Genomic DNA, 57,671 nt, shown 5'->3' on the forward strand with positions numbered 1-57,671 from the left:
ACCTCGACATCGGTCGGTACGGCTGGCGCGGTCGTATCCGGGGCCTCTGCAGTAACCGGACCGCTACTGTTTCCAGCAGGATCGGTGACCACCACGTTCACCGTTTCACCATTAGTCAGTGGCGGATCTAACGATACGGTAAAGCTGCCATCTGCACCTGCCGTCGCCTCACCCAGTGCATTACCGTTCGCATCGGTGAGGGTCACAGTGCTGCCCGGCTCGGCGTTACCGGTGACAGTGGTGCCATCGTCTGCCACCTCGACATTGGTTGGTACGGCTGGCGCGGTGGTATCCGGGGCCTCTGCGATGACCGGACCGCTACTGTTTCCAGCAGGATCGGTGACCACCACGTTCACCGTTTCCCCGTTGGTCAATGGCGGATTTAACGGCACGGTAAAGCTGCCGTCTTCACCTACCGTTGCCTCGCCCAGTGCATTCCCGTCTGCATCAGTGAGCGTCACCGTGCTGCCCGGTTCAGCGTTACCGCTGACGGATGTCCCGTCTGCTGTCACCTCGACATCGGTAGGTACGGCTGGTGCGGTCGTGTCCGGTGCCTCTGCGGTGACCGGATCACTGCTGTTGCCAGCAGGATCGGTGACCACCACGTTCACCGTTTCCCCGTTGGTTAACGGTGGATCTAACGGCACGGTAAAGCTGCCGTCTTCACCCACAGTGGTTTCACCCAGTGCATTACCGTCTGCGTCGGTGAGCGTCACCGTGCTGCCCGGCTCGGCGTTACCGCTGACGGACGTCCCATCTTCCGCCACCTCGACATCCGTTGGTGCGGCTGGCGCGGTCGTATCCGGGGCCTCTGCGGTGACCGGATCGCTGCTATTGCCAGCAGGATCGGTGACCACCACATTTACGGTTTCACCGTTGGTCAGTGGCGGATTTAACGGCACGGTAAAGCTGCCGTCCTCACCTGCCGTGGCCTCGCCTAGTACATTGCCGCTCGCATCGGTGAGGGTCACCCTGCTGCCCGGTTCGGCGTTACCGCTGACGGAGGTGCCATCTTCCGCCACCGTGATATTTGTGGGTTCTTCCGGTGCGGCGGTATCCGGTATGACTGGCGAACTGCTGTTGCCATCCTGATTGGTCACCACTACCGTAATTTCATCTCCGTTGGCTATCGGGGGATCAAGCGGTATCGTAAAACTGCCATCTTCAGCTACCGTCCCTTCACCCAGTGTATTGCCATCAGTATCCGTGATCGTAACAGTGTTACCGGCCTTGGCGTTGCCACTAACCGCTGAGCCATCCACTGCGACTGATAAATTTGCGGGAGCCGTTACCTCTGGGGCTGTCGTTGTAACCGGCACGCTCTCATTACCTGACTCATCAATAGCGACTAACGCGATCTCATCCCCATCGGTCAACGGCGGATCTAACAACACCGTAAAACTACCGTCTTCATCCACGATCGCACGGCCCAGTTCATTACCTGCACCATCCATTACCATTATCTCGCTGCCAGGTTCAGCATTACCACCAGCGGCGGTACCATCGCTGCTAACCCACAGACTGCTTATCACCAAAGGTCCGGTATGATCCGACGAACGCCCATCCGAATCATCCTTGTCATGCGCGACAATAGCAGCCGCCCCTCCAGCAACAGCAAGTGCGCCTAAAACATATGCCCAACCAGAAGTGCTTGATGACTCTGCACCGGCCAACGCTTCAAGACCAGAAATCGATTCAAATTGGTACTGACCAGCAGGATCTTTCACCCACCAAAGCGCCCCATCATTCTCTTCCAATACGAGCTCACTGAAGCCTTGTTCTCCCTCAACATAAAAATTTTTCAGTACGACTTTTTCGCCAGAATGCAATGTCACGATCAAATCATTACCAGAACGAGACATAGCAGAGATTTCTTGCCGGCTGACCTGTAATTTCACAATGGAAGGAGAAGATAAATACAGCTCTCCTGAAGAGGCATTAAGCGTAGAAGCGGCACCACTTTTCTTCACGATAATAGAGATGTCATTCATTTAATTTGCACTCCCAATTGAGCATTAAATTACGCTATGAAAAGGATAATTAATTATGCTGCTGAGATTCTCAGAAAAAGGGAGCCCTTATGATGGATTAATCGAGAACAATTAATTCCATCCATCATAAAAATGGCTCAGGAAAATAAAACCCTCAGGAAATTGTTCATTCCCAGAGAAATTTAAATTATTTTTCAGAAAAAATTAAATATAAACGATAGTGTACAATGTTTTATCAAATAGCTTAGTCTCCTATGAAATTCAGGTTCCATTTGAGAGTAAATCTTGATGCATGCCTATACCCGACATCGCTCACCTAACTCATCGCCTAGACATGCTCTGAGATGATTGAGGCCGATTCCCATCAAGTCTCAACCACGACCAATCTATTGGTCCTAATTTTTCATGCGAAAGCAGGCCATTCAGCCAGAATTGCTCAAATACGCCCGCCACGCGCCATTCCTGAAAACGCCGATGAGCAGAACTGGATGAACAAATACCCGTCGTATTAAGGGCATTCCACCGACACCCCGTTCTTAATACAAAGAAAATCGCATTCATTGCAGCCCGATTATCTACCCGACGACGATGGTGCCCCAAGGGGTGACGGGCCACATGCTTGGGAAGTAAAGGTTCCATTTTTTGCCAAAGTTCATCGGGAAGAGACCATTCTTCAAATTGAATATTTACTTTTCTCATCACTCAATCAACCGATTATTTATTATCATAGCAACCCCTATTGGGATAGGGATTTATATTCAGATAAAACATATCTTTATGTGAATTTATTTTTATGAAAAACAAAAATGGTCATTACCTGATGAAAAACAACATCACTTATTCTATTTAGCACAAAGTCAGCAGGATGCAAGGCATCGTCATTTACTCATTCATTTCAATAGAAAACCATCAAAAAACAAGTATAAATCATATTATTATCAAAAATACCATATCATTAATTAACCAGCTAACTATTTAGAATGGAAACTTTATTAAATTCCTATTGGGATAGAATATTCCATTCAAAATAACCACATAACTATAAAGTATTATTTTTAATATTGTCCGATTACTATCATCTCTGTAAAAAATAGACGCCATCAAAACAAAATTATTTTTACCACATAAAAATCAGTACATTACCCATAAAAACCAGAAACATCATGGATACTTAAAATAATGTACAAAATCAATGCATATATCGTTCAATAAACGATGAATATAAAAACCTACCTTATATTTTTTAGCACAAGCTGGAGGAGATGCAAGAAAGTAGTAAGACTTTTCTGATGAACGTTCTCAATTGGTGCTTATTTCACAACAGCGCATTTTCAAGACAATAATTTTACAGCCCCAGTACCAACACTTATGATGTAATGAACTCTCCTCACTGCGCCCATCGATCCAACATGTTTTTTAACTTACTCAACCATCTGGGATTACGACGCCTCATCTTGCTTTTAGCCGTTATGAGCGCGTTGGTCACGTTGGCAAACAGTTTTTATGCCAGTTATCGCGTACAACGCCAGCTTCTGGTTGATAACACGTTGGAGGCCAATCGTGTATACGCCACAAAACTGGCTTCCATGACTGAAGTATTCTTCAAGTCTACGTTGCAACAGCTCACCTACAGCGCCAGTGTGATAGCAACACAGATGGATGATACTGACCGCTTAATTGAAGAGGCAGATCGAGTCCGCTTACAAACAAACAGTTTCAATTCTGTCGCTATTGCTGATGTACACGGCATCGTTAAAGCCACGTCACCAGATACGCTTCAACTGATTGGGAAGAAAATCACGACACCAGGTGCGTTAGAAGCGCTAAAAGAAAAGCGCCCGCTCATTAGCCAGCCCTACATTTCTGCCGCAGATAACTTCATCGTACTGATTTCATCGCCTATTTTTACCCGGGATGGCCGTTACAAAGGCTTTATCGCTGGCTCCATCTATCTAAAAAGACCCAGCATTCTCAATGCAATGCTTGATCAACACTATTACCGGGATGGCTCTTACATTTACGTCACCGATCAGCACGGGAACATCTTGTACCACAAAGATATGGAGCGCATTGGCAAGACTGATTCAGCCTCAGCAGAAATGAATTCTCAACATCAGGATAACGGTAGCCAGCAGATGGTCAATTATGTCGGGGAAAAAATGCTGGCAGGATACGCGTTTGAACCCACGTCTCAATGGACCATTATCTCGCTTCGCCCAACCAGTTCAACCCTGAAGCCCTTGGAGAGCCTAATGCTGGATGTATTACGGCATACGCTCCCTATGGCGACATTAACCATACTATGTGTTTGGCTATTTGCCCGATTAATTGCCCAACCTCTTTGGCTGTTGGCCCGCAGCGCCAACAAAATGGATTCCATCAGCGTTTCTGACGATATCAGAAAAATTCATTCCTGGTATTTCGAGGCGACCCAACTCAAACAGGCAATGCTGCTAGGTATCGATCTGTTACAGCGAAAAATCGGCAAGCTTCGTTCCGAAGCACACTCAGACCCAATGACAGGTCTGCTCAATCGAAGAGGACTGGAGAATGTGCTTCGCTATTGGCTCCTGGGACAAAAAAGCTTTTCTATTATTGCGTTAGATATTGACTACTTTAAACGTATTAATGATACCTACGGTCACGATGTGGGTGATGACGTGATTAAATATCTTGCTCAACTCATTCACGCCAGTTCACGCGATACTGATGTGTTATGTCGCAGCGGTGGTGAAGAGTTTTTGATGCTTTTACCCGAGACCAGAGTAGAAGCGGCCATTGATATTGCGGAACGGCTACGGCAACACACAGCAGAATCCACAATCCCCGTGGTTGGTAATATGACGATTTCTCTTGGCGTCGCGCAATGGTCACCAGAAGTGGGGGCGATTACCATAGAGCGAGCATTTAAAATGGCAGATGAAGCGTTATACAAAGCCAAACAGGAAGGCCGCAATCGGGTTGCCGCCGCCTCAACGCTCCCCTGAATACATTAAAAATACATGCATGCTTTTACTCTCGCTGACCAGCCAGACACAGGTAATATCGATAAATCGCTAGACAACAACTGTATAAATAACCATACTCAATTCTGATTTTGCTGGTCTCACTGACCATTAATGTGTTCCTCTTTGACATAAGAAGGCGACCTCGTGGAGCAGACTCGTCAGGGTTTTCTACTTACTCGCCACTGGCGTGATACTCCTGCGGGCATACAGGTAGAATTCTGGCTGGCGACCGATGACGGCCCCATGCTAGCTCGTTTACCGCCTCAACAGGCGGTCGCTTTCATTCCCATGTCACAAGAAGCACTGGCGCGATCGCTACTCAGTCAGGATAAACACTGGCAACTACGCCCGTTAGCCTTACAAGATTTCCATCATCACGCTCTACTCGGCCTGTATTGCCCTCAATACCGCCAGCTTTTGCGGCTTGAAAAACAATTACGAGAGGGCGGTGTTCAGATTTATGAAGCCGACATCCGTCCAACCGATCGCTTTCTTATGGAGCGGTTTATTACCGCTCCCGTGTGGTTCAACGGTGAAACCACGTCCCCCAACCTGCTAACGCAGGTGCGTATGAAACCGAACCCCGACTATCGTCCCTCGTTAAAGCTCGTGTCATTGGATATTGAGACGAATCGCCATGGCGAGCTTTACTGTATTGGGTTGGAAGGTTGCGGGCAGCGGCAGGTTTATATGTTAGGCCCCGCAAACGGTACGCCTCCCCACTCAGATGATTTCACACTGGAATACGTCGCCAGCCGTCCTCAACTTCTGGAAAAATTGAACCACTGGATACAGCGATACGACCCTGACGCGATCATTGGCTGGAACTTGGTCCAATTTGATCTGCGTGTACTGCAAAAACACGCCGAACGCTATCGTATTCCACTGCGACTAGGTCGTCATGGCAGCGAAATTGAATGGCGCGAACACGGTTTCAAGCAAGGACATTTTTTCGCTAGTGCGGCGGGTAGATTGATCATCGACGGTATTGAAGCATTAAAATCCGCCACCTGGAATTTCGCCTCATTCAGTTTAGAATTCGTCGCACAAGCGCTATTAGGAGAAGGAAAAGCGATCGATACCCCCTACCAGCGTATGGATGAGATCGATCGTCGCTTTGCCGAAGACAAACCCGCACTTGCCCGTTACAACCTACAAGATTGTGAGTTAGTGACCCGTATCTTCGCAAAAACCGAATTACTTCCTTTTTTACTGGAACGCGCTAGCGTCACGGGGTTAGCCGCCGATCGCAACGGTGGCTCCGTTGCCGCTTTTAGCCATCTCTATCTTCCACGAATGCATCGGGCAGGGTATGTCGCGCCAAATCTGGGAGAAATTGCGATGGAAGGTAGCCCCGGCGGATTTGTCATGGACTCACGCCCCGGTTTGTACGATTCAGTGCTGGTACTCGATTATAAAAGCCTCTACCCCTCGATCATCCGCACCTTTCTTATCGATCCGGTAGGGCTTGCTGTCGGCATGGCGCATCCCGATGAAAAACACGCCGTTGAAGGATTTCGCGGTGCCTGGTTTTCCCGTGATTCTCACTGCCTGCCCGCGATTGTCGATCAGATCTGGCAAGGTCGCGAGACGGCAAAGCGAGACAACAACAAACCGTTATCTCAGGCATTGAAGATCATCATGAATGCGTTTTATGGCGTATTAGGTGCGACGGGCTGCCGTTTTTTCGATCCTCGCCTTGCGTCATCCATTACCCTACGCGGTCACGAAATCATGCGCAAAACACGTGAGCTCATTGAACAACAGGGATATGAGGTTATTTACGGCGACACCGATTCAACCTTTGTCTGGCTGAAGCGGGCACATCAGGAGGAGGAAGCGTCGCGTATCGGCAAAGCACTGGTGAAACACGTTAACCTATGGTGGCAACAGCATTTGCAACACACTCAGCAGTTGACCAGCGCACTGGAATTGGAATTTGAAACACACTTTTGCCGTTTTCTTATGCCAACCATTCGCGGGGCAGAACAGGGAAGCAAAAAACGCTATGCCGGAATGATCGCCACACCTCAAGGTGAAAAAATGGTATTTAAAGGTTTGGAAACCGTGCGGACAGACTGGACGCCGCTAGCACAACGCTTTCAGCAACAGCTCTACTTACGCATTTTTCAGCAAAAGCCCTATCAGATGTGGTTACGGGAGTACGTCAGCCAAACCCTAAACGGTGAATTTGATGACCAACTGGTCTACCGCAAACGGCTGCGGCGTCGTCTTGAGGATTATCAACGCAATATCCCGCCGCACGTTCGAGCGGCAAAAATTGCCGATGACTACAACCGACAGCAAGGGCGGCCATTGCAATACCAGAACGGCGGCTGGATTAGTTATGTCATCACAATCAACGGCCCAGAGCCTTTGGAAACGCAGCATTCGCCATTGGATTACCAACATTATGTCGAGCGCCAACTGCAACCTGTCGCCGATGCCATCCTTCCTTTCCTTCACGACGATTTCACGACATTGGTAACGGGCCAAATGGGGTTATTTTAATCATCAGCGTCGACTCAGGACGTTTGAGCAGGTGACGAACGCGCCGCCTTCCATTACCATATCGCCCTTTCAGAATTAACATCATCAGCACGCTCAGTTCGTGTCAAAAAGAAATTCACGAATAGCGACAGATAACACAGCCAAATACTGACTCCCCAGACACAAACAAAAATCGAGCTAAGAATTTATGCCTTTTACACTTGGTCAACGCTGGATCAGCGATACGGAAAGCGAACTTGGATTAGGTACGGTAGTTGCCGTCGATACAAGAATGATCACGCTGCTTTTCCCTGCCAGCGGCGAAAACCGCCTTTATTCCCGCAGCGATGCCCCCATCACACGAGTGATGTTCAACCCCGGTGATACCGTGACCAGCCACGAAGGTTGGCAATTAAAGGTTGAGGACGTGCGCGAAGAAAACGGCCTGCTGGTGTACTGCGGCCAACGTCTGGATGACGAGTCATCGGCAGAACTACGCGAAGTATTCCTGGACAGTAAGCTCACCTTTAATAAACCACAGGATCGACTTTTTGCCGGTCAGATTGATCGAATGGATCGCTTTGCCCTGCGTTATCGCGCCCGTAAGCATCAGAATGAACAGGCTCTCCAACAATGGGGCGGTCTGCGTGGCATGCGCGCCAGCCTTATCCCACACCAGTTACATATTGCTTACGAAGTGGGACAACGCCATGCGCCTCGCGTGTTGCTGGCGGATGAAGTCGGTCTGGGAAAAACCATTGAAGCCGGGATGATCATTCATCAGCAACTGCTTTCTGGCCGGGCAGAACGTGTATTGATTATTGTGCCGGAAACGTTGCAGCATCAGTGGCTAGTCGAAATGCTACGCCGCTTTAACCTGCTGTTCTCACTCTTTGATGATGAACGTTATGCGCAAGCCAAGCTGGATAGCAGCAATCCCTTTGAAACTGAACAGTTGGTGATTTGTTCTCTGGATTTTGTGCAGCGTAACGCACAGCGTTTTGAGCAATTGGTTAATGCCAATTGGGGCCTGCTCGTCGTGGATGAAGCACACCATTTAGCCTGGAGCGAAGAGAACCCCAGCCCTGAGTATCAAGCTGTAGAGCAGTTGGCTCGTCATATTCCCGCCGTACTGCTGTTGACCGCTACGCCGGAACAATTAGGCCAGCAAAGCCACTTTGCGCGCCTGCGTTTACTCGATCCCAATCGTTTCCATGACTATCAGGAATTCATTGCCGAACAACAACAATACCGTCCGGTTGCCGATGCCGTTACCCTATTACTGGCCGGAGAAAAAGCGAAAACCGACGAACTCAACGTGTTGAGTGAGCTATTGGGTGAACAAGATATTGAACCGCTGCTGAAAGCCATCAATAGCGATAGCGAAGATAATCAGCGTGCACGTCAGGAACTGATTACGATGTTGATGGATCGCCACGGTACTAGCCGTGTGCTGTTCAGAAACACCCGTCAGGGCGTAAAAGGTTTCCCACAGCGTATTTTGCACCAAATCCGTCTGCCGTTACCGGCGCAGTACCAAACCGCGCTCAAAGTCTCTGGCATCATGAGCGCTAACAAGCAACCCGAGGCCCGCGCCCGTGAGATGTTGTACCCAGAGCAGATTTATCAACAACTGGAAGGTGACGACGCAACCTGGTGGAATTTCGATCCACGCGTTGAATGGCTACTCAATTATCTGACGACGCATCGCGACGAAAAGGTGCTGGTGATCTGCGCCCAGGCCACCACGGCACTACAACTGGAGCAAGTGCTTCGTACTCGGGAAGCCATTCGTGCCGCCGTTTTCCACGAGGGGCTTTCCATTCTTGAACGCGATAGGGCCGCCGCCTATTTCGCTTCGGAAGAAGACGGCGCTCAAGTTCTGATCTGTTCCGAAATTGGATCCGAAGGCCGCAACTTCCAGTTTGCCAGCCACCTGATCATGTTTGATCTGCCTTTTAACCCCGATCTACTGGAACAGCGCATTGGCCGTTTGGATCGTATTGGTCAAACACAGCAGATTCAGATCCTGATCCCTTATCTGGAAAATACGGCACAAGCCATGTTGGTACGTTGGTATCACGAAGGGCTTGATGCGTTTGAACATACCTGCCCAACGGGGCGAACGATCTATGATGCCCACTACGCTCAGCTGATCGAGCGGTTGGTGACAGCAGGAGAGCAAGAAGGTCTGGATGAATTCATTCACACCTGCCGCCAACAGCATGATCGCTTGAAACAGCAGCTCGAACAAGGTCGCGATCGCTTACTGGAAATGCACTCTAACGGTGGCGAAAAAGCACAGCAGTTGGCACAGGGCATCGCCGAGCAGGACAATGATGTCAATCTGGTGACGTTTGCGCTAAATCTGTTTGATATCGTGGGCATCAATCAGGAAGATCGCAGTGATAATCTGATTGTGCTGACGCCATCGGATCATATGCTGGTACCGGATTTCCCCGGCCTGCCACAAGACGGTTGCACCATCACGTTCGATCGTGAACAGGCGCTATCCCGGGAAGATGCGCAGTTTATCAGTTGGGAGCATCCATTAATTCGTAACGGGCTTGACCTGATACTCTCGGGTGATACAGGCAGTTGTGCCGTATCGCTGTTAAAAAACAAAGCATTACCGGTAGGCACGCTACTCGCTGAGTTAGTGTATGTTGTAGAAGCTCAGGCACCAAAGCATCTGCAACTGACGCGTTTTCTACCGCCAACGCCGGTTCGCCTGTTGATGGATCGTAAAGGGACCAACCTTGCTGCACAGGTTGAATTCGAAAGTTTCAACCGCCAACTCAACGCGGTGAACCGCCATACTTCCAGCAAGCTGGTTAATGCCGTTCAGGCTGATGTTCACGCCATGTTGCAGCAGGCTGAACCCCTTGTGGAAACGCAGGCTCGGCAGTTAATTACGGATGCTCAGAATCAGGCTGATAAGCAACTGCGTCGTGAACTGGAACGTCTGGAAGCGTTAAAGGCCGTTAACCCCAATATTCGTGACGATGAATTGCAAGCACTCGAAACCCAGCGTGATCACGTCCTAAGCAATTTGCATCAAGCTAACTGGCGTTTGGACGCCATTCGTCTGGTGGTGGTGACGCATCAATAATGTCGTCACCCACTCTTCAGGCAGTCAGGCTTTCCAGCACACGGACAGCCGCAGAGTAGAGAAAGAAAAAAGTAGAGAAAGTACGGGGATGGGGTTTCCGCTGGAACACCTCGCCCCGTGATAAGCCTGAGTATCTCGATCAGACAGCAATGACGTCCTTGTCTTTTGCGTATTTTGGAGCGTGAATGGAACCCTATAACCCGCCTACCGATCCCTGGTTACACATTCTGTATCAGGATCAGCACATCATGGTGGTGAATAAGCCCAGCGGCCTGCTATCGGTTCCCGGTCGAGCGCCAGAACACCGAGACAGCGTCATGAGCCGCATTCAGGCTGACTATCCCACCGCTGAATCCGTACACCGCCTGGATATGGCAACCAGTGGCGTGATCGTTGTCGCCCTGACAAAGGCGGCCGAACGGGAATTAAAACGCCAGTTCCGAGAACGAGAGCCAAAAAAATCCTATCTGGCTCACGTATGGGGATTAATGGAGCACGATGAAGGGCTCATCGACCTCCCTTTAATTTGCGACTGGCCCAATCGTCCAAAACAGAAGGTTTGTTTTGAGCAGGGAAAACCCGCTCAGACGGAGTATCAGGTCTTGGCACGCCATCCCGATGGTACGACGCGAGTGAAATTGATGCCCATTACCGGACGTTCTCACCAGCTACGCGTCCATTTGCTGGCACTCGGTCACCCTATACTCGGTGATGGCTTCTACGCGCCCCCGGAAGCCAAAGCAATGGCTTCCCGCCTTTTGTTGCATGCTCAGGAACTCCGTATTACCCATCCGGAATTTAACACGCCGATGCACTTTCGCTGCGAAGCCGATTTCTAAGGTAATGAATGCGGGTATCGCTGACACTGGGTAAGCAGCATGGAAAATCAGTAGGTCGGGGAAATAGCAGACGATAAAAAAGATTTAGGAGGGGGTTATTTTAAAGAATGTGTACTTTTTAATAGCTCATAGGCGGCCTGGATGTCTTGTGCTTTTCGCTTCGCCATTTCCATCATTCTGGGCGACAACCCTTTTGCTACCAGCTTATCAGGGTGATGTTCGCTCATCAGTTTCCGGTAAGCACGTTTAATTGTCGCGGCATCATCGCTGCTGCGGACACCCAGCGTCCGACAGGCGCTCTCCACCGTCGGCTCACGTGATGACGTAAATGTACGCTGACCACCATAAGAATGACCTCCGGATGACGACTGGTTGCGGCGCTGATAAGACTTATTACCGTGTTTCGTTCCGCTTTGGCCTTGCTTCGACTGGCCACTTTCCATATTTCTCAGGAAAAATTCAAACTGCTCCCGGGTAATCCCCAGCTCATCAGCAATGACATACAACACGCGTTTTTCGTTCGGGTGCAATACGCCATCGACAAACGCCACCTGCAACTGAATTTCCAGAAACATCTTAATCAGATCAAATCGCCCAAGGCAGGCATCCCGCAATTTACGCAGTTTGAAACGCAAGGGGAAATGGCTGGCCTTCCCTTCGCGGAAGGCTTGTTGTGCCGCACTTCTCGCGTCACCAAACAGTTCAAGACGATCCATCATTTTGGTTGCGATCTGAATATCTGCTTCCGTTACTCGCCCTTTGGATTTGGTGAGGTGCCCCATGGCCTGGAACGTTGTAAGGAAAAATAGCGCCTGTCGGGTCGATTGAGCTGAAAAAAAGTTACGGCGCCGCGCTGCCCTAGCCTTATCGACCAGATGCCCCATCAGCAGTCCCATAATCATTCCCCAGATGCCACCGCTCGACATAATTCCCAGCGCAAGCCCCAGCAACTTTCCCCAATACCGCATATACTCCTCAAATCCCCATGCCGTCGGCCAAAAATTGCTTTATCATACCCGTCATTTATCTTTGCACCTAACGGCAGTGCGTATAAAACAGTGGGGATTTAACACTGGCGCGACGCTGATGAGTGATATAGTCTCTGACCGTTTGCCGGCACGATGCCTCTGATGACGGAACACCTGATACCGCGTATGAAAAAAAGTTTCCCAACCCTGCTGGCCACCCTGATTTGGTCGGCCCTTTATAGCCAGCATGCGCTGGCCGATCTTGCCGAACAGTGTATGCTGGGTGTACCTACGTACGACAGGCCGCTGGTAACTGGCGATCCTAACCAATTGCCGGTCCATATTCAGGCCGACAAAACGGAAGCTAATTACCCAGATAATGCTCGTTTCCTCGGTAATGTTAACATTCAGCAAGGCAATAGTATCCTGACGGCTGAGCAAGTGGAGCTGAATCAGATTCAGGCAACTACCCAGGGTGCTGCCCCTACGCGAACCGTGACTGCAACGGGAAACGTAAACTATGATGACAATCAGGTCATATTAAAAGGCCCCAAAGCCTGGTCGAACCTTGATACCAAAGATACCGACGTCTTTAACGGTGACTATCAAATGGTTGGCCGTCAGGGCCGTGGTTCCGCTGACAAAATGAAAATGCGAGACAGCAATCGCTATACCATTCTGGAAAACGGATCGTTTACGTCTTGCCTACCGGGTGATGATAGCTGGAGCGTCGTCGGTTCGGAAGTGATTCAGGATAGAGAAGAACAGGTTGCCGAAATCTGGAACGCACGTTTCAAGATTGCTGGCGTACCGGTATTCTACAGCCCGTATTTGCAACTGCCTATCGGCGATAAACGTCGCTCTGGTTTCCTGATCCCGAATGCAAAATACGGCAGCAGTAACGGTTTTGAGTTAATTACGCCCTACTACTGGAATATCGCACCAAACTTCGATGCAACAATCACACCGCACTTGCTCACCAAACGTGGTATGCAGTGGCAAAATGAGTTCCGTTATCTGACGACGCCGGGTCTCGGTAACATTCAGCTTGACTGGTTGCCAGACGACAACAAATACGCCAAAAACACGCCACGAGACGATAATGATACCCGCTGGTTATTCCACTGGGGGCACAATGGCGTCATGGATCAAGTATGGCGTTTTAATGCTGACTACACCAAAGTCAGCGACTCGACCTACTTTAAAGACCTTGACTCGACTTATGGCTCCAGTACAGATGGATATATTACGCAAAAACTCAGCGTAGGCTATGCCAACCAGAACTGGGATACCGCCCTCTCTACCAGACAGTTTCAGGTCTTTTCTACCTCGGCCAGTCGGGACATCTACCGTTCCGAACCTCAGCTTGATATCAATTACTACCAAAATGATATCGGCCCGGTCGATCTACATCTTTATGGCCAGGCGGTAAAATTTACCAACGTCAACGATAATCGTCCCGAAGCGACGCGTCTACACCTCGAACCGGCGCTCAACCTGCCATTGACCAATCGTTGGGGAAGCCTGACGACGGAAGCTCGCCTGCTGGCAACGCATTATCAGCAGGATAATTTGGATCGCTACCGCGCCGATCCAAACGTCAATGACATGAACAAAAACGCGCTGAAAGATTCGGTTAACCGCGTGATGCCGCAATATAAGGTCGATGGCAAACTGATCTTCGAGCGTGAAATGGATTGGTCACAGGCCTACACCCAGACGCTGGAACCGCGGGCACAATATCTGTACGTGCCTTACCGGAATCAAAGCAATATCCATACCTATGACTCAACGCTACTACAGGCCGACTATTCCGGCTTGTTCCGTGAGCGTACCTACAGTGGTCTGGATCGTATCGCCTCTGCGAATCAGCTTGCCACAGGGATCACTTCGCGAATTTATGATGATGCCTTGGTTGAACGTTTTAATGCTTCTATAGGTCAAATCTATTACTTTGATCGACCACGTACCGGCGACAACAATACCGTCATCGATCAAAGTAAAAACAATGGCAGTCTGGTGTGGGCAGGTGACAGCTATCTGAAAATCGACGATAGCTGGGGTGTCCGAGGTGGTTTGCAGTACGACAACCGTCTTAACGAAGTCGCGCTGGGTGATGCTGTCGTGGAATACCGCCGGGATGCCGAGCGTCTGGTACAGTTAAATTATCGTTATGCCAGCGCCAAGTACATTCAGGCTATGTTGCCCAGCGTTCAGAATCCGGGATTCCAACAGGGTATTTCTCAGATCGGCCTGACGGCCAGTTGGCCTATTGTCGATCGCTGGGCCGTGGTGGGCGCTTATTACTACGATACCAAAGCGAATCAGCCTGCCGACCAGATGATTGGTGTGCAATACAATACCTGTTGCTGGGCGGTCAGCGTCGGTTATGAACGTAAAATCACGGACTGGAATACATCCAGCCGTAGCAGTGAGTATGACAACAAAGTATCGTTTAATATCGAATTACGCGGTTTAAGCAATAATTACAATCTGGGTTCTGAAAAAATGCTACGTTCCGGTATTTTACCTTATCAACGCGCATTCTGATGAACTTGCCGTCCATATGGACAGATTGTATCAATAAAACTTTTAACCCGCCTTGCGGATGAAACAATGGGAAAGGTATGAATAACTGGAGAACGCTGATTCTCGGATTGGCACTAAGTGGTGCCTCTACCGCGTTCGCAGCACCACAAGTGGTTGATAAAGTCGCGGCGGTGGTTGATAACAGCGTCGTGCTGGAAAGCGATGTAAATGGCCTTTTGCAGTCGGTCAAATTGAACGCACAGCAGGCAGGGCAGCAGTTACCGGATGATGCAACCTTGCGTCATCAAATCACCGATCGTCTGATCATGGATAACATCGTGCTGCAAATGGCACAAAAAATGGGTATCCAGATTACTGATGAACAATTGGATCGTTCCATTGCCAATATTGCGGCACAGAACCGGATGTCAATCGATCAGCTAAAAAGCCAGTTGGCTTACGAAGGCCTGAATTACAACACCTATCGTAATCAAATCCGTAAAGAAATGCTGATTGCAGAAGTGCGAAATAACGAAGTTCGCCGTCGCGTAACGGTATTACCACAAGAAGTGGATGCGCTGGCGAAGCAAATCGCGAATCAAACTGGCGAAGATGCAGAGCTTAACCTGAGCCATATCCTGATCCCGCTACCGGAAAACCCGAGTCAACAACAGGTCGATGAAGCTGAAAATCTGGCTGTCTCACTGGTAAAACAAATTAATGAAGGCGCTGATTTTGGCAAACTGGCCATCACCTACTCTGCGGATTCTCAGGCGCTGAAAGGTGGGCAAATGGGATGGGGAAAATTGCAGGAAATCCCAACCTTGTTTGCAGATAGACTGACTCAGGCACAGAAAGGCCAAACGGTTGGTCCGATTCGTTCCGGCGTTGGTTTTCACATCCTGCGCGTTAACGACATTCGTGGCAGCGATAAAACCGTCTCAGTCACCGAAACCCATGCACGTCACATCCTCCTGAAACCTTCCGTTGTTATGACCGATAGCCAAGCACAGGCAAAACTGGAAGATGTGGTACAGCAGATCAAAAGCGGCACGTCAGATTTCGCCACTCAGGCCAAACAACTCTCGCAAGATCCAGGCTCGGCTAATCAGGGCGGCGATCTCGGTTGGGCGTCACCGGATATGTACGACCCGGCATTCCGTGACGCGTTGCTGAAACTGAAAAAAGGCGAAATCAGTCAGCCAATTCATTCCTCTTTCGGTTGGCACCTGATTCAGTTACTGGACACCCGTCAGGTCGATAAAACCGATGCGGCGCAAAAAGAGCAGGCGTACCGTATGATCTTTAATCGTAAATTCGCCGAAGAAGCACAAACCTGGATGCAGGAGCAGCGTGCATCGGCGTATGTCAAAGTGATTAATGGCGCTAATAATTAATGCAGACTGAGCGCAATACGCCACGTGTTGTGATCACCCCCGGCGAACCCGCCGGGATTGGCCCCGATCTGGTGATTGCTCTCGCACAGCAAGACTGGCCTGTCGAGCTGGTTTGCTGTGCCGATCCCGACCTGTTATTCAGTCGCGCATTGCAGCTTTCGATGCCGCTGACGCTGCATGACTATCAACCCGGCCAGCCAACGAGACCACAACAGGCTGGTAGCCTGACCATCCTGCCGATCGCCGCCCCGGCAACCATCATTCCAGGCCAATTAAATGTCGCTAACAGTGCTTATGTCGTTGAAACATTGGCGCGAGCCTGTGACGGCTGCCTGAAAGGTGAATTCGGGGCGCTGATTACCGGCCCGGTACATAAAGGCATTATTAACGATGCTGGCGTTCCGTTCAGTGGACACACTGAATTTTTTGCCGATCGTAGCCACTGTGATCGGGTCGTTATGATGCTGGCGACGGAAGAGCTGCGTGTCGCCTTAGCGACCACACATCTGCCGCTGTCAGCCGTTTCTGCGGCTATCACTCGTCAGAGCCTGCATGAAGTCATCACGATTTTACATCATGACTTACAGACAAAATTTGGCATCACCCACCCACAGATTTATGTGTGTGGGCTGAATCCTCATGCGGGTGAAGGCGGTCATATGGGCCGTGAGGAGTTGGATGTCATCAATCCGGCACTAGACGATCTTCGTCAGCAAGGCATCACGTTGGTAGGACCGTTGCCTGCCGACACGCTTTTCCAGCCCAAGTATCTGCAACACGCTGACGCCGTTTTGGCGATGTACCACGATCAAGGGCTCCCGGTTCTGAAATATCAGGGCTTCGGGCGCGCCGTTAATATCACACTGGGGTTACCTTTTATCCGCACATCTGTTGACCACGGTACAGCGCTTGAGCTGGCCGCAACGGGTAGTGCCGACCCCGGCAGCTTCACCACGGCATTAAATCTTGCCATTAAAATGATAAATCACAGTAATGAATAATCGCGTACACCAAGGTCACTTCGCCCGTAAACGTTTTGGGCAAAACTTTTTAAACGATCACTTCGTGATCGATAGTATCGTTTCGGCTATTAATCCTCAGCCGGGGCAAGCGGTCGTCGAGATCGGACCGGGACTTGGCGCGCTCACCGCCCCTGTTGGTGAACGGATGGATCGTTTTACCGTTATTGAGCTGGACCGAGATCTTGCCGCGCGTTTAGAAACGCACCCAACGCTGAAAGATAAACTGACCATTATCCAGCAAGATGCCATGACGATCGATTTCGCCGCACTCGCTGAACAGGCCGGTCAACCACTGCGTGTGTTCGGCAACCTGCCGTATAATATTTCTACCCCGTTGATGTTCCACCTGTTCAGCTATACTCAATCTATCCGCGACATGCACTTTATGTTGCAGAAAGAAGTGGTTAACCGCCTGGTCGCAGGACCGAACAGCAAAGCTTTCGGGCGTCTGAGCGTCATGGCACAGTATTATTGCCAGGTGATTCCGGTCCTTGAAGTGCCGCCGGAAGCCTTCAAGCCCGCGCCTAAAGTGGATTCCGCAGTGGTACGGCTCGTTCCTCATGCCGAGATCCCCTATCCGGTCAGCGATATTCGTGTGCTGAGCCGTATCACAACGGAAGCGTTTAACCAGCGTCGTAAGACACTGCGCAACAGTCTGGGCAATCTGTTCACCCCTGAAGTCCTCACCGAATTGGGTGTTGATCCCGCCAGTCGGGCGGAAAACGTGACGGTGGAACAATATTGCCGGTTAGCAAATTGGTTGGTCGGGCACCCTGCCACACAGGAATAACTGGAGTCATTGTGATGATTAATGCGCCCCGTGTTTGTGTACAGGTTCAGAGTTTCTACGTCGAGGCGCAGTCACAACCCGACGAAGAGCGTTTTGTTTTTGCGTATACGATTACTGTCCGCAATCTGGGGCGACACCCGGTACGTTTGCTCGGCCGTTATTGGCTGATTACTAATGCCAATGGGCGGCAGACCGAAGTGCAGGGAGAAGGGGTCGTCGGTGAACAACCACTGATACAACCCGGTAGCGAATTTCAGTACACCAGCGGTACCGTACTGGAAACGCCGTTGGGAACAATGGAAGGCCACTACCAGATGCTCGATCATCAAGGCAACACATTTCAGGTCAATATCCCTGTATTTCGTCTGGCAATTTCTTCACTGATACATTAATTATGTCTACCTATTTAGTTGGCGATGTTCACGGTTGTTTGGTTGAACTCAACGCGCTGTTGGCGCAAGTTTCTTTCAACCCTGCGCAGGATACACTGTGGTTAACTGGCGACCTCGTCGCTCGTGGGCCTGATTCACTTGGCGTACTGAGATTTGTCCGTTCCCTTGGTTCGGCCGCTCGTCTGGTATTGGGCAATCACGATCTGCATCTTCTGGCAGTTTATGCGGGGATCAGCCGCAGCAAGCCCAAAGATCGCATTGCGGAATTACTTGAAGCACCGGATGCGGATGACTTAATTAATTGGCTACGTAAACAGCCTATCCTGCAAGTCGATGAAGCGTTAAAACTGGTGATGGCACACGCCGGTATTACTCCACAGTGGGATTTGGATACCGCGAAAATATGCGCCCGTGAAGTTGAATCCATCCTGAGCAGCGATAGTTATCCTTTATTTTTGGACGCGATGTACGGCGATATGCCAAATCATTGGCTTCCTGAACTTAGCGGTCTGCCTCGTTTACGTTTCAGTACCAACGTATTCACCCGTATGCGCTACTGTTTTTCTGGTGGTCAGCTAGATATGCTGTGCAAAGAGCCCCCTAGTCAAGCGCCATCCTTGTTAAAACCCTGGTTTGATCTCCCCCGAAAACTCGCTGAAGAGTATGCTATCGCGTTCGGTCATTGGGCTTCATTAGAAGGGAAAGGCACACCGGAAAACATTTATGCACTGGATACCGGGTGCTGCTGGGGCGGGAAACTGACGATGTTACGTTGGGAAGATAAACGTTATTTCACGCAAAAATCTCTGTCAGAGCAGAATAACGACAACGAATAAACGGTATTAATAGGGTGATAAAATGCGACGCTTGTCACCCACGTTGCGATTTGATGCAGAATCCGCTGGCACTTCTGTCGGAATCGACCAAATCCCACCCCCTAAAAATCCTGCCAACCCGAGCGGGCTCGCATTTGTCAGCAATAATTCACGACGGCTGGGATCAACCAGTCGATCGGCATTAAGTTGTTCTGGTTTTATTACCATGAGCACAGCGTCCTCAGTTAAATACGCGGAAATCCCCGCCACATTCAATATGTCCATACTACGATTGAAATATGACAAAAATGTTATCTCACAACGGAGACAAAGCACTGTGCTCACCGTCAATGGGACACTATCGGTAGCATCATTGGTATTTGTGGCGCAGGCTCATTGCTATCGCGAGGTCTAAAACCCGCCGTGAATAGCGGGTGAAACATAACAGAAGGGGAAATAGCGAATTAACGGCGTTCTAAAATTTCAAAGCAATAGCTGTGTGAGTTGCGTTCGTCGGCACCATGAAATTCACTGAAGACTGATTGCCATTCATCCGGCTCATAATCAGGGAAGTGCGTGTCACCTTCCACTTCGGCATCAATATGGGTCAAATACAGACGATGAGCTTTGGGCAGCATCTGCTGGTAGATACTTCCCCCGCCAATGACCATGACCTCTTCGACGTCTCCCACCGCCATCAGTGCCGCATCCAACGAAGTGGCCCAGGTAACGCGATCATCATCGCCAGGATGTTGACTAACGACAATGTTGTGTCGACCCGGCAACGGTTGCCCAATAGAACGAAACGTATTACGTCCCATGACGATCGGCTTATTCAACGTATTGCGTTTAAACCACGCTAAATCGGCTGGCAAGTGCCACGGCATGGCATTCTCCATGCCGATCACACGATCAACTGCCAGTGCAGCAATTAAACTAATAACCATGGTGAAACCCTGTAGGTCGGAAAATTGCTGACACTATACGGAAACCCCTTCCACTCGTCGATATCCCGTTCATCTTTCCCGTGGCAGATATCCCGCCCCTTCCTGTACGTTGAAAGGGATGAGGTATACCGGATGCCACAACGCCGCGCAGACTATACGCCAGGACGTTTGCGATACAGCCAAATCCCCGGCAGCGATAGTCCAACGGACAGCGCCCCCACAATGAAGCTGGCCTTGAGAAAATGCGTCATCATGACTCGCATCAACTCTTCACTGTAACCAAGATGAGAAATCTCCACGACGGAAATCATCGCCGTATAGGCTGAAATGCCAGGAAACATCGGGATCACCGCCGCAACCGTGAACACTTTGGGATGCGCCAGCAACCAACGCGACCAGCGAATACCAATGACGCCAATCATGATCGCGGCCAAAAAAGAGGCCCACTCAATGCTCATGCCAAAGTGTATTGCCAGAAAGCGGACACCGTGCCCCAGCGCACCAAGCAATGCACAGTAACGCAATGCTTTCACCGGCACATTGAACACCATGGCAAATCCTAAAGCAGGCACCGCCGCCAGCACCATATCCTGTAACAGTGCCCATACCAGACTTAAGCCCATCCGCGCAGCCCCCATAACGACATCGCGATAATCACGCCGATACAGGTCGACAGCGTCAACAAACTGGCGACGGTCCATCGTGCGAGTCCCGTGTTCACGTGACCTTTAAACATGTCAGCAACGGCGTTAATCAAAGGGAACCCCGGCACTAACAGTAAGACGCTGGCCGCCATCGCGACACCGGAAGTATGTTGGAAGGCTGGCAACCGCATCAGCAAACCAGAAGCCGATGTCGCAACAAATGCCGTAATACAGAAATTAATCAATGGATTAAGGTGACGTGCGGTAAAAATCTGCCTGACATACATTGCCAGACCACTGGCTATCATTGTGACAACAAACGCGTCCCATCCTCCACCATTCAACCGACTGAAACAACCGCAGGAAAGCGCCACAATGGATACCATCAGCCAACGTGGATAGCGAAGTGGTTTGATATGCGAGAACCTCTTTTCCACCCCTTCCACATCCAATAGTTTGTGCTCAGCCATAATCACCGCATGCTGAACTTCCACCACCACATGCATATTAATGCCGCGATCGACATTCTTACGTGTCGATGTCAGGCAATTCCCCTGCATGATAGTTGTTAGCACAATCGCATTTGCCGAGATTGAACTTTCAACACTATCGGCACCCAGCGCTACACCTAACCGAGAAGATAACTGTTCCACGACCATACTTTCGGCACCATGCTGCAATAGCAAAAGCGCACATTGAATGCACAGCCGGGTGATCTCCCGTTGCTGTGTTGTTTCACTAACCATGATGTTATTCCAACCCTGACCCCAAAAATATACCCATAGATTTCAACGTGTATGACAGTGACAAGCAGCCTCAGTACAGAGAATCCCTTAAAGAAACTGAGTCAATTACAGCCAACGTCTCTACAAATTGAAAGATGGCAGATATATACCCGTCATACTTCAAGCTGCTTGTGCGTTGGCTGCCCTTACTCACCCCAGTCACTTACTTGTGTAAGCTCCTGGGGATTCGTTCGGTTGCCGCCTTCACGCAACTTGAATTATTTTGGGTATAACCACAAACAAAGAAAGGAAAATAGTTAACACATTGCGAACCAATAGCCAATAATGAAGATACCAATTAATGATTCTGGCATTATCATTCTCTTCGGTTATTTCCATACCCCAAATAATTCAAGTTTCAGGAAGGCGGCAAGCGAAGGAATCCCGATGAGCTTACTTGAGTAAGTGATTCGGGTGACTGAGCGCAGCCAACGCACATGCAACTTGAAGTATGACGGGTATATATTTTTTCTCCACCTGGAACGCAACATGCTAGAAACCTCATTAATTATTGCGACAATTGCGACTCTGGGCATGATTTCGCCTGGCCCCGATTTTTTTCTGATCATCAAAAACGCAACTCGTTACCCGCGTATTGCCGCGCTAATGACAGCATTCGGGGTTATCTGCGGTGTGGCAACCCACATGGCTTACTGCGTAGCCGGTCTGGCTGTGGTGATCACCACCACCCCTTGGCTCTTTAATTTGCTGAAATACGCAGGTGCGGCTTATCTCATGTGGATCGGCATTCAGGCGCTGTTGTCGCGTGGCGGAAGCAAAATGGATGTCACACAATTAACAAAACAGCACGTCAGTATGAAGAAAGCGTTTTTGCAAGGTTACTTATGTAATTTACTGAATCCAAAGGCAACGTTATTCTTTCTGGCAATGTTCACGCAGGTATTGAGCGTTAATTCCGGTATAGGAGAAAAGCTGTGGTACGCCATGATTATCTGGGGGCTATCCGCGATCTGGTGGCCACTGCTGGTATTCATATTTCAGAGTAGCCCTGTGCGTCAGGTTCTGGCCAAGATTCAGAAACTCGTGGATAAAGTACTGGGGACCGTTTTGATTGCATTGGGTATCAAAGTCGCGCTGAGTTAACCAGCGCTCCCTTCTCGCCGCTTTTCCTCCCGTCATACCTCTACAGGCATGACGGGAGAGACATCGGCGTTACGAGCGACCTTTAATCATCGCATGCATTTCCTGCACCGAGGTCACTTTATTCGTCGGATCTGCTGTTAACGACATCGCCGTCGCAAAACCACCATTCAGTGTCGTATCGTAGTGCACCTTATATTGCAGTGCACTGCGGCGAATAAGTTTAGAATCCTCAATCGCCTGACGCCCCGCCGTCGTATTAACGATATAAGTGTACTCACCATTCTTGATACGATCCTGAATATGTGGACGACCTTCATGAACCTTGTTCACCAGACGCGGATTAATCCCTGCTTCACCCAGTTCAATTGCCGTGCCGTGCGTCGCATCCAGCTCGAATCCATGTTTCAGTAGCTTGGCGGCTAAATCAACCACACGAGCTTTGTCGCCTTCGCGTACCGACAGCAATGCACGACCGGTTTTTTTCATGTGGGAATTGCTACCCAGCATCGCCTTGGCAAACGCCTCGGCAAATGTGCGACCAACGCCCATGACTTCACCGGTAGAACGCATCTCTGGCCCCAGAATCGGGTCAACACCAGGGAATTTATTAAACGGTAAGACCACTTCTTTCACCGAATAATAAGGCGGAATAATTTCTTTGGTGACGCCCTGCTCAACCAGCGTTTGTCCCACCATGACACGAGCCGCCACTTTCGCCAAAGGAACACCAGTGGCTTTAGAGACAAATGGGACGGTACGCGCCGCTCGAGGGTTGACTTCAATCAGATAAACTTCATTGTTTTTAACGGCAAACTGCACATTCATCAGGCCGCGAACACAAAGCTCAAACGCCAGTTTTTCAACCTGCTGGCGCATCACATCCTGAATTTCCTGACTCAGCGTATAAGCAGGCAGAGAACATGCCGAATCACCAGAGTGAACGCCCGCCTGTTCAATGTGCTCCATGATGCCGCCAATCAATACGCGCTCACCATCACAGATAGCGTCCACATCGACTTCGATGGCATCATCCAGGAAACGATCCAGAAGAACCGGGGCATCGTTAGATACGCTCACGGCCGTTTGGAAATAGCGACGTAAATCTGCTTCGTCGTACACGATTTCCATCGCGCGACCGCCCAGAACATAAGAAGGACGGACAACTAACGGATAGCCGATGCCACGCGCTTTTTCTACCGCCTGTTCAATCGCCGCCACCGTCGCATTAGCCGGTTGTTTCAAGCCAAGACGGTTGACCGCCTGCTGGAAACGCTCACGGTCTTCTGCACGGTCAATCGCGTCCGGGCTAGTGCCGATAACTGGCACACCCGCGGCTTCCAGCGCACGTGCCAGCTTCAGCGGCGTTTGGCCGCCGTACTGTACAATGACGCCTTTCGGTTTTTCGATACGCACGATTTCCAGTACATCTTCCAGCGTCACCGGCTCGAAATACAGGCGATCGGACGTATCGTAATCTGTAGAAACCGTTTCAGGGTTACAGTTGACCATAATGGTTTCATAACCATCTTCACGCAGTGCCAGCGAGGCATGTACACAGCAATAGTCGAATTCAATCCCTTGACCAATACGGTTAGGGCCACCGCCCAGTACCATAATTTTATCGCGATCCTGATTCGGGTTAGCCTCACACTCATCTTCATAGGTGGAGTACATGTAAGCGGTATCGGTCGCGAATTCAGCCGCACAGGTGTCAACACGCTTATAGACTGGATGCAGATCGAATTTGTCACGCAACTTGCGAATTTCGCTTTCGGCAACGCCCGCCAGTTTCGCCAAACGCGCATCGGCAAAACCCTTACGCTTCAACTGACGCAGGAAGGTCGCATCCAGCGCAGTGACGCCTTTCTCTGCGACCAGTTCTTCCAGACGCACCAACTCTTCAATTTGCACCAGGAACCAGCGATCGATATTCGTGAGGTTAAACACGCCATCAACCGACATGCCAGCACGGAATGCGTCTGCGATATACCAGACACGCTCTGCACCAGCGTCTTTTAGCTCACGGCGGATTTTGGTCAACGCTTCAGGATCGTCAAGATCGACCTTCGGATCGAACCCCGTGGCACCCACTTCCAAACCACGCAGTGCTTTTTGTAAGGATTCCTGCTGAGTGCGGCCAATCGCCATCACTTCTCCCACCGATTTCATCTGGGTGGTAAGACGATCGTTAGCGCCAGCAAATTTTTCGAAATTAAAACGAGGGATTTTGGTGACGACATAGTCGATAGACGGCTCAAACGATGCCGGCGTGCGGCCACCCGTAATATCGTTCATCAGTTCATCGAGGGTATAACCCACTGCCAGCTTGGCCGCAATCTTCGCAATGGGGAAACCCGTTGCTTTAGAGGCCAGCGCGGAGGAACGCGAAACACGTGGATTCATTTCGATGATGATAAGGCGACCGTTCTTCGGGTTAACCGAGAACTGGACGTTAGATCCCCCTGTCTCGACACCGATTTCACGCAGCACCGCCATCGAAGCGTTACGCATGACCTGGTATTCTTTATCCGTCAGCGTTTGTGCTGGCGCAACGGTGATCGAGTCGCCGGTGTGGATCCCCATGGCATCGAAGTTTTCGATGGAACAAACGATGATGCAGTTATCGTTCTTATCGCGCACCACCTCCATTTCATACTCTTTCCAGCCAATCAGCGATTCGTCGATCAACAGTTCTTTCGTCGGAGAAAGATCCAGCCCGCGTTCACAAATCTCTTCAAACTCTTCACGGTTATAGGCGATACCGCCACCGGTGCCGCCCATCGTAAAGGAAGGACGGATAATGCACGGGAAGCCGACGTCAGCCGCTACAGCCAGCGCTTCTTCCATCGTGTGTGCAATACCGGAACGCGCGGTATCCAGACCGATCTTTTTCATCGCTACATCGAAACGGCGACGATCTTCTGCTTTATCAATCGCATCTGCCGTGGCACCAATCATGGTGACGCCGAATTCGGCCAGCACGCCTTGACGTTCCAGCTCCAGCGCACAGTTCAATGCCGTCTGACCACCCATGGTCGGCAGCACAGCATCAGGACGCTCTTTTTCAATAATTTTACGTACCACTTCCCAGTGAATCGGCTCAATGTAAGTCGCGTCTGCCATCTCCGGGTCGGTCATAATCGTAGCCGGGTTAGAGTTCACCAGAATGACGCGATAGCCTTCTTCACGCAGCGCTTTACACGCCTGTGCACCAGAGTAGTCAAACTCACACGCCTGACCGATCACAATCGGTCCCGCGCCCAAAATCAGGATGCTCTTAATATCTGTACGTTTTGGCATTTTCTTGCTCCTGATTATTTAGCCGAAGAACGATAAGTCTGGATCAATTCAATAAAGTGGTCGAACAGTGGCGCGGCGTCATGTGGACCAGGGCTGGCTTCAGGATGCCCCTGAAAGCTGAACGCCGGCTTATCGGTACGATGAATCCCTTGCAACGAACCGTCGAACAGAGATTTGTGTGTTGGACGCAGCGTGGCGGGCAATGACGTCTCATCCACGGCAAACCCATGGTTTTGCGCAGTAATCATCACGCAGTTGGCATCCAGATCTTTGACAGGATGGTTACCGCCGTGGTGACCAAATTTCATTTTCACCGTCTTCGCGCCGCTAGCTAAAGCCAGCAACTGGTGCCCTAAACAAATGCCGAATACCGGAATATCCGTTTCCAGGAAGGTTTTGATTGCACGAATGGCGTAATCACACGGTTCCGGGTCTCCCGGGCCGTTAGAGAGGAAAATACCGTCTGGATTAAGTTTCAGCACCTCTTCGGCAGAGGTCTGTGCCGGAACGACCGTCAGGCGGCAGCCGCGATCCACCAACATACGTAAAATGTTGCGTTTCACACCATAGTCATAAGCCACAACGTGGTAAGGCAGCTCACTTTCGTTTGTCGCCTCAGGTAATTCACCTTCCAATGTCCAGCTTCCCTGCAACCAACTGTAGCTTTCTTTCGTGGTCACTTCTTTTGCCAGATCCATCCCTTTCAGGCCCGGGAAGGCTTTCGCTTTCTCCAGTGCGACAACGGCATCCGGCGTCTCTCCCGTGATGATACAACCGCTCTGCGCCCCTTTTTCACGTAGCAGGCGAGTCAGCTTACGAGTATCAATATCGGCAATGGCAACGATGTTGTTGCGTTTGAGGTATTCAGACAGGCTTTCTTCACTACGGTAGTTGCTGGCAATCAGAGGTAAATCGCGAATAACCAGACCTTGAGCCTGTACAGCGGGGGATTCTTCATCGTTGGCATTAGCGCCGACATTACCAATATGGGGATAAGTGAGAGTGACAATCTGGCGGGAATAGGAAGGATCAGTAAGGATTTCTTGATAACCGGTCATCGACGTATTGAAGACCACTTCCCCCACTGCCGTTCCCTCTGCCCCAATGGCCCGACCGTGGAATTGGGTTCCGTCTTCCAGAACCAATAGCGCTGACTTAATCAAAACACCCTCCAAGGAATAAAAAATCAAGTTATTTGCATATTAATTCAGATTAAAGCCACTAAATCAATGCAAAAACCACCTTTAAGGTAAATTTTTGGCAAATTGGGCGCATTTTAATGATGGTCTTGCTGATTGTCTACTCAAACCGCTTTTTTTCTCTTATTTTTATGCTTTCCGTAATGAATCACCCCCCACTGACGTAAAAAGCCATATCAACTTAGATAAGTAAACGGTTGCGAGCCAACATTGTTAAAATAAGGGTAACAAACCACCAGAAGAGGGGGGCTTCAGGGATACAGAGGGATAATCAGTGCCAAAAATAACTATAAAATTGATTAAAATAAATGGAATGGAATAAAATTAAAACAAAAAACAATAAAATAAAGGTAACCACAAAAATGATTACCTTTATCAGTAAGATAGAATATATAAAATAAAATTATAAACTATAAATCATCCAGAGAAAGCACATCTCTCATATCAAAAAGACCATTTTTCTTCGCACTTATCCAGATAGCGGCTCTTACTGCACCATTAGCAAAAGTCATACGGCTGGATGCCTTGTGGGTAATCTCAACACGTTCGCCAACATCAGCAAACATCGCAGTATGTTCACCAACAATATCGCCCGCTCGCACGGTAGCAAAACCAATGCTTTTCGGATCGCGTTCACCAGTATGACCTTCGCGCGTATATACCGCACAGGACTTTAGATCCCGGCCCAACGCATCAGCAATAGCCTCTCCCATCGCCAGCGCGGTGCCAGACGGTGCATCTACCTTGTGGCGGTGGTGTGCTTCAATGATTTCGATATCAGTATAGTCGCCCATGACCTTGGCTGCTTTTTCCAGCAACTTCAGCATGACATTGACACCGACGCTGAAGTTCGCCGCAAACACAATCCCGATATCCTGTGCCGCCTGCTTAATCGCCGTTTTACCGGCATCATCAAAGCCAGTTGTCCCAATAATCATACCTTTACGGTGCTGTCGGCAAAAAGCCAGATGTGACAATGTGCCTTCCGGACGGGTGAAATCGATTAAGATATCGAAATCATCCTGCACGTCATCCAGACGCTCATTCACCGTAATACCGTTTTTCCCCAGCCCGGCTAATTCCCCCGCATCGCTTCCTATTAGAGACGAACCAATACGTTCCAACGCGGCGCCCAATACCACACCGTCCATTTGTTCAACGGCCTGGATCAACTGACGCCCCATGCGGCCACCGGCCCCAACAACCGCAATACGGATGGATGAATCTTTCATAATGTCTCTCTCTTTTGCTACTGACGACATGAAAATCACATCAGGTTAACGGGCTCTGTGTACTATCGCCAGTGGATTTACGACCAGATTAGAAAATACTGTTTGAAATGACAGAAAATCAGAAAAACTATCTCATCGCTGGCGTCAGATTTGCCTCTGAAAGCGATCAAAAACCGCAGAGTGTTTGAATACACGCAAGAAGGGTTAAAAATAAACCAGATCGCAGCATGCATAAAAATTCATTTTTATGCATGCGTATTTCCACGGACGGACAACAGCAGGGAGAAAATGGGAAGGGTAACAGCGGCAGGGTAGAATCCCTACCGCATAAACAAATACTAATCTATCTGTTTAACTTCAACTCGCAGTTCTTTTGGCACTTCAAAAACAATATTTTCTTCACGACCCTGCATTTCAACGGCAACCTCACCGCCTAACACCTGTAAACGTTTAATGACCTGTTGAACCAAAATATCCGGTGCCGATGCCCCAGCCGTCACACCAACGTGTGAAACGCCTGTCAACCAGCCTTCCTGAATATCTTCTGCCGCATCAATCAGATAAGCGGCTTTCCCCGCGCGCTGGGCCAGTTCAGCCAGACGGTTTGAGTTGGACGAGTTTTTAGACCCGACCACCAGCACAACATCCGCTTCTGCTGCCAGATTACGCACCGCTTCCTGGCGGTTCGTGGTGGCATAACAGATGTCATCTTTGCGTGGACCAACAATTTTCGGAAAACGAGCCCGCAACGCATCAATTACCGCCGAGGTGTCATCTACCGATAACGTTGTTTGCGTCATAAAACAGAGGTCATTTTCATCCTTTACCTGCAACAACCAGACATCTTCAGGCGATTCGACCAGATACATGCCACCTTTGGCATTACTATACTGCCCCATCGTACCTTCGACTTCCGGATGCCCGGCATGACCAATCAGAATCGCTTCGGTACCTTTACGACTGGCACGAGCAACCTCCATATGAACCTTGGTCACCAGCGGACAAGTTGCATCAAAAACGGTCAGATCTCGGCATTTTGCTTCGGCTCGCACCGCCTGAGAAACACCATGGGCAGAAAAAATTAAAATTGAGCCATCCGGCACTTCATTAATCTGCTCAATGAATATCGCTCCCCGTTCACGCAGACCATTAACCACATAGCGGTTATGAACAACCTCGTGACGGACATAAATCGGCGTACCGTATATCTCCAACGCACGTTCAACGATGCTGATCGCACGATCGACGCCAGCACAAAAGCCGCGCGGGTTAGCCAGCAAGATTTGCATGGGGAACCTCCTGCCGAGAGGGATCAATTTCCAGAACTTCCAGATCGAACGTAATCGTCTGACCGGCCAGCGGGTGGTTGAAATCTACCGTAATAGACTCCTCCGCCACTTCACGGATAATTCCCGGCATATCATTCCCCCCTACGCCACTGAACAACATAATGGTTCCCACATCCGGAACCCCTGTTTCAGCAAAATCACGACGTAAGAAAAACTGAATCAAATCGGGATTGCTCAGCCCGAATGCGGATTCAGGCGGTAATGTGAATGTGCGCTTTTCACCACATTTGAGCCCTAACAGATGTTGTTCCAACTCATGTGACAAACTGTCATCACCGAGACGGAATAAGGCTGGCTTACCCCGTTCCCGTGTGGACTCTGCTGCCGATCCATCTGCTAATGTCAGAATAAAGTGCACCAGTACTTCGCTGTTGCTCTGTACAGTTTCAGACATCAGTGCCCCTTTTGCTTGACAGTATCATCATGCGTATTGAAAAAGCCTTCCAATACGATAAGCGCTGCACCAACACAGATTGCGCTATCTGCCAGATTAAAGGTCGCAAAGTGCCAGTCACCTACATAAAAATCGATGAAATCAACCACAAAACCATGCCACGTCCGGTCGAACAGATTACCAAGCGCACCACCAATAATCAGTGAGTACGCGATATTATTCAATTTGTGTTGCGCACTGCCGCGATACATCATCACCAGCAAAACGACAACAATCGCCACCGCAATACCGGCAAAAAACCAGCGCTGCCAGCCACCTTTATCAGCCAAAAAACTGAACGCCGCGCCATAATTCCGCGCATAGTGCAGATTCAGAGAAGGAAACAAAGGTTGCGTATCACCCAGCGCAAAGTGGGCAAGGATCCACTGTTTGCTGCCAAGATCGATAACCAAAACCAGTAGCGCCAGCCAAAGCCAGCGCAATCCGCTCGAACAGATCGATTTATTCATCAGACAAATTTACGCTCTTCACCATTGCCGCCGACGTTAGTTGCACAGCGACCACAAATATCAGGATGATCGGTATCATGACCGATATCCGATTCATAGTGCCAGCAGCGAGGGCATTTATGCCCTTCCGCCTTGCTTAAGGCAATTTTCAATCCAGAGAGTTCCGTTTCCTGAGCATCCGCAGGCGCATCTTCATAACGTTCTACGAACGCTTTCGAAGTCAGCAGCGCAAAATGCAATTCTTGCTGTAGACGATGCAATTTACCCGCCAAATCGGCATCGGCATAAAGCGTGACGGACGCCTCCAATGAGCCACCGACACGTTTATCATTACGCGCCTGTTCGATCACTTTGTTCACTTCACTACGCACTTTCAGGATATCCGCCCAGAACGCATCATTCATGCTTTCGGTAGCATCCAACCCGAACAGACCGTCATACCACTCTTCGGTAAACACGTACTGTGCACGCTTGCCCGGCAGATAATTCCAGACTTCATCTGCGGTGAACGACAGAATCGGTGCCATCCAGCGTACCAACGCTTCGGAGATATGATACAGCGCGGTCTGACAGCTACGACGCGCTACGCTGTCGCCTTTGGCCGTGTACTGGCGATCCTTGATGATGTCCAGATAGAACGACCCCATTTCGATGGAGCAGAACTGCATCAAGCGCTGTACCACGCGGTGGAAATCATAGCTTTCATAGGCTTCAATGATCTCTTCCTGCGCGGCTTTCGCACATCCCACCGCCCAACGATCCAGCACCACCATTTCTTCAGGCTTCACACTGTGCTGCTGCGGATCAAATCCGTTCAGGTTAGCCAGCAGGAAACGTGCTGTATTACGGATACGACGATAAGCATCGGCTGAACGTTTCAGGATCTCATCCGAAACGGCAATCTCACCAGAATAATCGGTTGAACCGATCCACAAACGTAGAATATCGGCACCCAGCTTATCCATTACATCCTGTGGACTAACAGTATTCCCGATGGATTTAGACATTTTGCGACCTTGTCCATCCACGGTGAAACCGTGCGTCAGCACCTGACGGTAAGGCGCTTTGCCTTTAATTGCGGTAGAAATCATCAGGGAAGACATGAACCAGCCGCGATGCTGGTCAGACCCTTCCAGATACATATCTGCTGCATGACCGCTAAATTCCGGGCGTACATCGACGACAGACGCGTGCGTCGATCCAGAGTCGAACCACACATCCAGCGTATCCGGCACTTTGACGTAGTTATCAGCGTCTGCACCCAGCACATCGGCAGGATCGAGATCCCACCACGCCTGAATGCCATCGGCTTCAACGCGTTTCGCCACCGCTTCAATCAATTCTGCTGTGCGTGGATGCAGCGCTTCTGTTTCTTTATGAACAAACAGCGACATCGGCACACCCCAGGTACGCTGACGGGAAATACACCAGTCAGGACGGTTGGCGACCATTGCTTCAATACGCGCCTGACCCCAATCCGGGATCCACTGCACACCTTTGATTTCAGACAGCGACTGCTTACGCAGACCTTTCTGATCCATGCTGACAAACCACTGCGGCGTGGCGCGGAAAATAATCGGCGTTTTGTGACGCCAGCAACAAGGATAGCTATGCAGCAATTTCTCTACATGCAGCAGAGCACCTTTCTCACGCAGAATTTCAACGACGATATCATTGGCTTTAAAAACAAATTTACCGTCTAGTTCCGGATAAGTGCCACTGAGATAACAGCCGTTTGGCCCGACCGGATTAGCCACTTCCAACCCGTATTGCTGACCGATAACATAGTCCTCTGGACCATGACCGGGCGCGGTGTGCACCGCACCTGTCCCCGCATCCAGCGTCACGTGGTCACCTAGAATCGCCGGTACGTCAAACCCCATAAACGGATGTTGGAAACGCAACAATTCAAGATCGGCACCTTTACAGTCACCCCGCACTATCCACTGCGTCACACCGGCACGTGCCATGACGCACTCAACCAGATCGGCTGCCAGAATCAGCGCCTGACCGTCAATCTGTACCAGTTGATAATCAAATTCTGCATTCAATGAAATTGCGCGGTTTGCCGGTAGCGTCCACGGCGTGGTCGTCCAGATCACCAGCGAAACAGGGCCATCTACGCTACTCACACCAAACTTGGCTAATACTGCCGCCACATCGCTGGCGTGAAATGCCACATCGATGGATGGAGACGTTTTGTCGTAATATTCAACTTCCGCTTCCGCCAGCGCAGAACCACAATCGGCACACCAGTGAACGGGCTTGGCACCCTTGTGCAAATGACCGTTTTCAATAATGCGGCCCAGTGCACGAATGATGTTCGCTTCAGTTTTGAAATCCATCGTCAGGTAAGGACGATCCCAATCACCCAATACGCCAAGACGAATAAAATCTTTTTTCTGACCTTCAACCTGCTCGGCTGCGTATTTACGACACTCGGCGCGGAACTCAGCCGCCGTAACCTTCTCTCCCGGTTTACCGATCAATTGCTCAACTTTAAGTTCGATAGGCAGACCATGGCAGTCCCAACCAGGGACATAAGGCGAATCGTAGCCGGACAGTCCCTTAGACTTAACGATAATATCTTTCAGAATCTTGTTAACTGAGTGACCAATATGAATATTGCCATTCGCATACGGAGGGCCATCATGCAGAATGAAGGTTTTTTTACCTTTCTTGGCATTACGAATAATCCCGTACAGATCCTGTTCATACCAACGTTTCAGCATGTCAGGTTCACGCTTGGCCAAATCGCCACGCATCGGGAACCCTGTTTCCGGCAAATTCAGGGTAGTCTTATAGTCACTCATTAGATTCTCGATTTCGTTTTCGGCTAAAAAATTAAACCGGTGTCTTTAACCCAAAAAATTCCCGGGCCGTCACCACATCATTAGCGATTTGCTGCTTTAAAGCCTCAAGCGAAGCAAAACGCTGTTCATTACGTATCTTCTTACGCAGTACGACTTCGATATGACAACCGTACAAATCCATCGCCACATCCAGTAAATGTACTTCAAGCTGCTGGCGCTTGTCGCCAGTCACCGTCGGGCGTGTACCAATATTGGCCACGCCGGGTAGCGGTTCATCACCCAATCCATATACGCTAACAGCATACACGCCACTGACCGGTGAAACCTGACGTTTTAACGGCAGGTTGGCGGTAGGGAAACCAATGGTTCGCCCTAATTCATTACCATGCACCACACGACCCGAAATACGGTAGGGATGCCCTAACAGATTTTCTGCCAGAGAGAGGTCATCATGACTGAGCGCTTCCCGCACAGCCGTGCTGCTCACTCGCTTACCGCCATTACAGAATGAATCGGTGCTGATAACATCAAAACCCGACTCAAGCCCAGCACGTTGTAATAACAGGAAATCACCCTGCCGACCAGCACCAAAGCGAAAGTCATCGCCGACGACCAAAAACCGGACGCCCAGTTGCTCCACCAGCAGCGAGGAAACAAACGTTTGGGCATGATTGGCCGCAAAATGTGCATCAAACTTCACACACAGTAGGTAGTCAACCCCCGCTTGTTCCAGATAATTCACTTTATCGCGCAGGTTGGTCAACCGCGCAGGCGCTTTGTCAGCGGAAAACAATTCCAGCGGCTGGGGTTCAAAAATCATCACCATGACAGGTAAGCCGCGCGACTGCCCTTCTTGCTTCAAGCGTTCCAGCAACATCTGGTGTCCACGGTGCACACCGTCAAAATTACCAATAGTGAGCACACAGCCATAGTGGTGTGCCCGAAGATTGTGTATACCGCGAATTAGCTGCATGGCTGACTCAGAACAAATTGGTTAAAATAATGGAAATCGGCGGATTATACCTTGTACAACGAGTAAGGTTAACCCGCGATTCATGCCTTTTGCAGTCACCCTTCTGAATATCGGCAGTATTCTTGCTGTTTTAGCAGCGGATAATCGTATCACTGCGAATTTATGATGCGAAAAGCTGTATTCCGCCGCATGAAGCTGCTAAAATCCTGCGCCATCACAACGTAACAGGCGTCGACGTACAAACGGCGCTTATTTGCACAAATCCATTGACAAACGAAGGCTAAAAGGGCATATTCCTCGGCCTTTGAATTGTCCTCGATAGAATATATTTGGGAGTTGGACCTTGGCTAATATCAAATCAGCTAAGAAACGCGCCGTACAGTCTGAAAAGCGCCGCAAGCATAACGCAAGCCGTCGCTCCATGATGCGTACTTTCATCAAGAAAGTATACGCGGCGATCGCTACTGGCGATAAAGAAGCGGCACAGAATGCGTTTAATGATATGCAACCGATCGTGGATCGCCAGGCTGGTAAAGGCCTGATCCATAAAAACAAAGCTGCACGTCATAAATCCAATCTGGTTGCGCGCATCAACGCCATGCAATAATCGCGTTTCGCGTTTTATTGTTGAAAAAACCGGCTTAGGCCGGTTTTTTTACGTCAACAGTCTTTCTGATGCAATCTTCTCCAACCGATGCCAAGGCTACTACGGCTTGATGCGCGGTGATGGCAATACCAACCTTGTGGACTGCGCGGACGAACTCTAGTTGGACAAGCGAAGCAATCGCGCATCGTTTGCAGGTGGCCTTCCGAAAAGCCGAGAGTAGTCGCGGCTAAACTGTGACGGGCTGTCATAGCCCACGGTATACCCGGCATTTGCCGCATCCATTCCATCGCTGACCATCAAGCGTCGCGCTTCCTGCATTCTCAACTGGTTCCTGAATTCCAAAGGGCTCATTGCGGTAACGGCTTTGAAATGTTCATAGAATGCCGAACGCCCCATACTGGACATGTTGGCCAAATCCTCAATACGGCAAGCTTTCTGGAAATTCGCTCTGATCCACATAATGGCACGAGCAACTTGGCTATGCCGACTATCGGACTGAGCCATCGCGTAAATGATTTGGCCATTTGGGCCAGTCATCAACCTGTAAAGGATCTCACGTATGGCGAGCAAACCCAGTGCATCAATATCCTCTGGTGTATCAAGCAAGGTGACGAGGCGCGTAGCCGCATCAAGTAATCCTGAAGTCATCTCGTTGATCGTGAGGCCAATTATCCCCGAACGCCTCTCGGTCATGCGAGGATACCGCATCACTAACTCTCCCAATTCTACTGTGTTCAAATCAAGCTGAACACTCAGGTAAGGGTGTGCCTCGCTGGCATCCGTGACAGTTCCGACAACGGGAAGACTCACTGAGGCAACCAGATAGCTGCTTGGGTCATAGTGGAGAATACGGGAGCCTAGCTGTGCCTGTTTCCGCCCCTGTGCGACGAAACAGACTGTCGGCTCGTAGATGACCGGCATCGGCATCGTCGGCGCAGAGCATCGGATAAGCTTCATCCCAGGGATGAGACACTCAAACGTCCCATCCTGTGGCATATGTCTTTCAATCGCGTCCCGAAATTGTTCAATTTGCGTCATAACACATCGCCGTATCTAGCATAAAGACCTTATCCTTCTATTTTTAACGCCCTCGGACGATCGTGCAATCATTGCGGAGAAGCATTCTATCGCTCACAACCGTGGATGAAGAAAATGATCTACATGCGAAGCGTGGCACTTCTCTTCCGCTGGCGATGCCATCAGATGGGGTAAAGCCACGTCAGCTTTCTCCTGTCTCAATGTTACACCGATGAGGACGCCATATGACTACCAACACATTATTGAATAATTATCGCTTACTCGGCCGTTCAGGTCTCCGAGTTTCCCCCTTGTCGCTAGGCACAATGACCTTCGGCTCAGATTGGGGTTGGGGCGCGAACGATGCGGAAGCAAAACGTATCCTCGATGCCTATGTTGATCGTGGAGGAAATTTTATCGATACGTCGGTTAACTACACCAATGGTGCCTCCGAACGAATTTTGGGTGGTCTTATCAAAGATAAACGTGAACGCATTGTTCTCGCGACCAAATTCACCATGGCACGCGATGCCAATAACATCAATTCAGGCGGAAACCATCGCCTCAATCTCGTACGGTCGGTCGAAGAGAGCCTGCGACAGCTTGATACCGATCGCATTGATCTGTTGTACCTGCATGCCTGGGATTTCACAACCCCCCCTGACGAGATTGTTCGCACTCTGGATGACTTAGTCAGATCGGGCAAGATTCTCTATGTCGGCATCTGCAACACACCCGCATGGCGGGTGGCACAAATGCAAACGCTGGCCGACTTACGCGGCTGGTCACCCTTCGTGGCGTTGCAAATCAGCTACAGCCTCGTCGAACGAACGGTCGAGCATGAACTCATACCGATGGCGCAGGCTATGGGGCTGGGCGTTCTGCCGTGGTCGCCGCTCGGCGGCGGGATACTCACAGGTAAGTACAGTCACGCGGACCTTTCAGATGAAAACGACGCTAATGTATCGGAAACACGCAAGGGCGTTATCGCCTCATCGGGATACCTCAATGAACAGGCTCTGACTATCGCCCAAGTCGTTGGAAAGGTAGCTGATGAAGTAGGGGCGTCGCACTCTCAAGTTGCACTTGCCTGGACGCTACAAAATCCGGCAGTGGTCTCGCCCATCATTGGTGCCCGTACGCTGGAGCAGGCAGAGGAAAACTTCGGTGCATTAAGTGTCGAATTCACTGAAGATCAGCTAAGAAGATTGGAGCAGGCAAGCGCGGTCACACCTATCTTTCCGGAGAATTTTATCGGTCGCCCAATGGCTCAGCAACTCATCTTTGGCAAAAATTCGGTCAAAAGTCGTTGATCATAGTCTATCAGGCATGTGTTTCGCTGATAGCCTATCTGAGAGCATCTTATGCGCCTCCTGTCAGGTTTAAAACCGGCTCAGACCGGTTTTTTTACGTCTTCTCTCTATCAACGATCAAACATCATTCACGAAAGAGATCCGAGAAATCCTTGTTGCATAGCCGTTGCACAGCAGGGTGCTGGATCATCCTGGCTGCGAAGATCACATAGTATTCATCCTGAACATTATCAATCCTGCCAATCTCAGCGACATCTCCTTGCTGATAAATCGCTTTGGCGTACATGGATGGCGCAACAAAAATGGCATCATGGTTAATACCAAATGCGGTCATCAATGCCGCATCGTCAAACTCTCCCAGAATTTCTGTTTGAATATTTTGTGCATTAAACCAGTTCAATAATTTTCGCCCCAACATGGAGCGACGCCCTGGAACCAACAGTTTGCGCGTTTCAAGGCAATCGGGAAAAGATTCTTCAGGAACAGGACGCCGACAATAAAAGCTGACCCCACATTCACCCAGTTTCAATGAAAATAGCCCTTCCTGCTGGCTTGAGTCGACGGGACAATCCGACAGAATAATATCCAACTTATGCTGGCTTAACTGCTCTAGCAGCATTTCATGCGTGGATTCGAAACACCGTAAATGAATGTGATCCTGTTCGGTCACTACCGTTTCCAGGATCTGGCTGACCAGCCGTTTCGATAAGGCATCCGCGACCCCCACATCAAACAGCAGGCTGGATTCTTTACGATAATTCACGATATCCAGCATTTCCTGACTCAGTTGGAACATTTTATCCGCATAGCGAAAGACTAACTGCCCCAGTTCTGTCGGTTCCAGCCCGCGCCCTTTTCGCTTAAACAGTTTTCCCTGCAAGCGTTCTTCCAAAAATTTAATCTGTCCGGTAATGGTCTGCGGCGTTAGAAACAGCGTCTCTGCCGCGGCTGCGACAGAGCCTGACTTATAAACCTGCCAGAAGTAATAGAGATGATTAAAATTCAAATGAGACACATCTACTCCCTCTTCGCGCCTCCCGCATGACATAAGCCCTTATGCGACTGAACCGCCTTATCCAACGTAGGTAATATTCTATGTAATACCAAATAGCCAAGTAACGCGGCCAGACAAGATGCCAGTAAAATGCCTAACTTAGCATAGGTAATAAACTCCGCATCAGCCTGAGAAAATGCCAGCAACGTAATAAAGATCGACATGGTAAATCCGATACCGCATAACACGGAAACAGCAACGATCTGGCTGAAACTCACACCAAAAGGCAAACGAGCATAACCTAATTTTACCGTTAACCAACTCAGTAGCGTAATACCCAAAGGCTTACCGACAAGCAACCCGGCGGCAATACCAAGGCTCAACGGTGAAAACAGTTTTTCTAACTCAATCCCCTGCAACACAATGCCTGCATTAGCGAAGGCAAACAACGGAATAATTAAGAATGCGACCCACGTTTGTAGACCATGTTCCAATGTGATTGCAGGGGAATCCCCCGCCCCCGATGTACGTAATGGAATAAAAAATCCAACGATCACACCTGCCAGCGTCGCATGGACACCACATTTTAGAATGCAGACCCATAAGACAATTCCAACCAGCAAATAAGCGGATGTTTTTCTGACCTGCTGTCGGTTCATATATGCCAATACGGCCACTGACAACACCGCGCCCCCCAATGCAGGCCAGAAAATCTGTTGCGTATAAAACAAGGCGATAATCAGGATCGCCCCCAGATCATCAATAATTGCCAGCGCCAACAGGAAGACTTTTAATCCCGAGGGAACACGCTTTCCTAAAAGCGTCAGTACACCAATAGCAAACGCGATATCCGTAGCAGCGGGAATCGCCCAGCCAGCACGTGTTACCTCATCATTCGCGTTGAAAAACAGAAAGATCAGCGCGGGGAACACCATCCCCCCTACCGCAGCCACCAGCGGCAACATTGCCTGTTGCCGACTAGATAAAGCCCCTTCCACCAATTCCCGTTTCACTTCCAAGCCAATCAACAGGAAAAAAATCGCCATTAATCCATCGTTGATCCATAGCAGTAGGTTTTTATTGATTTCCAATGCGCCAAATCTTATTTCTACTGGCATCATCAAGAATTGTTGGTAACCAGTTGCAGTCACAGACCAGTTGGCCGCTAACATCGCCAGCACCGTTGCTATCATCAACATCACACCAGCCGCTGCATCTAACCCGATAAAACGGCGAATCATCGTTATCATTAATTAATCTCTCTGTTAGGTATGGGTGCAGATACCATGTCCCCAATTTCTTGCAGGCAAGATTACGTAATATAAATACTCGTTAAAAGTAGATTAAAACTGGATAAAAGATCGAAAAAAACGATTTATTAAAGAGAGCCAGGTTAGGCGAAGGCACAAAAAACCGGTTGGTGTTCACCAACCGGCTTCTCATTCGATTCACAACCCGATGGTTATTGATCGTTTAAATTAAATCGTCAAAAAATTTCTTCACGCCGTCAAAGAAACTTTTAGATCGCGGACTGTTTCTTTCGCCAGACGGGCCACCAAAGCTTTCTTCAAGCTCTTGCAGCAATTGCTTTTGACGATCATTCAGATTGACTGGCGTTTCCACAACAACCCGACACAGTAAATCGCCTTGAGCTCCACCGCGAACAGACTTCACACCTTTCCCGCGCATACGGAACAGTTTTCCGGTTTGTGTTTCAGCCGGAACTTTCAGCTTCACACGCCCATCCAGCGTCGGAACTTCGATTTCACCACCCAGTGCTGCCATGGCAAAATTGATAGGAACCTCGCAATACAGATTGTTCTCTTCGCGTTGGAAAATCGGATGCGCTTTAACCTGAACCTGAACGTACAAATCGCCCGCTGGTGCGCCATGTTCGCCCGCTTCACCTTCTCCAGACAGACGAATACGATCGCCGGTATCTACCCCCGCAGGAATTTTCACCGACAGCGTTTTACTCTTTTCTACGCGGCCATGACCATGGCATTTAACGCAGGGGTCTTTAATGATCTTGCCGCGACCATGACAATGCGGACAAGCCTGCTGTACCGTAAAGAACCCCTGACGCATCTGAACCTGACCATTACCATGACAAGTTGGACAGGTAACCGGCGAGCTACCGGGTTTAGCACCGCTGCCATGACACACGCCACATTCTTCTAGCGTAGGAATACGGATCTCTTTGGTGACGCCACGGACAGCCTCTTCAAGCGACAATTCCATGTTATAACGTAAATCGGAACCACGACTTGCGCGCTGGCGGCGTCCGCCACCAAATATATCGCCGAACACGTCGCCAAAAATATCACCGAAATCGGCACCGCCGCCGCCAAATCCTCCACCGCCGCCCATACCGCCTTGCTCGAATGCAGCATGTCCATACTGGTCATAAGCTGCACGTTTCTGAGAGTCAGTCAGGATTTCGTAGGCTTCTTTTATTTCTTTAAATTTAGCTTCCGCCTCACTATCACCCGGGTTTCTATCCGGATGATACTTCATCGCCAGACGCTTATACGCCTTCTTTATCTCACGCTCTTCTGCATCTTTAGAGACGCCTAAGCTCTCGTAATAATCTTGCTTCGCCATGCTTTTGTCCTGCCCTCAACATGCGTGCACGGGCGCAGAGTTTCCTCGACGCCCGTGCTGGTTGCCAGTAACAGCCTCTATCCCGTTTTTCAGGTACCGTTGCTGTCACTACGCCCGCTCAAAGGGCGATTACTTTTTATCTTTTACTTCTTCAAACTCAGCATCAACGACGTCGTCATCTTTACGAGCGGAAGCATCACCAGCGGCACCGTCAGTACCAGCCTGAGCCTGCTGCTGAGACACTTCCAGTAACTTACCGGAAGCCTGAACCAGCGCCTGAATTTTGGCTTCGATATCGGCTTTATCTTCACCTTTCAGTGCACTTTCCAGCGCTTTCAGCGCGTCTTCAATAGCAGTCTTATCGTCGGCGGCTAATTTATCGCCCACTTCTTCCAGTTGCTTACGCGTACTGTGCAGCAGGTGGTCGCCCTGATTACGAGTCTGAACCAGCTCTTCAAACTTACGGTCAGCGTCAGCATTCGCTTCAGCATCACGCACCATTTTCTGGATTTCATCTTCGTTCAGACCAGAAGATGCCTTGATGGTGATTTTCTGTTCGCGGCCGCTGTTTTTATCTTTCGCGGATACGTGCAGGATACCGTCGGCATCGATATCGAAAGTGACTTCAATCTGCGGCATACCACGCGGTGCAGCCTGAATACCATCCAGATTAAACTGCCCCAGGGATTTATTATCGTGAGCACGTTTACGTTCACCCTGTAGCACATGAATCGTTACCGCAGACTGATTGTCTTCTGCGGTAGAGAACACCTGGCTATGTTTGGTCGGGATGGTGGTATTTTTGGAGATCAACGCCGTCATCACGCCGCCCATGGTTTCGATACCCAGCGACAACGGGGTAACGTCCAACAACAGAACATCTTTCACGTCGCCAGACAGCACGCCGCCCTGTACTGCGGCACCAATAGCAACCGCTTCATCTGGGTTAACGTCTTTACGCGGCTCTTTACCGAAGAAGTCAGCGACTTTCTTCTGAACCAGCGGCATACGGGTTTGACCACCCACCAGAATGACGTCCTGAATTTCAGAAACTGACAATCCCGCATCCTGTAGAGCAACTTTCAGCGGTTCCAGAGAACGGCTCACCAAATCTTCTACCAGTGACTCCAGTTTCGCACGGGTCACTTTGATGTTCAGGTGCTTAGGACCAGTCGCGTCTGCTGTGATGTACGGCAGGTTAACGTCAGTCTGCTGTGCAGAAGACAGTTCGATCTTGGCTTTTTCTGCGGCTTCTTTCAGACGCTGCATTGCCAGCGGATCGTTACGCAAGTCGAAACCTTGCTCTTTCTTAAATTCATCAACCAGATAGTTGATCATGCGGCTATCGAAGTCTTCACCACCCAGGTGGGTATCACCGTTGGTTGCCAGCACTTCAAAGGTTTTCTCGCCATCAACTTCGTCGATTTCAATGATAGAGATATCGAATGTCCCGCCGCCGAGGTCATAAACGGCGATAGTACGGTTACCAACTTCTTTATCCAAACCATATGCCAGTGCCGCAGCCGTCGGTTCGTTGATAATACGTTTGACTTCCAGACCAGCGATACGACCGGCATCTTTGGTCGCCTGACGCTGCGCATCGTTAAAGTAAGCGGGAACGGTAATAACCGCTTCGGTGATGGTTTCACCCAGATAATCTTCCGCCGTCTTCTTCATTTTCTTCAGCACTTCCGCAGAAATCTGTGGAGGAGCCATTTTCTGATCTTTCACATCCAACCAGGCATCACCATTATCCGCCGCGACAATCTTGTACGGCATAATATTGGTGTCACGTTGTACTTCTTCATCTTTAAAACGGCGACCAATCAAACGCTTAATCGCAAACAAGGTGTTTTTCGGGTTAGTCACTGCCTGACGTTTAGCCGGCTGGCCAACCAGGATCTCACCGTCTTGCGTATAAGCAATAATTGAAGGCGTTGTGCGATCGCCTTCGCTATTTTCCAGTACTTTAACCTGCGTACCGTCCATAATCGCGACACAAGAGTTGGTTGTACCCAGGTCGATACCAATAATCTTACCCATCTAAACATCTCCACTAAAAAGTCATATTCGGTGTGGTAGTTCAACTTACTATGCGGGCGGAATGTCGCTTTTCAACGTCATAACCTCGTTTCCCGCTCACATTACGCCATTTTCCCAATACCGCCATGTCAGCAAAACGCGCCAGCACAAGCCTCTTCAGCTTGGTCGAACTGTTTGGTTGCAAATAACATGGGGTCAACAATTCCATCATCAAGGGGGAGAGATGAAAAAAAGTGGCCTTTATCCCCTGTTCGATCAAACTATTCCTTCCCCGCCATGTTGTGTCCATTCAACGCACCCGATATGATGCCGCGCTCGTCGCAGAAATAGGGATATTTCCCTAAACAATGGCGGGCAATACCACCTAAACGACACCTATCCCAACGTGATTGGCGCATTCGCGAACCTTATGCCGTGCCCGACACGAAGGGACTATTAATAATCTGTCATTGCAGAGGATTTATGAGCACGAACACGTTGGCAAATCCTGGTCCATTAGGACTGATGGGCTTCGGGATGACCACTATTCTGTTGAACCTGCACAACGCAGGTTTTTTTCCACTTTCTTCTATTATTCTCAGCATGGGCATTTTTTACGGCGGGATTGCCCAGATCTTGGCGGGGCTGTTGGAGTATAAAAAAGGGAATACCTTCGGTGTCACGGCCTTTACGTCTTATGGCGCATTCTGGCTGACGTTAGTGGCTATTCTTATGCTACCGAAAATGGGTCTGGCAGACGCTAGCGACGCGCAGTTTCTCGGCGTATTTCTAGGTTTGTGGGGCGTATTCACCTTATTCATGTTCTTCGGTACGCTACGTGGCAACCGCGCATTACAGTTTGTATTCGCCAGCCTGACCGTTTTGTTTGCTTTACTGGCGGTCGGTAATTTCACTGGTAATCATGCGCTGCTGACCATCGCGGGTTACGAGGGTATTATCTGTGGTGCCAGCGCGATTTACCTCGCGATGGCCGAAGTCCTGAATGAGCAATACGGCCGTACCGTTTTGCCAATCGGCGCTCGCAACGGCGCACACTGAGTGTCGTGGTAATCGCATCATCAAAAAAGGGTTCGGTGATATGACCGAACCCTTTTTTATTATTCCACCGATGATTTCATGCTGATCGACGGGTGGAACATTTTAAATGCTAATGGGTGAGTGAGATCGTTCTTCTTCAGCCTGTTTACCGACCCGATCGCTCGTCAAATCTCGCTGTAGATAAATTCCCAACAGTAACCCCACTCCAGACAACGTTAACACATAAAATGCAGGAGCCATTGGCGTCACTTTCATAATCAATGTGACGAATATCGGCGTCAAACCACCGAAAATCGCATAAGAAACATTATAAGAAAAGGAAATACCGGAAAAACGAACTTCCGCAGGAAAAGCACGCACCATCACATAGGGAACCGCACCCACGACGCCGACGCTCAGCGCAACCATCGCATAGCTCATAAACAGCAGACTGGTACTTGTGGCCGCCGCGCTATAAAAGAACCAACTGGATGCTCCAAGCAACACGCTGCCAATGATAAACAGCCTACTGGCACCGAAGCGATCCACAAGCAAACCCGCGCCAACACAGCCGACCATGAGTACAATCGTTGCCAGACAGTTAGCTTGCAATGCCAACGCAGCCGGGATGCCATGAACCTTTTGCAGATACGTCGGTGCCATGAGGATGACAACGACAATACAAGCGGATAATAGCCAGGTTAGCAGCATGGAAACCACAACCGCCCTACGGTGATTAACCACCACGGATTTCAGCGGCAACTCCTCAGCCAACTTCTTATGCGTCTGCATTTCTATAAAGATCGGCGTTTCCTGTAACCAACGACGTAAATACATCGCTACTAGCCCAAAAATGCCACCGATAAAGAACGGTAACCGCCAGCCGCCGTTTGTCATCTGTTCAGCGCTTAACACGGTGTTAAGCAGCGTAGCCACCAGTGAACCAAACAGAATCCCCAACGTGAGCCCTGCCGTTAACGTGCCACACGCAAAACCAATTCGTGAACGAGGAACGTGCTCGGCAACAAACACCCATGCTCCAGGCACCTCACCACCAATCGCGGCCCCTTGCAAAACGCGCATCAGCAGTAAAAGTAACGGTGCCGCAATACCGATAGACTCATAAGTCGGCAGCATCCCCATCGCCAGCGTAGGCAATGCCATCAGCAATATGCTGAGGCTAAACATCTTTTTACGCCCGACCAGATCGCCAAAGTGAGCCATAATGATGCCCCCAAGCGGACGAGCGAGGTAACCGGCAGCAAAAATACCGAACGTCTGAACCTGCCGCAGCCACTCAGGAATATCAGCGGGGAAAAAAAGATCGCCAATCACTGCCGCAAAAAAAACGAAAATAATGAAATCGTAAAATTCCAGCGCGCCACCCAGCGCCGCCAAAGACAGTGTTTTATAATCTTGCCGGTTTAACCGGCGATGCTGTGGGTGAGAATGCTCGTGATTCATAAGTTACCGTGTGGTGCAAGAGTATGGCTAATGAAATCCAGCCATTTAATGTAAAGTAAAAATTACTATAACGTCAAAATTACACCACACCAGCAAAGTTGAATCTTATGTTTTAAATTGGCTAACTTTAGTTTTTTATTTCACGTATCGCATTTTTGGGACGAAAAGCTGCTACGACCTGCGGATCGGTTTCAACATAAGGGCCTTCCAGAAGTTGAATGCAATAAGGAACACTGGCAAAAATACCTGCCATGACGACTTTACCGTTCTCATCTTTCAACCCTTCCAGCGTTTCTTTAATCGATTTAGGTTGTCCAGGTAAGTTGAGAATCAGCGCCTGTTTACGAATAACCCCTACCTGCCTGGATAAAATGGCCGTAGGAACAAATTGCAGGCTAATCTGCCGCATCTGTTCGCCAAACCCTGGCATATCACGATCGGCAATCGCCAATGTCGCATCTGGCGTCACGTCACGGCGAGCCGGTCCGGTCCCCCCGGTGGTCAACACCAGATGGCACCCTCGTTCATCAACAAGTTCACAAAGCGCCTGTTCAATAAGCACCTGCTCATCAGGCACCAGTCGAGTTTCAATCTCAAAAGGCGTCATGAGTGCACCAGATAACCATTCTTTTAATGACGGTATTCCTTTGTCCTGATAAATACCGCTGGATGCTCGATCAGAAATGGATACCAATCCAATACGCAATACGTTCATAACTACCTCTCTAAAACGCTATTTTTATCAGAATATTATCTGATTTACGTTATCAGGCCACCATGAAACCAGAAATTTGTATAACCCATACCTTCTGAAAATTTCTTATATTCCATATGATAATTATTATTAAATAGCATCTCAAAAATAAAACATCGTTTACTCATTGCAAGACAAGGAAAAATAACAGAACAGGCTATGATTAATCATAACCAGCGTTCAAATCGTATGATAAAATTGAGGCGCTTCTGTAGCCCCCTTGATGAGTAGCAAAGCCACACCAAGGAAGTACCCTATGCAAACAATTAAATATAAGATATTAAAAATATTTGCCCATCCAACCTCCGCATTTTTTCTATTCGGCATTCTGGCTTTTTTTATCACCGCAGCATTTATGCATGAATCAGATAAAAACACCTGGGAAATGGAAAGATATAATCTTGATACGACGATTAGGAGTTATGATTCCTATAGCTCTGGAGCCGAAGTTCAAGATAGTGATGTGACCAGAAAGACAGGAAACTATGTATCGTCTCGCATCCGAGTATTTGCATTTAATACCAGTGACACACGCCGGGAATGCATTAATCGGCTATCAGAAACGGAATTAAAATTTAATGACATGTCGATCATCAGGACATGCCAGAATAACCTTCCCTCTATTGGAGAGTTCGCGGGAAAGGGCACATTAACCAGCATTTTTCCGTTGTTATCCCCCACAGATGAGCTACTCGGCATTCGTATCAGAACCAGCTCAGAAGCACCACCGCCATCGCTGCTTGATACTTTTGGGTCGTTACCCACGATCATTGGTATGTTAGGAATTGTACTGATTTGCGCGACGTCAGGCAGTTTGCTCTCCGTATTGGCCAGAAAATATCTGATTGAATTTCCTACTATCGCTCGATATGACGACCTGACAGGCTATCTACGACGAGACGCTTTCTTCATGGCCGCAAGTAAAGCGTTAAATATTGCCAACATTACCCGGCAACCCGTCTGTGTCATCTTAATCGACATTGATCATTTCAAAAACGTGAATGATACGCTTGGCCATAGTGCGGGCGATAACGCCTTAAAGTTCATCGCGGATATTTTAAAAAAATCATTTCGCCGCGAAGATATTTTTGGGCGGATTGGCGGCGACGAATTCGCGATTGTTTTACCTGAGATTAATTTAAACAATGCCTATACCGTCGTTGAACGAGCCAGGGCACGAGTCAATGATAGCAATTATGAAGTATCAGCAGGGAATAGAATACACCTGACTGTCAGTATCGGATTGGTTGAATACCGTATTGCTGAAGAAAACTTAATAGAAGTAATGAAACGCGCGGATGAAAATCTTTATATAGCAAAGGAAACCCGAAATTCTGTTGCTAAATAATAGTTATCAATCTGAGATAACCGATAGATTGTCGGTTATCTCAATAAGAAACGATTACAGCAAATCAGCAATCATCTTCTCTAACTTAACCTGATCGACGGCAAATTTACGGATACCATCTGCCAATTTATCAACAGCCATTGGGTCTTGATTATGCTGCCAGTAAAACTGTGCTTCTGTCATTTTTGCTGGGCGGGCTTTCACATCGCCAGCATAAGAAAGTTTGCGAACGACTTCGCCTTCACTTTCAGACAGTTCCTTCAGCAGCGCCGGGGCAATCGTCAGGCGATCACAGCCAGCCAGTTCTAAAATCTCACCAACGTTACGGAAGCTTGCGCCCATCACAACGGTTTCATAACCATGTTCTTTGTAATAACTGTATATTTCACTCACTGATACCACGCCTGGATCTTCACTGGGCGCAAACTCTTTCTTATCGCCGTTAGCTTTATACCAATCCAGAATTCGGCCAACAAATGGTGAAATCAGGAAAACGCCCGCTTCAGCACAGGCACGAGCCTGAGCAAAAGAGAACAGCAGCGTCAGGTTACAGTTAATCCCTTCTTTCTCTAATTGCTCAGCGGCGCGAATCCCCTGCCAGGTAGAAGCCAATTTAATCAGAATACGATCGTTGCTGATGCCTGCATCGTTGTACAGTTTGATCAGGTGTTTTGCTTTCGCAACGCTAGCTTCCGTATCGTAAGACAAACGGGCATCAACTTCCGTAGAAATTCGACCGGGGATCAGTTTTAAAATCTCAAGACCGATATTCACCGCCAGCTTGTCAGTCGCATCCACAACTTGCTGCTCACGGTTGCTGCTCTGTGAACGTGCCCAGGTAATCGCCTCGTCGATCAGCTTACGGTATTCAGGGATCTGAGCCGCATTCAGAATCAGGGACGGGTTCGTCGTGGCATCTTGCGGCTGGTACAATTTCATCGCCGCGATATCGCCGGTATCAGCCACAACCGTTGTCAATTGGCGTAGGGAAGTCAGTTTATCCGTCATGTTGGCATTTCTCATTGTTTGTATGTGGATTATCAGTGTATGAATGGTTAGTACATGAACTGGTGGCAGTCTTGTTGTCGCCGAAATCTGATAATAACACGCAAGTTTCCCCACGCAAGACAGCCTTTTGCTCTCCGGCGGCAGCGCCGCTGATTGCTTCCCCCTGTTATACCTATCGCCACTTTCTTCCTGAATATTTGCTACAGTAAGACATCAAAATCAGACCAAGAGGACATGGCGCATGCTCATTACCCTTTCACCGGCAAAAACACTTGATTACACCAGTCCTTTACCCACGCAGCGTTATACCCAACCAGAATTGCTGGATTATTCCAGCCAGTTAATTGCACTTTGTAAGAAACTGACTCCCGCGCAAATTGCATCACTCATGGGTATCAGTGATAAATTGTCTGGCCTGAACGCTGCACGTTTTCATGACTGGCATCCTGACTTTACTCCCGATAATGCCCGTCAGGCATTATTAGCCTTTAAAGGCGATGTCTACACCGGATTGGCCGCCGAAGACTTTAGTGAAGGCGACTTTGATTTTGCCCAACAGCATCTGCGAATGCTGTCTGGCCTCTACGGTGTTTTACGTCCACTCGATTTAATGCAACCCTACCGATTGGAAATGGGGATTAGGCTGGAAAATAAGGCGGGCAAAGATCTCTATAGTTTCTGGGGAGATGTGATCACAGAGAAACTGAATCAGGCACTGCACGAACAAGATGACGACATTTTGGTTAATCTGGCCTCCGACGAATATTTTAAGGCCGTCAAACCCAAGAAACTAAAGGCCACCTTAATCAAACCGGTCTTTTTAGATGAAAAAAGCGGAAAATTTAAAGTCATCAGCTTTTATGCCAAGAAAGCGCGCGGGCTGATGAGCCGCTTTATTATCCAAAACCGACTGACAAAACCGGAACAGTTAAAAGATTTTGATTCGGAAGGTTACTTTTTTGCAGAAGCGGAGTCGTCCGCACATGAACTGGTATTCAAACGTCACGAACAATAAACATGAAGGACGGAGCACGCCGCTCCGTCCTTCATCGTGATTACTGCGGCAACGCCATCAAAAACTGGCGCAACGCCGTAAAATCATCAGGGAAGTGATGCGATAGCAAATCCAGATCGGCACGTTTTGCCAGCGCTTCAGGCAAGTCCAGTGTCTTGCCCAAAATCGCTTCCACGCTTTCTTTGAATTTTGCCGGATGCGCCGTGCCGAGGAACAAGCCAAACTCACCGGACTGGAGCTGATCGCGCAGCAATCGATAGGCAATAGCGGCATGCGGCTCAGAGACATAACCCAACGCATCCAGTTCATGCATGGTTTCTTTGGTCGTATCATCACTTACCGCGCCAAAGCCCAGCGTTTTCAACTGCCAGTTTTTACGGCGGAACAACTCTTCCACACGCGGCCAGTTGTTCGGCTGACTGACGTCCATCGCGTTGGATAACGTTGCCACCGTTTTATTGGGTTCCCAATTTCCGCTGCTCAGGAAGCGCGGTACGGTGTCATTGGCGTTAGTCGCCGCAATGAAACGTTTAATCGGTAGACCGAGCGATTTCGCCAACAAACCAGCCGTTAGATCGCCAAAATTACCACTCGGCACGGAAACTACCAGTTGGTTACGCGCTTCCTGTGGTAGTTGTGCAACCGCTTCAAAGTAGTAGCAAATTTGCGCCAGTAGGCGGCTGATGTTGATGGAGTTCGCTGAATTCAGGCCAATCGCCTTTTTCAACTCTTCATCATCAAACGCCTTTTTCACCAATGCCTGACAAGCATCGAAATCACTGTCAACGGCGATGGTATGGATGTTGCCACCCAGCGTACAGAACAGTTTTTCCTGCAACGGGCTGATCCTGCCTTGCGGATACAGAATTACGACACGGACATTTTCCAGACCGTAGAAAGCATGCGCCACGGCAGCCCCCGTGTCGCCGGAAGTCGCCGTCAGAATGGTAATTTTCTCGTCGCCCGATACTTCCGTCAGCATTTGCGCCATAAAGCGGCCGCCGAAGTCTTTAAAGGCCAGCGTCGGGCCGTGGAACAGTTCCAGCGCGGCGATATCTTCCGCAACAGGCGCAACCGGTGCAGGAAACGCAAATGCCGCTTTTACGCGCTCGAACACGGTTTCAGCGGCGATCTCATCGCCAATATACGCAGACAGAATGCGGCTGCTGCGGGTGACGAAATCCAGACCCAGCAGTTCGTCAATTTCAGTGCGCTCAAACTCTGGCAACTCCAGCGGGAAGAATAGCCCTTGTTGGCTACCCAGCCCTTGCTTGATAGCCTGAGCAAAACTGACCTGCTCGTTATGATCTTTAAGGTTGTACAGTTTCATGCGTTATCCCAGTTGTCGTGCGCCAGCTGTATCCAGACGGCAAATATGAACAAAACCTTCATCATTCTGCAAATAATTATCCCGCAGCCAATCAGCTAAACGCTCAGCGCTCGCCATATTATTGCAAACGGAAAAGAGTGTTGGGCCAGAGCCGGAAATACCGCAGGCCAGCGCACCGATATCCTCCGCCGCTTGACGAGCGTCGGCAAAACCGGGCAGCAGTTTAGTACGATAAGGTTCTGCTATAACATCTTTCATCAATTTGGCCGCCAGCGATGCTTGTCCGGTATGACAAGCGTGGATAAACCCCGCCAGATATCGACCATGGCTGACACAATCCTGCCGACGATACTGCGCAGGTAAGATTGCTCGCGCTTCAGCCGTTGAAACTTTTATCCCCGGATAGGCCATAACCCATAGCCAATCGTCAAACGAGGGAACGGGCTGACTGATGATGCCCTCTTCTTCCAACATCAATTGAATACCGCCAAGAAAGCAAGGCGCAACATTATCATAATGTACGCTGCCGGAAATACGCCCCTCCAGCTCGCCCATCAGCGTCAATAAGCGGGTATCATCCAACGGTCTCCCACAAAATTCATTCATCGCCATCAACCCCGCGACGACAGAACAGGCGCTGGAACCTAACCCTGAACCAATCGGCATATTTTTTTCGAGCGTCATGGCCACCGGTATGGTTTTGCCAATTTCCTGGCAAAAGCGTTCCCAACATTGATACACAATGTTTTCTTTCGGGTTATCAGGCAGTTTGCTGACGAAACGCCCTTCATTACGCAAGCTAAACAGATCGGCGGCTTCAACAGAAACGCAATCGCCCAACAGTGAACCGTCTACCGGCGAAACGGCCGCCCCCAGCACATCAAACCCCACGCTGACGTTACCGATCGATGCAGGTGCATACACCTTAACCATAATTATGCTCCTAACTTCCATGACAAGGTGCGCAGCAGATCGGCGAACACACCAGCAGCGGTAACATCGTTACCCGCGCCATAACCGCGCAATACGAGCGGCAGTGGCTGATAATAACGGCTGTAGAATGCCAACGCATTCTCACCATCTTTGACTTTGAATAAAGGATCGTCGCCCCCGACAGCGCTGATCTGAACTTTACAGCGCCCTTCATCAATCACACCGACATAACGTAACACTTTCCCCTCATCTCGAGCCTGTGCGAGACGGCTGGAAAACGCTTCATCCACTGAAGGTAAGCGACGCATAAAACTCTCTACATCACCTGAAGCATCAAAACTGACAGGCAGAACAGATTCGACCTCAATATCCTCCAGTTCCAATTTATAACCGGCTTCACGGGCCAGAATCAGCAGCTTGCGCGCAACATCCATCCCAGACAGATCATCACGCGGATCCGGCTCGGTATAACCTTTCTCTTTCGCTTGTGCGGTCGCTTCAGACAACGACATCCCCTCATCCAACTTACCGAAAATAAACGAGAGTGAGCCGGAGAGAATACCGGTAAAACGGATTAGTTCATCCCCGGCATTCAACAGATTCTGAAGATTTTCAATCACAGGAAGCCCGGCACCGACGTTAGTGTCGTACAGAAAACGACGACGTGACTTCGCCGCAGCGCTACGCAACTGTTGGTAGTAATTCATGGAACCCGTATTGGCTTTCTTGTTTGGCGTCACAACATGGAAACCATCAGCCAGAAAATCAGCATACTGATCGGCAACTGCCTGACTCGAGGTGCAATCAACAATAACCGGGTTCAACAAGTGATACTCTTTTACCAAACGAATCAAACGACCCAGATTGAATGGTTCACGGGCTTTTTCCAACTCATCACGCCAGGAGTCCATTGGAATACCATTGATATTGGTCAGTAATGCTTTGGAATTGGCAATACCGACGACTCTCAGATCGATATGCTTTCGCTTAAGCCACGGTTGCTGACGATGAATCTGTTCCAGCAACGCACCACCAACGCCACCCACACCAATCACGAACACATCAATAACTTGCTCGGTATTAAACAGCATTTGGTGAGCGACGCGTACACCAGTTGTCGCCATATCATTACTGACAACCACCGATATAGAACGTTCGGATGAGCCCTGAGCAATGGCGACAATATTGATATTAGCGCTTGCCAATGCGGAGAACAGGCGGGCAGACAAGCCACGTAGCGTACGCATGCCATCACCCACCACAGAAATGATCGCTAGACGCTCCATCACATCCAGCGGCTCAAGCAATCCTTCTTTCAATTCCAGATAGAACTCGTCTTCCAACGTCTTTCTGGCACGCGCCAATTCATTTTGCGACACGCAGAAGCTAATACTGTATTCAGAAGAGGATTGGGTAATCAGTACAACCGAAATCCCCGCACGGGACATCGCGGCAAAAACTCGCGCAGCCATGCCTACCATCCCTTTCATACCAGGGCCTGACACATTAAACATGGCCATGTTATTCAGGTTAGTAATGCCTTTAACCGGATATTGCGTATCAGTACTCTCCATACCAATCAACGTACCGGGGGCCTGTGGGTTTTCAGTGTTTTTGATAAGGCAGGGAATTTGGAATTGAGCGATGGGGGCGATGGTTCTGGGATGGAGGACTTTGGCTCCGAAATAGGATAATTCCATCGCCTCCTGATAGGACATCGACTTCAGTAATCGGGCGTCCGGTACCTGACGTGGATCGCAGGTATAAACCCCATCCACATCCGTCCAGATTTCACAACAATCCGCTCGCAAACAGGCTGCCAGCACCGCAGCGGAATAATCGGAACCATTACGGCCTAATACGACCAGTTCGCCTTTATCGTTACATGCAGTGAAGCCTGCCATCAGAATCACATGATCGTTCGGGATAGCGCTTTCAGCGATACGACGCGTGGATTCTGTAATATCAACGGTAGATTCCAGATAATGCCCCTGAGCCAGCAGTTTCTCCACTGGATTGATGACGGACACCCCGTAGCCACGAGCTTGGAAGACGGCTTCCATAATAGCAATCGACAGTTTTTCGCCTCGGCAAATAATCGCAGCGTTAACGCTATCAGGACACTGTCCCAGCAACGCAATACCGTGCAAAACCTGTTTTAGCTGAGCAAATTCTTGATCGACAAATGCTTTAAGACGGGCCAGTTCAAAGCCAGGCTGAGATTCAGCGAGGCCTTGCAGTAAAGAGGAGAAAATAGTTTCAGCATCATTGAGATTAGGCAGTAAATCCTGTCCGGCGACCGTCTTTTCAATCATCGCAACCAGATGATTGGTAATTTTTGCCGGTGCTGACAGTACGGCGGCAACCTGTCCCTGGCGAGCATTGTTTTCAATAATATCGGCAACGCGCATAAAACGTTCCGCATTCGCCACTGAAGTCCCGCCAAATTTCAACACTCGCATTTTTATGTTCTCTCCTGAATTCTGCCATAAAAAAAAGCCCGCACTGTTTGGTGCGGGCTTTTTCGGATTCGTTGTACGCGTCAGCCCGCACCGTTACTGGTTGTACCGGTGATGGTAATAATCGTGGTGATCAGGCTGATAGTACGCATAGGTAAAGTCTGTCTCGATAGATTTAAAATAATGCTGCCCTATTAGTTAGGGCAATCGCCGCTTGAAGTCAATGGATTTCTTTTTTTTCATCAGTCATGTGAGTAAACGAGAAACGTGAAATCATCTGCAAGATAAGGAACGAACGACACGATTACTTGTCATAATCTTCAAACCGACATGTTTTGCTGTGAAAAAATCATTTCTCATGATCTTCTTTGGATAGCACTTTCTCAACATCATGTAATAAAGTATGCAGCATTGCCGTATCCCTTTGTTCTAAACGACCCAGCCGTTGATGAATCCAGTCTTGCAACTTTTCATCTTCGCTCACGCCCAACGTCATTAACAATCGTTCCAAACGCAATCGTAATGCAGATAACGAACCAGTCTGAGGCTTAGCCGGATGGGCTGACGAAACCTGCATCAACTCCGACAATTGATAGCAATACACCATTACCGCCTGACCCAGATTCAGTGATGGGTAGTCCGCTTTCATCGGCACACCTGTCAAGATATCGGCTAACTCAAGTTCTTCATTCGTCAGCCCGGAATCTTCGCGTCCAAAAACCAGGGCCGCAGATCCAATCCACTGAGAGCGTTCCTGCATGACGCCAAGCAAATCGGCAGGCGAACAATAGTAACGGAATCTGGCGCGGCTACGCGCCGTCGTGGCAATGGTAAAATTCACATCAGCCAATGCTTCTTGTAGTGTGGTAAATGTCGTGGCCATCTCAAGGATATCGCCGGAACCATGAGCGACCCACCCCGCCGCAGGTGCCCGATGCGCCGAGCTGTTTACAATACGTAAACTGCTGAACCCCATGGTTTTCATTGCCCTTGCCGCGGCACCAACATTCTCAGCTCGTGCGGGCTCAACCAAAATAATATGAAATTGCATAAATGCCCTCTATGACATAAAAACGTCGGACATTGATGATGTAAAAATTAACAATTACACAACAAAAATGTCGATATCATCTCGTCACAGTGACGAAACCAAGTTTAATTGGAAAAACGGCAAACTTACCCTACGTATTTATTATAAAAATTAGATAGTTAGCCGCAACTCATTACCACCCTTTCTTCGTACGCCAGTCCAACGTATTTATTACTGTCATCAGCATTTGCTATGCTGAATCGTGCACAAAAGATGCTAAATTGTGACTTAAACTAGCAATCTTGTAAGTCTTTTTCACAAAATAGTTAACGTGCTACAATGAAGTTTGATATATGTCAACGGAACCGTAGATTTATCAGCCAGCAAAATCAGTGTTCACTGTTATGTTGCTGTTAATAAGGTTAAACTGTGCACCACTTTTTAAGCTCTGTTAAATCAGCTCCGCTGTCACCCGTATATACCCTAAATAATTCAAGTTTCAGGAAGGCGGCAAGCGAAGGAATCCCGATGAGCTTACTTGAGTAAGTGATTCGGGTGACTGACAAATCTGCCAGAGGCAGGTTTGAACGCTGCTTGCAGCGGCCCTTTAGGGCGAGGCCCACGACGGGCCGAGTAGCGCAGCCAACGCACATGCAACTTGAAGTATGACGGGTATACCGCTATTTTGGCGGGTGGAATGTGCACCAGGAATGTATTTACGTACTTTAGTCTAATGTTGGGTGAGATAACGACCTTTGCCTCATAATGATAACAGCGACTTCTGTACTCCCGATTTCTATAATTTAGTTGGCAATTTTAGGTAGCAAACATGCAGACGCCGCATATTCTTATTGTTGAAGACGAGTTGGTAACTCGTAATACCCTCAAAAGTATTTTTGAGGCCGAAGGATACATTGTTCACGAAGCCACAGACGGTGCAGAGATGCATCATATTCTGTCGGAAAATGACATCAATCTGGTCATCATGGATATCAACCTGCCGGGTAAAAATGGTTTGTTGTTGGCCCGTGAATTGCGTGAGCAAGCCAGTGTTGCATTGATGTTCCTCACCGGGCGCGACAACGAAGTCGATAAAATTCTGGGTTTGGAGATCGGTGCTGACGACTATATTACCAAGCCTTTCAATCCTCGTGAGTTAACCATTCGTGCACGCAACCTACTGTCCCGAACCATGAATTTGGGAGGCGGAACAGAAGAACGTCGTCTCGTTGAAAGTTACCGTTTCAACGGTTGGGAATTGGATATCAATAGTCGTTCGTTGATCAGCCCTGCTGGCGAACAGTACAAGCTACCGCGTAGTGAATTCCGCGCGATGCTGCATTTCTGTGAGAATCCAGGAAAAATTCAATCCCGCGCAGAGCTACTGAAGAAGATGACAGGTCGCGAGTTGAAACCTCACGATCGCACGGTTGATGTGACCATCCGCCGTATCAGGAAGCATTTCGAGTCCACGGCAGATACGCCGGAAATCATCGCCACGATCCATGGCGAAGGTTACCGTTTCTGCGGTGATTTAGAAGACTAATGCTTATCAAGCCGAAGTAAGAAACACTGCTTCGGCTTTTTACATTCTCATATTTATGTCATACCGTCTGACACTGTTCAGTCACGGCGACGCTCAGTTCGTCGTTTTTCCCCAAGGCATCACAGGTACTGCACTTAGGGCATTTTTAGGCGATCCATCAACCAAGCGATCTGAATAAGTAAGATAGATCAATGAATTACGTTTTTGATCGTAAAAACGTACCACCTGTAGCTTTTTGAAAACCAGCGATGTCCGCTTCTGGAAAACAACATCGCCTCGATCGCCAGCGTTCTTGATCTTGTCGGTCAACACAATAGGCCCCACTTGCTGACAAGAAATTGCCGCATCAGAAGTATCTTCTGCCAGCCCTAATCCTCCTTTGATACCGCCCGTTTTAGCCCGGCTAATGTAGCAAGTCACGTTGCTCACATCAGGATCATCAAACGCTTCTACCACTATTTTATGGTCCGGCCCCAACAATTTAAATACGGTATCGACAGATCCTATCTGCTCCGCCCGTACCGAGCTCGTTGCCGATAGCAATAACAGCCCGATACTTATCATTAATCTTTTGTTCATTTTCAAGG

At 49.2% G+C, this 57,671-nt stretch carries 47 protein-coding genes, 1 pseudogene and 1 other annotated feature; of the genes and pseudogenes, 18 read left to right on the forward strand and 30 right to left on the reverse strand.

Annotation, left to right across the window (positions count from 1 at the left end):
- Both ACKPVM_RS18275 and ACKPVM_RS18280 read right to left on the reverse strand, forming a co-directional pair.
- Positions 1-1,991, reverse strand: a 1,991-nt coding sequence (locus tag ACKPVM_RS18275; RefSeq protein WP_409311232.1) for an Ig-like domain-containing protein, incomplete at its 3' end; no start/stop codon positions are given.
- 360 nt (positions 1,992-2,351) lie between these two features.
- Positions 2,352-2,690 (reverse strand): annotated as a pseudogene (locus ACKPVM_RS18280) (transposase); the annotation flags it as partial.
- Between the two features lie 710 nt (positions 2,691-3,400).
- On the opposite strand from ACKPVM_RS18280, the gene ACKPVM_RS18285 reads away from it, so the two are divergent.
- The 4 genes from ACKPVM_RS18285 to rluA all read left to right on the forward strand — a co-directional run bounded on the left by ACKPVM_RS18285 (position 3,401) and on the right by rluA (position 11,440).
- Positions 3,401-4,978 carry a sensor domain-containing diguanylate cyclase gene (locus tag ACKPVM_RS18285; RefSeq protein WP_409311233.1) on the forward strand — a complete coding sequence of 526 codons (1,578 nt, stop codon included), beginning with the start codon at positions 3,401-3,403 and terminating at the stop codon, positions 4,976-4,978.
- A 165-nt stretch (positions 4,979-5,143) separates the two neighbouring features.
- Positions 5,144-7,510, forward strand: a complete 2,367-nt coding sequence (locus tag ACKPVM_RS18290; protein ID WP_409311234.1) for a DNA polymerase II — start codon at positions 5,144-5,146, stop codon at positions 7,508-7,510.
- Between the two features lie 187 nt (positions 7,511-7,697).
- Positions 7,698-10,601, forward strand: a complete 2,904-nt coding sequence (gene rapA / locus ACKPVM_RS18295; RefSeq protein ID WP_409311235.1) for an RNA polymerase-associated protein RapA — start codon at positions 7,698-7,700, stop codon at positions 10,599-10,601.
- Between the two features lie 185 nt (positions 10,602-10,786).
- Entirely contained in the window at positions 10,787-11,440 is a 654-nt protein-coding gene (gene rluA, locus ACKPVM_RS18300; protein ID WP_409311236.1) for a bifunctional tRNA pseudouridine(32) synthase/23S rRNA pseudouridine(746) synthase RluA, read from the forward strand.
- A gap of 95 nt (positions 11,441-11,535) precedes the next feature.
- On the opposite strand, the gene djlA is transcribed toward rluA, so the two are convergent.
- Positions 11,536-12,408 (reverse strand): co-chaperone DjlA, encoded by an 873-nt coding sequence (gene djlA, locus ACKPVM_RS18305; RefSeq protein WP_409311237.1) that lies wholly within the window; start codon positions 12,406-12,408, stop codon positions 11,536-11,538.
- A 186-nt stretch (positions 12,409-12,594) separates the two neighbouring features.
- On the opposite strand from djlA, the gene lptD reads away from it, so the two are divergent.
- The 6 genes from lptD (at position 12,595) to apaH (ending at position 19,374) form a co-directional block, all read left to right on the forward strand.
- Positions 12,595-14,958 carry an LPS assembly protein LptD gene (gene lptD, locus ACKPVM_RS18310; RefSeq protein ID WP_409311289.1) on the forward strand — a complete coding sequence of 788 codons (2,364 nt, stop codon included), beginning with the start codon at positions 12,595-12,597 and terminating at the stop codon, positions 14,956-14,958.
- A gap of 77 nt (positions 14,959-15,035) precedes the next feature.
- On the forward strand, positions 15,036-16,334 hold the full coding sequence (gene surA / locus ACKPVM_RS18315) for a peptidylprolyl isomerase SurA (protein WP_409311238.1): 1,299 nt from the start codon (positions 15,036-15,038) through the stop codon (positions 16,332-16,334).
- Complete coding sequence (gene pdxA / locus ACKPVM_RS18320) at positions 16,334-17,335, forward strand: 4-hydroxythreonine-4-phosphate dehydrogenase PdxA (RefSeq protein WP_409311239.1); 1,002 nt, start codon at positions 16,334-16,336, stop codon at positions 17,333-17,335. The genes surA and pdxA overlap by 1 nt, the downstream gene beginning before the upstream one ends.
- A complete protein-coding gene (rsmA, locus tag ACKPVM_RS18325) occupies positions 17,328-18,146 on the forward strand; it encodes a 16S rRNA (adenine(1518)-N(6)/adenine(1519)-N(6))-dimethyltransferase RsmA (protein WP_409311240.1) in 819 nt (272 codons plus the stop codon). Before pdxA ends, rsmA begins: the two co-directional genes overlap by 8 nt.
- Before the next feature lie 14 nt (positions 18,147-18,160).
- Positions 18,161-18,538 (forward strand): Co2+/Mg2+ efflux facilitator ApaG/CorD, encoded by a 378-nt coding sequence (gene apaG, locus ACKPVM_RS18330; protein ID WP_409311241.1) that lies wholly within the window; start codon positions 18,161-18,163, stop codon positions 18,536-18,538.
- A 2-nt stretch (positions 18,539-18,540) separates the two neighbouring features.
- Positions 18,541-19,374, forward strand: coding sequence for a bis(5'-nucleosyl)-tetraphosphatase (symmetrical) ApaH (gene apaH / locus ACKPVM_RS18335; RefSeq protein WP_409311242.1), 834 nt, complete (start codon positions 18,541-18,543; stop codon positions 19,372-19,374).
- A gap of 6 nt (positions 19,375-19,380) precedes the next feature.
- Here the strand turns inward: apaH and ACKPVM_RS18340 are convergent, their stop codons facing one another.
- The 4 genes from ACKPVM_RS18340 to ACKPVM_RS18355 form a co-directional block, all read right to left on the reverse strand.
- Positions 19,381-19,581 (reverse strand): hypothetical protein, encoded by a 201-nt coding sequence (locus ACKPVM_RS18340; RefSeq protein WP_409311243.1) that lies wholly within the window; start codon positions 19,579-19,581, stop codon positions 19,381-19,383.
- Between the two features lie 236 nt (positions 19,582-19,817).
- A complete protein-coding gene (gene folA, locus ACKPVM_RS18345; protein WP_409311244.1) occupies positions 19,818-20,300 on the reverse strand; it encodes a type 3 dihydrofolate reductase in 483 nt (160 codons plus the stop codon).
- A gap of 152 nt (positions 20,301-20,452) precedes the next feature.
- Positions 20,453-20,923: a threonine/serine exporter gene (locus ACKPVM_RS18350; protein WP_409311245.1), complete on the reverse strand. Its 471-nt coding sequence runs from the start codon at positions 20,921-20,923 to the stop codon at positions 20,453-20,455.
- Positions 20,914-21,690, reverse strand: coding sequence for a threonine/serine exporter family protein (locus tag ACKPVM_RS18355; protein WP_409311246.1), 777 nt, complete (start codon positions 21,688-21,690; stop codon positions 20,914-20,916). Before ACKPVM_RS18355 ends, ACKPVM_RS18350 begins: the two co-directional genes overlap by 10 nt.
- A 528-nt stretch (positions 21,691-22,218) precedes the next feature.
- Here ACKPVM_RS18355 and ACKPVM_RS18360 point away from each other — a divergent pair.
- Positions 22,219-22,833, forward strand: coding sequence for a LysE family translocator (locus tag ACKPVM_RS18360; RefSeq protein ID WP_409311247.1), 615 nt, complete (start codon positions 22,219-22,221; stop codon positions 22,831-22,833).
- A 69-nt stretch (positions 22,834-22,902) separates the two neighbouring features.
- On the opposite strand, the gene carB is transcribed toward ACKPVM_RS18360, so the two are convergent.
- From carB to ribF, 8 genes are all read right to left on the reverse strand, one after another.
- Positions 22,903-26,133 (reverse strand): carbamoyl-phosphate synthase large subunit, encoded by a 3,231-nt coding sequence (gene carB / locus ACKPVM_RS18365; RefSeq protein WP_409311248.1) that lies wholly within the window; start codon positions 26,131-26,133, stop codon positions 22,903-22,905.
- Between the two features lie 14 nt (positions 26,134-26,147).
- Complete coding sequence (gene carA / locus ACKPVM_RS18370) at positions 26,148-27,296, reverse strand: glutamine-hydrolyzing carbamoyl-phosphate synthase small subunit (RefSeq protein WP_409311249.1); 1,149 nt, start codon at positions 27,294-27,296, stop codon at positions 26,148-26,150.
- Positions 27,297-27,742: 446 nt separating this feature from the next.
- A complete protein-coding gene (gene dapB, locus ACKPVM_RS18375; RefSeq protein ID WP_409311250.1) occupies positions 27,743-28,564 on the reverse strand; it encodes a 4-hydroxy-tetrahydrodipicolinate reductase in 822 nt (273 codons plus the stop codon).
- A 338-nt stretch (positions 28,565-28,902) separates the two neighbouring features.
- Complete coding sequence (ispH, locus tag ACKPVM_RS18380) at positions 28,903-29,853, reverse strand: 4-hydroxy-3-methylbut-2-enyl diphosphate reductase (protein ID WP_409311251.1); 951 nt, start codon at positions 29,851-29,853, stop codon at positions 28,903-28,905.
- Positions 29,834-30,307: an FKBP-type peptidyl-prolyl cis-trans isomerase gene (gene fkpB, locus ACKPVM_RS18385; protein WP_409311252.1), complete on the reverse strand. Its 474-nt coding sequence runs from the start codon at positions 30,305-30,307 to the stop codon at positions 29,834-29,836. The genes ispH and fkpB overlap by 20 nt, the downstream gene beginning before the upstream one ends.
- Positions 30,307-30,816 (reverse strand): signal peptidase II, encoded by a 510-nt coding sequence (lspA, locus tag ACKPVM_RS18390; RefSeq protein ID WP_409311253.1) that lies wholly within the window; start codon positions 30,814-30,816, stop codon positions 30,307-30,309. The genes fkpB and lspA overlap by 1 nt, the downstream gene beginning before the upstream one ends.
- Positions 30,816-33,629 (reverse strand): isoleucine--tRNA ligase, encoded by a 2,814-nt coding sequence (gene ileS, locus ACKPVM_RS18395; protein ID WP_409311254.1) that lies wholly within the window; start codon positions 33,627-33,629, stop codon positions 30,816-30,818. The genes lspA and ileS overlap by 1 nt, the downstream gene beginning before the upstream one ends.
- 31 nt (positions 33,630-33,660) lie before the next feature.
- On the reverse strand, positions 33,661-34,602 hold the full coding sequence (gene ribF / locus ACKPVM_RS18400) for a bifunctional riboflavin kinase/FAD synthetase (RefSeq protein ID WP_409311255.1): 942 nt from the start codon (positions 34,600-34,602) through the stop codon (positions 33,661-33,663).
- A gap of 343 nt (positions 34,603-34,945) precedes the next feature.
- On the opposite strand from ribF, the gene rpsT reads away from it, so the two are divergent.
- Positions 34,946-35,209, forward strand: coding sequence for a 30S ribosomal protein S20 (gene rpsT, locus ACKPVM_RS18405; RefSeq protein WP_109052417.1), 264 nt, complete (start codon positions 34,946-34,948; stop codon positions 35,207-35,209).
- Between the two features lie 156 nt (positions 35,210-35,365).
- On the opposite strand, the gene ACKPVM_RS18410 is transcribed toward rpsT, so the two are convergent.
- Positions 35,366-36,247 carry an AraC family transcriptional regulator gene (locus ACKPVM_RS18410; RefSeq protein ID WP_409311256.1) on the reverse strand — a complete coding sequence of 294 codons (882 nt, stop codon included), beginning with the start codon at positions 36,245-36,247 and terminating at the stop codon, positions 35,366-35,368.
- 224 nt (positions 36,248-36,471) lie between these two features.
- Here ACKPVM_RS18410 and ACKPVM_RS18415 point away from each other — a divergent pair, with 224 nt between their 5' ends.
- On the forward strand, positions 36,472-37,539 hold the full coding sequence (locus ACKPVM_RS18415; protein ID WP_409311257.1) for an aldo/keto reductase: 1,068 nt from the start codon (positions 36,472-36,474) through the stop codon (positions 37,537-37,539).
- Between the two features lie 124 nt (positions 37,540-37,663).
- On the opposite strand, the gene nhaR is transcribed toward ACKPVM_RS18415, so the two are convergent.
- The 5 genes from nhaR to ACKPVM_RS18440 form a co-directional block, all read right to left on the reverse strand.
- Positions 37,664-38,554 carry a transcriptional activator NhaR gene (gene nhaR / locus ACKPVM_RS18420; RefSeq protein WP_409311258.1) on the reverse strand — a complete coding sequence of 297 codons (891 nt, stop codon included), beginning with the start codon at positions 38,552-38,554 and terminating at the stop codon, positions 37,664-37,666.
- Positions 38,555-38,556: 2 nt separating this feature from the next.
- Positions 38,557-39,783: a Na+/H+ antiporter NhaA gene (gene nhaA / locus ACKPVM_RS18425; RefSeq protein WP_409311259.1), complete on the reverse strand. Its 1,227-nt coding sequence runs from the start codon at positions 39,781-39,783 to the stop codon at positions 38,557-38,559.
- A 223-nt stretch (positions 39,784-40,006) separates the two neighbouring features.
- Positions 40,007-41,137, reverse strand: a complete 1,131-nt coding sequence (gene dnaJ, locus ACKPVM_RS18430) for a molecular chaperone DnaJ (protein WP_409311260.1) — start codon at positions 41,135-41,137, stop codon at positions 40,007-40,009.
- Between the two features lie 129 nt (positions 41,138-41,266).
- Positions 41,267-43,180 (reverse strand): molecular chaperone DnaK, encoded by a 1,914-nt coding sequence (gene dnaK, locus ACKPVM_RS18435; RefSeq protein WP_409311261.1) that lies wholly within the window; start codon positions 43,178-43,180, stop codon positions 41,267-41,269.
- A 260-nt stretch (positions 43,181-43,440) separates the two neighbouring features.
- Positions 43,441-43,578 (reverse strand): hypothetical protein, encoded by a 138-nt coding sequence (locus tag ACKPVM_RS18440; protein ID WP_409311262.1) that lies wholly within the window; start codon positions 43,576-43,578, stop codon positions 43,441-43,443.
- Between the two features lie 64 nt (positions 43,579-43,642).
- On the opposite strand from ACKPVM_RS18440, the gene satP reads away from it, so the two are divergent.
- Complete coding sequence (satP, locus tag ACKPVM_RS18445) at positions 43,643-44,218, forward strand: acetate uptake transporter (protein WP_409311263.1); 576 nt, start codon at positions 43,643-43,645, stop codon at positions 44,216-44,218.
- 102 nt (positions 44,219-44,320) lie between these two features.
- Here the strand turns inward: satP and ACKPVM_RS18450 are convergent, their stop codons facing one another.
- Entirely contained in the window at positions 44,321-45,661 is a 1,341-nt protein-coding gene (locus ACKPVM_RS18450; protein ID WP_409311264.1) for an MFS transporter, read from the reverse strand.
- 127 nt (positions 45,662-45,788) lie between these two features.
- Positions 45,789-46,376 carry a molybdopterin adenylyltransferase gene (mog, locus tag ACKPVM_RS18455; RefSeq protein WP_409311265.1) on the reverse strand — a complete coding sequence of 196 codons (588 nt, stop codon included), beginning with the start codon at positions 46,374-46,376 and terminating at the stop codon, positions 45,789-45,791.
- Between the two features lie 295 nt (positions 46,377-46,671).
- Here mog and ACKPVM_RS18460 point away from each other — a divergent pair, with 295 nt between their 5' ends.
- On the forward strand, positions 46,672-47,763 hold the full coding sequence (locus ACKPVM_RS18460; protein ID WP_409311266.1) for a GGDEF domain-containing protein: 1,092 nt from the start codon (positions 46,672-46,674) through the stop codon (positions 47,761-47,763).
- Positions 47,764-47,817: 54 nt separating this feature from the next.
- On the opposite strand, the gene tal is transcribed toward ACKPVM_RS18460, so the two are convergent.
- Complete coding sequence (gene tal / locus ACKPVM_RS18465; protein WP_409311267.1) at positions 47,818-48,771, reverse strand: transaldolase; 954 nt, start codon at positions 48,769-48,771, stop codon at positions 47,818-47,820.
- Positions 48,772-48,806: 35 nt separating this feature from the next.
- Between tal and ACKPVM_RS18470 the strand changes: the two genes are divergently transcribed.
- Positions 48,807-48,980 (forward strand): hypothetical protein, encoded by a 174-nt coding sequence (locus tag ACKPVM_RS18470; RefSeq protein WP_409311268.1) that lies wholly within the window; start codon positions 48,807-48,809, stop codon positions 48,978-48,980.
- A 32-nt stretch (positions 48,981-49,012) separates the two neighbouring features.
- Positions 49,013-49,786: a peroxide stress protein YaaA gene (gene yaaA, locus ACKPVM_RS18475; RefSeq protein WP_409311269.1), complete on the forward strand. Its 774-nt coding sequence runs from the start codon at positions 49,013-49,015 to the stop codon at positions 49,784-49,786.
- A gap of 40 nt (positions 49,787-49,826) precedes the next feature.
- On the opposite strand, the gene thrC is transcribed toward yaaA, so the two are convergent.
- The 5 genes from thrC to ACKPVM_RS18500 all read right to left on the reverse strand — a co-directional run bounded on the left by thrC (position 49,827) and on the right by ACKPVM_RS18500 (position 55,559).
- A complete protein-coding gene (thrC, locus tag ACKPVM_RS18480) occupies positions 49,827-51,116 on the reverse strand; it encodes a threonine synthase (RefSeq protein WP_409311270.1) in 1,290 nt (429 codons plus the stop codon).
- A 3-nt stretch (positions 51,117-51,119) separates the two neighbouring features.
- Positions 51,120-52,049 carry a homoserine kinase gene (thrB, locus tag ACKPVM_RS18485; protein WP_409311271.1) on the reverse strand — a complete coding sequence of 310 codons (930 nt, stop codon included), beginning with the start codon at positions 52,047-52,049 and terminating at the stop codon, positions 51,120-51,122.
- 2 nt (positions 52,050-52,051) lie between these two features.
- The gene (thrA, locus tag ACKPVM_RS18490) at positions 52,052-54,511 is read right to left on the reverse strand and encodes a bifunctional aspartate kinase/homoserine dehydrogenase I (RefSeq protein WP_409311272.1); all 2,460 of its coding nucleotides are present in this window, start codon (positions 54,509-54,511) and stop codon (positions 52,052-52,054) included.
- A gap of 27 nt (positions 54,512-54,538) precedes the next feature.
- Positions 54,539-54,653 (reverse strand) — a sequence feature (Thr leader region).
- Positions 54,592-54,660 carry a thr operon leader peptide gene (thrL, locus tag ACKPVM_RS18495; RefSeq protein WP_109052666.1) on the reverse strand — a complete coding sequence of 23 codons (69 nt, stop codon included), beginning with the start codon at positions 54,658-54,660 and terminating at the stop codon, positions 54,592-54,594. It overlaps the preceding feature by 62 nt.
- A gap of 197 nt (positions 54,661-54,857) precedes the next feature.
- Positions 54,858-55,559 carry a tRNA/rRNA methyltransferase gene (locus ACKPVM_RS18500; RefSeq protein ID WP_409311273.1) on the reverse strand — a complete coding sequence of 234 codons (702 nt, stop codon included), beginning with the start codon at positions 55,557-55,559 and terminating at the stop codon, positions 54,858-54,860.
- Positions 55,560-56,367: 808 nt separating this feature from the next.
- Between ACKPVM_RS18500 and arcA the strand changes: the two genes are divergently transcribed.
- Positions 56,368-57,084, forward strand: coding sequence for a two-component system response regulator ArcA (gene arcA / locus ACKPVM_RS18505; protein WP_208229690.1), 717 nt, complete (start codon positions 56,368-56,370; stop codon positions 57,082-57,084).
- Between the two features lie 93 nt (positions 57,085-57,177).
- Here the strand turns inward: arcA and creA are convergent, their stop codons facing one another.
- A complete protein-coding gene (creA, locus tag ACKPVM_RS18510) occupies positions 57,178-57,648 on the reverse strand; it encodes a protein CreA (protein WP_409311290.1) in 471 nt (156 codons plus the stop codon).
- Positions 57,649-57,671: the final 23 nt, after the last annotated feature.

The organism is Pectobacterium hainanensis (assembly GCF_046237015.1).
GTDB lineage: Bacteria > Pseudomonadota > Gammaproteobacteria > Enterobacterales > Enterobacteriaceae > JBJYIN01.

Bases quoted from the DNA above. Each gene is read 5' to 3' on its own strand.
- ACKPVM_RS18500 (WP_409311273.1), bottom strand. From the start codon at position 55,559: ATGCAATTTCATATTATTTTGGTTGAGCCCGCACGAGCTGAGAATGTT.
- ACKPVM_RS18285 (WP_409311233.1), top strand. From the start codon at position 3,401: ATGTTTTTTAACTTACTCAACCATCTGGGATTACGACGCCTCATCTTG.
- apaH (WP_409311242.1), top strand. From the start codon at position 18,541: ATGTCTACCTATTTAGTTGGCGATGTTCACGGTTGTTTGGTTGAACTC.
- creA (WP_409311290.1), bottom strand. From the start codon at position 57,648: ATGATAAGTATCGGGCTGTTATTGCTATCGGCAACGAGCTCGGTACGG.
- carB (WP_409311248.1), bottom strand. From the start codon at position 26,133: ATGCCAAAACGTACAGATATTAAGAGCATCCTGATTTTGGGCGCGGGA.
- djlA (WP_409311237.1), bottom strand. From the start codon at position 12,408: ATGCGGTATTGGGGAAAGTTGCTGGGGCTTGCGCTGGGAATTATGTCG.
- fkpB (WP_409311252.1), bottom strand. From the start codon at position 30,307: ATGTCTGAAACTGTACAGAGCAACAGCGAAGTACTGGTGCACTTTATT.
- ACKPVM_RS18460 (WP_409311266.1), top strand. From the start codon at position 46,672: ATGCAAACAATTAAATATAAGATATTAAAAATATTTGCCCATCCAACC.
- pdxA (WP_409311239.1), top strand. From the start codon at position 16,334: ATGCAGACTGAGCGCAATACGCCACGTGTTGTGATCACCCCCGGCGAA.
- ACKPVM_RS18360 (WP_409311247.1), top strand. From the start codon at position 22,219: ATGCTAGAAACCTCATTAATTATTGCGACAATTGCGACTCTGGGCATG.
- apaG (WP_409311241.1), top strand. From the start codon at position 18,161: ATGATTAATGCGCCCCGTGTTTGTGTACAGGTTCAGAGTTTCTACGTC.
- ACKPVM_RS18350 (WP_409311245.1), bottom strand. From the start codon at position 20,923: ATGGGCTTAAGTCTGGTATGGGCACTGTTACAGGATATGGTGCTGGCG.
- ACKPVM_RS18355 (WP_409311246.1), bottom strand. From the start codon at position 21,690: ATGGTTAGTGAAACAACACAGCAACGGGAGATCACCCGGCTGTGCATT.
- ACKPVM_RS18450 (WP_409311264.1), bottom strand. From the start codon at position 45,661: ATGAATCACGAGCATTCTCACCCACAGCATCGCCGGTTAAACCGGCAA.
- ispH (WP_409311251.1), bottom strand. From the start codon at position 29,853: ATGCAAATCTTGCTGGCTAACCCGCGCGGCTTTTGTGCTGGCGTCGAT.
- thrA (WP_409311272.1), bottom strand. From the start codon at position 54,511: ATGCGAGTGTTGAAATTTGGCGGGACTTCAGTGGCGAATGCGGAACGT.
- dapB (WP_409311250.1), bottom strand. From the start codon at position 28,564: ATGAAAGATTCATCCATCCGTATTGCGGTTGTTGGGGCCGGTGGCCGC.
- lspA (WP_409311253.1), bottom strand. From the start codon at position 30,816: ATGAATAAATCGATCTGTTCGAGCGGATTGCGCTGGCTTTGGCTGGCG.
- nhaA (WP_409311259.1), bottom strand. From the start codon at position 39,783: ATGATAACGATGATTCGCCGTTTTATCGGGTTAGATGCAGCGGCTGGT.
- mog (WP_409311265.1), bottom strand. From the start codon at position 46,376: ATGAACGTATTGCGTATTGGATTGGTATCCATTTCTGATCGAGCATCC.
- rapA (WP_409311235.1), top strand. From the start codon at position 7,698: ATGCCTTTTACACTTGGTCAACGCTGGATCAGCGATACGGAAAGCGAA.
- lptD (WP_409311289.1), top strand. From the start codon at position 12,595: ATGAAAAAAAGTTTCCCAACCCTGCTGGCCACCCTGATTTGGTCGGCC.
- dnaJ (WP_409311260.1), bottom strand. From the start codon at position 41,137: ATGGCGAAGCAAGATTATTACGAGAGCTTAGGCGTCTCTAAAGATGCA.
- ACKPVM_RS18410 (WP_409311256.1), bottom strand. From the start codon at position 36,247: ATGACGCAAATTGAACAATTTCGGGACGCGATTGAAAGACATATGCCA.
- yaaA (WP_409311269.1), top strand. From the start codon at position 49,013: ATGCTCATTACCCTTTCACCGGCAAAAACACTTGATTACACCAGTCCT.
- satP (WP_409311263.1), top strand. From the start codon at position 43,643: ATGAGCACGAACACGTTGGCAAATCCTGGTCCATTAGGACTGATGGGC.
- tal (WP_409311267.1), bottom strand. From the start codon at position 48,771: ATGACGGATAAACTGACTTCCCTACGCCAATTGACAACGGTTGTGGCT.
- ACKPVM_RS18440 (WP_409311262.1), bottom strand. From the start codon at position 43,578: ATGCGCCAATCACGTTGGGATAGGTGTCGTTTAGGTGGTATTGCCCGC.
- thrC (WP_409311270.1), bottom strand. From the start codon at position 51,116: ATGAAACTGTACAACCTTAAAGATCATAACGAGCAGGTCAGTTTTGCT.
- rsmA (WP_409311240.1), top strand. From the start codon at position 17,328: ATGAATAATCGCGTACACCAAGGTCACTTCGCCCGTAAACGTTTTGGG.
- ribF (WP_409311255.1), bottom strand. From the start codon at position 34,602: ATGCAGCTAATTCGCGGTATACACAATCTTCGGGCACACCACTATGGC.
- thrB (WP_409311271.1), bottom strand. From the start codon at position 52,049: ATGGTTAAGGTGTATGCACCTGCATCGATCGGTAACGTCAGCGTGGGG.
- folA (WP_409311244.1), bottom strand. From the start codon at position 20,300: ATGGTTATTAGTTTAATTGCTGCACTGGCAGTTGATCGTGTGATCGGC.
- ACKPVM_RS18340 (WP_409311243.1), bottom strand. From the start codon at position 19,581: ATGGTAATAAAACCAGAACAACTTAATGCCGATCGACTGGTTGATCCC.
- rluA (WP_409311236.1), top strand. From the start codon at position 10,787: ATGGAACCCTATAACCCGCCTACCGATCCCTGGTTACACATTCTGTAT.
- ileS (WP_409311254.1), bottom strand. From the start codon at position 33,629: ATGAGTGACTATAAGACTACCCTGAATTTGCCGGAAACAGGGTTCCCG.
- dnaK (WP_409311261.1), bottom strand. From the start codon at position 43,180: ATGGGTAAGATTATTGGTATCGACCTGGGTACAACCAACTCTTGTGTC.
- arcA (WP_208229690.1), top strand. From the start codon at position 56,368: ATGCAGACGCCGCATATTCTTATTGTTGAAGACGAGTTGGTAACTCGT.
- ACKPVM_RS18415 (WP_409311257.1), top strand. From the start codon at position 36,472: ATGACTACCAACACATTATTGAATAATTATCGCTTACTCGGCCGTTCA.
- surA (WP_409311238.1), top strand. From the start codon at position 15,036: ATGAATAACTGGAGAACGCTGATTCTCGGATTGGCACTAAGTGGTGCC.